Annotated in this window: 54 protein-coding genes (1 of these 54 running past the window's edge); 10 read left to right on the forward strand and 44 right to left on the reverse strand. The window is 61.0% G+C overall.

The features are described from left to right. Nucleotides 1–259: 259 nt before the first annotated feature. Nucleotides 260–1459, forward strand: coding sequence for an NnrS family protein (locus tag C7I36_RS12560; protein WP_106454046.1), 1200 nt, complete (start codon nucleotides 260–262; stop codon nucleotides 1457–1459). 59 nt (nucleotides 1460–1518) lie between these two features. Here the strand turns inward: C7I36_RS12560 and clpB are convergent, their stop codons facing one another. From clpB to rluD, 3 genes are all read right to left on the reverse strand, one after another. Then, the gene (clpB, locus tag C7I36_RS12565) at nucleotides 1519–4092 is read right to left on the reverse strand and encodes an ATP-dependent chaperone ClpB (RefSeq protein ID WP_106454047.1); all 2574 of its coding nucleotides are present in this window, start codon (nucleotides 4090–4092) and stop codon (nucleotides 1519–1521) included. A 110-nt stretch (nucleotides 4093–4202) separates the two neighbouring features. Next, nucleotides 4203–4928, reverse strand: a complete 726-nt coding sequence (gene pgeF, locus C7I36_RS12570) for a peptidoglycan editing factor PgeF (RefSeq protein ID WP_106454048.1) — start codon at nucleotides 4926–4928, stop codon at nucleotides 4203–4205. Further along, nucleotides 4919–5899, reverse strand: coding sequence for a 23S rRNA pseudouridine(1911/1915/1917) synthase RluD (gene rluD / locus C7I36_RS12575; protein WP_106454049.1), 981 nt, complete (start codon nucleotides 5897–5899; stop codon nucleotides 4919–4921). The genes pgeF and rluD overlap by 10 nt, the downstream gene beginning before the upstream one ends. A gap of 102 nt (nucleotides 5900–6001) precedes the next feature. On the opposite strand from rluD, the gene C7I36_RS12580 reads away from it, so the two are divergent. Further along, nucleotides 6002–6748, forward strand: a complete 747-nt coding sequence (locus C7I36_RS12580) for an outer membrane protein assembly factor BamD (RefSeq protein WP_106454050.1) — start codon at nucleotides 6002–6004, stop codon at nucleotides 6746–6748. A gap of 40 nt (nucleotides 6749–6788) precedes the next feature. Here C7I36_RS12580 and gshA read toward each other — a convergent pair whose 3' ends face one another. Genes gshA through C7I36_RS12595 form a run of 3 tightly spaced genes read right to left on the reverse strand, consistent with a single transcriptional unit; the run spans nucleotide 6789 to nucleotide 12202 of the window. After that, entirely contained in the window at nucleotides 6789–8381 is a 1593-nt protein-coding gene (gene gshA / locus C7I36_RS12585) for a glutamate--cysteine ligase (protein ID WP_106454051.1), read from the reverse strand. Between the two features lie 56 nt (nucleotides 8382–8437). Beyond that, the gene (locus tag C7I36_RS12590) at nucleotides 8438–11242 is read right to left on the reverse strand and encodes a M16 family metallopeptidase (RefSeq protein ID WP_106454052.1); all 2805 of its coding nucleotides are present in this window, start codon (nucleotides 11240–11242) and stop codon (nucleotides 8438–8440) included. 27 nt (nucleotides 11243–11269) lie between these two features. Then, the gene (locus tag C7I36_RS12595) at nucleotides 11270–12202 is read right to left on the reverse strand and encodes an NADP-dependent oxidoreductase (RefSeq protein WP_106454053.1); all 933 of its coding nucleotides are present in this window, start codon (nucleotides 12200–12202) and stop codon (nucleotides 11270–11272) included. Between the two features lie 159 nt (nucleotides 12203–12361). Between C7I36_RS12595 and C7I36_RS17450 the strand changes: the two genes are divergently transcribed. Continuing rightward, a complete protein-coding gene (locus C7I36_RS17450) occupies nucleotides 12362–12529 on the forward strand; it encodes a hypothetical protein (RefSeq protein WP_181256368.1) in 168 nt (55 codons plus the stop codon). A 58-nt stretch (nucleotides 12530–12587) separates the two neighbouring features. Here the strand turns inward: C7I36_RS17450 and C7I36_RS12600 are convergent, their stop codons facing one another. The 15 genes from C7I36_RS12600 to C7I36_RS12670 all read right to left on the reverse strand — a co-directional run bounded on the left by C7I36_RS12600 (nucleotide 12588) and on the right by C7I36_RS12670 (nucleotide 26540). Next, nucleotides 12588–13325 carry a ferredoxin--NADP reductase gene (locus tag C7I36_RS12600; RefSeq protein ID WP_106454054.1) on the reverse strand — a complete coding sequence of 246 codons (738 nt, stop codon included), beginning with the start codon at nucleotides 13323–13325 and terminating at the stop codon, nucleotides 12588–12590. A 96-nt stretch (nucleotides 13326–13421) separates the two neighbouring features. Beyond that, a complete protein-coding gene (rplI, locus tag C7I36_RS12605; protein ID WP_106454055.1) occupies nucleotides 13422–13871 on the reverse strand; it encodes a 50S ribosomal protein L9 in 450 nt (149 codons plus the stop codon). Nucleotides 13872–13911: 40 nt separating this feature from the next. Further along, the gene (rpsR, locus tag C7I36_RS12610; protein ID WP_014291460.1) at nucleotides 13912–14139 is read right to left on the reverse strand and encodes a 30S ribosomal protein S18; all 228 of its coding nucleotides are present in this window, start codon (nucleotides 14137–14139) and stop codon (nucleotides 13912–13914) included. A 27-nt stretch (nucleotides 14140–14166) separates the two neighbouring features. Next, entirely contained in the window at nucleotides 14167–14538 is a 372-nt protein-coding gene (rpsF, locus tag C7I36_RS12615; protein ID WP_106454056.1) for a 30S ribosomal protein S6, read from the reverse strand. 289 nt (nucleotides 14539–14827) lie between these two features. Further along, the gene (locus C7I36_RS12620; protein ID WP_106454057.1) at nucleotides 14828–15691 is read right to left on the reverse strand and encodes a DMT family transporter; all 864 of its coding nucleotides are present in this window, start codon (nucleotides 15689–15691) and stop codon (nucleotides 14828–14830) included. Next, the gene (locus tag C7I36_RS12625) at nucleotides 15679–16137 is read right to left on the reverse strand and encodes a GNAT family N-acetyltransferase (protein WP_106454058.1); all 459 of its coding nucleotides are present in this window, start codon (nucleotides 16135–16137) and stop codon (nucleotides 15679–15681) included. The genes C7I36_RS12620 and C7I36_RS12625 overlap by 13 nt, the downstream gene beginning before the upstream one ends. Nucleotides 16138–16150: 13 nt before the next feature. Then, nucleotides 16151–16888, reverse strand: coding sequence for a 23S rRNA (guanosine(2251)-2'-O)-methyltransferase RlmB (gene rlmB, locus C7I36_RS12630; RefSeq protein WP_106454059.1), 738 nt, complete (start codon nucleotides 16886–16888; stop codon nucleotides 16151–16153). Nucleotides 16889–16967: 79 nt separating this feature from the next. Then, nucleotides 16968–19289, reverse strand: coding sequence for a ribonuclease R (gene rnr, locus C7I36_RS12635; protein WP_106454060.1), 2322 nt, complete (start codon nucleotides 19287–19289; stop codon nucleotides 16968–16970). A gap of 128 nt (nucleotides 19290–19417) precedes the next feature. Continuing rightward, the gene (gene luxS, locus C7I36_RS12640) at nucleotides 19418–19927 is read right to left on the reverse strand and encodes an S-ribosylhomocysteine lyase (RefSeq protein ID WP_106454061.1); all 510 of its coding nucleotides are present in this window, start codon (nucleotides 19925–19927) and stop codon (nucleotides 19418–19420) included. Between the two features lie 137 nt (nucleotides 19928–20064). Further along, entirely contained in the window at nucleotides 20065–20403 is a 339-nt protein-coding gene (gene glnB / locus C7I36_RS12645) for a nitrogen regulatory protein P-II (RefSeq protein WP_094039138.1), read from the reverse strand. A 10-nt stretch (nucleotides 20404–20413) separates the two neighbouring features. Continuing rightward, nucleotides 20414–22033, reverse strand: a complete 1620-nt coding sequence (locus tag C7I36_RS12650) for an NAD+ synthase (RefSeq protein WP_106454062.1) — start codon at nucleotides 22031–22033, stop codon at nucleotides 20414–20416. Between the two features lie 93 nt (nucleotides 22034–22126). Further along, on the reverse strand, nucleotides 22127–24238 hold the full coding sequence (locus tag C7I36_RS12655; protein ID WP_106454063.1) for a type IV pilus modification PilV family protein: 2112 nt from the start codon (nucleotides 24236–24238) through the stop codon (nucleotides 22127–22129). A 4-nt stretch (nucleotides 24239–24242) separates the two neighbouring features. Then, a complete protein-coding gene (locus tag C7I36_RS17455; RefSeq protein WP_106454064.1) occupies nucleotides 24243–25409 on the reverse strand; it encodes a pilus assembly PilX N-terminal domain-containing protein in 1167 nt (388 codons plus the stop codon). Beyond that, nucleotides 25399–26061, reverse strand: a complete 663-nt coding sequence (locus C7I36_RS12665) for a PilW family protein (RefSeq protein ID WP_106454065.1) — start codon at nucleotides 26059–26061, stop codon at nucleotides 25399–25401. Before C7I36_RS12665 ends, C7I36_RS17455 begins: the two co-directional genes overlap by 11 nt. Next, nucleotides 26052–26540: a GspH/FimT family pseudopilin gene (locus C7I36_RS12670; protein WP_106454066.1), complete on the reverse strand. Its 489-nt coding sequence runs from the start codon at nucleotides 26538–26540 to the stop codon at nucleotides 26052–26054. Before C7I36_RS12670 ends, C7I36_RS12665 begins: the two co-directional genes overlap by 10 nt. Nucleotides 26541–26634: 94 nt before the next feature. Between C7I36_RS12670 and C7I36_RS12675 the strand changes: the two genes are divergently transcribed. Next, nucleotides 26635–27027, forward strand: a complete 393-nt coding sequence (locus C7I36_RS12675; RefSeq protein WP_106454067.1) for a type IV pilin protein — start codon at nucleotides 26635–26637, stop codon at nucleotides 27025–27027. Between the two features lie 115 nt (nucleotides 27028–27142). Here C7I36_RS12675 and ispH read toward each other — a convergent pair whose 3' ends face one another. From ispH to murJ, 6 genes are all read right to left on the reverse strand, one after another. Further along, nucleotides 27143–28087 carry a 4-hydroxy-3-methylbut-2-enyl diphosphate reductase gene (gene ispH / locus C7I36_RS12680; protein WP_106454068.1) on the reverse strand — a complete coding sequence of 315 codons (945 nt, stop codon included), beginning with the start codon at nucleotides 28085–28087 and terminating at the stop codon, nucleotides 27143–27145. Nucleotide 28088: 1 nt separating this feature from the next. Then, complete coding sequence (gene fkpB, locus C7I36_RS12685) at nucleotides 28089–28535, reverse strand: FKBP-type peptidyl-prolyl cis-trans isomerase (RefSeq protein WP_106454069.1); 447 nt, start codon at nucleotides 28533–28535, stop codon at nucleotides 28089–28091. Further along, the gene (gene lspA / locus C7I36_RS12690) at nucleotides 28532–29020 is read right to left on the reverse strand and encodes a signal peptidase II (protein WP_106454070.1); all 489 of its coding nucleotides are present in this window, start codon (nucleotides 29018–29020) and stop codon (nucleotides 28532–28534) included. The genes fkpB and lspA overlap by 4 nt, the downstream gene beginning before the upstream one ends. Further along, nucleotides 29020–31845 carry an isoleucine--tRNA ligase gene (gene ileS, locus C7I36_RS12695; RefSeq protein ID WP_106454071.1) on the reverse strand — a complete coding sequence of 942 codons (2826 nt, stop codon included), beginning with the start codon at nucleotides 31843–31845 and terminating at the stop codon, nucleotides 29020–29022. The genes lspA and ileS overlap by 1 nt, the downstream gene beginning before the upstream one ends. 5 nt (nucleotides 31846–31850) lie before the next feature. After that, the gene (gene ribF / locus C7I36_RS12700) at nucleotides 31851–32798 is read right to left on the reverse strand and encodes a bifunctional riboflavin kinase/FAD synthetase (RefSeq protein WP_106454072.1); all 948 of its coding nucleotides are present in this window, start codon (nucleotides 32796–32798) and stop codon (nucleotides 31851–31853) included. Between the two features lie 67 nt (nucleotides 32799–32865). Next, the gene (gene murJ / locus C7I36_RS12705; protein WP_106454073.1) at nucleotides 32866–34422 is read right to left on the reverse strand and encodes a murein biosynthesis integral membrane protein MurJ; all 1557 of its coding nucleotides are present in this window, start codon (nucleotides 34420–34422) and stop codon (nucleotides 32866–32868) included. A 196-nt stretch (nucleotides 34423–34618) separates the two neighbouring features. Between murJ and rpsT the strand changes: the two genes are divergently transcribed. After that, entirely contained in the window at nucleotides 34619–34879 is a 261-nt protein-coding gene (gene rpsT, locus C7I36_RS12710; protein WP_106454074.1) for a 30S ribosomal protein S20, read from the forward strand. 75 nt (nucleotides 34880–34954) lie between these two features. Here rpsT and C7I36_RS12715 read toward each other — a convergent pair whose 3' ends face one another. The 6 genes from C7I36_RS12715 to rppH form a co-directional block, all read right to left on the reverse strand. Continuing rightward, a complete protein-coding gene (locus tag C7I36_RS12715) occupies nucleotides 34955–35248 on the reverse strand; it encodes an ArsR/SmtB family transcription factor (RefSeq protein WP_106454075.1) in 294 nt (97 codons plus the stop codon). 28 nt (nucleotides 35249–35276) lie between these two features. Beyond that, nucleotides 35277–36224, reverse strand: coding sequence for a transcriptional activator NhaR (gene nhaR, locus C7I36_RS12720; protein WP_106454076.1), 948 nt, complete (start codon nucleotides 36222–36224; stop codon nucleotides 35277–35279). Between the two features lie 69 nt (nucleotides 36225–36293). Next, on the reverse strand, nucleotides 36294–37088 hold the full coding sequence (gene thyA / locus C7I36_RS12725; protein WP_106454077.1) for a thymidylate synthase: 795 nt from the start codon (nucleotides 37086–37088) through the stop codon (nucleotides 36294–36296). Next, on the reverse strand, nucleotides 37085–37903 hold the full coding sequence (gene lgt / locus C7I36_RS12730; RefSeq protein ID WP_106454078.1) for a prolipoprotein diacylglyceryl transferase: 819 nt from the start codon (nucleotides 37901–37903) through the stop codon (nucleotides 37085–37087). Before lgt ends, thyA begins: the two co-directional genes overlap by 4 nt. A gap of 65 nt (nucleotides 37904–37968) precedes the next feature. Beyond that, nucleotides 37969–40227 (reverse strand): phosphoenolpyruvate--protein phosphotransferase, encoded by a 2259-nt coding sequence (gene ptsP / locus C7I36_RS12735; RefSeq protein ID WP_106454079.1) that lies wholly within the window; start codon nucleotides 40225–40227, stop codon nucleotides 37969–37971. Between the two features lie 23 nt (nucleotides 40228–40250). Continuing rightward, on the reverse strand, nucleotides 40251–40769 hold the full coding sequence (gene rppH / locus C7I36_RS12740) for an RNA pyrophosphohydrolase (RefSeq protein ID WP_106454080.1): 519 nt from the start codon (nucleotides 40767–40769) through the stop codon (nucleotides 40251–40253). Nucleotides 40770–41453: 684 nt separating this feature from the next. Between rppH and mutH the strand changes: the two genes are divergently transcribed. Continuing rightward, entirely contained in the window at nucleotides 41454–42122 is a 669-nt protein-coding gene (gene mutH, locus C7I36_RS12745) for a DNA mismatch repair endonuclease MutH (RefSeq protein ID WP_425445049.1), read from the forward strand. Here the strand turns inward: mutH and C7I36_RS12750 are convergent. From C7I36_RS12750 to ffh, 6 genes are all read right to left on the reverse strand, one after another. Continuing rightward, on the reverse strand, nucleotides 42112–43278 hold the full coding sequence (locus C7I36_RS12750; protein ID WP_106454082.1) for an MFS transporter: 1167 nt from the start codon (nucleotides 43276–43278) through the stop codon (nucleotides 42112–42114). The genes mutH and C7I36_RS12750 overlap by 11 nt on opposite strands. 102 nt (nucleotides 43279–43380) lie before the next feature. Beyond that, nucleotides 43381–43734 carry a 50S ribosomal protein L19 gene (gene rplS / locus C7I36_RS12755; protein ID WP_106454083.1) on the reverse strand — a complete coding sequence of 118 codons (354 nt, stop codon included), beginning with the start codon at nucleotides 43732–43734 and terminating at the stop codon, nucleotides 43381–43383. Nucleotides 43735–43766: 32 nt separating this feature from the next. Continuing rightward, complete coding sequence (gene trmD / locus C7I36_RS12760) at nucleotides 43767–44516, reverse strand: tRNA (guanosine(37)-N1)-methyltransferase TrmD (protein WP_106454084.1); 750 nt, start codon at nucleotides 44514–44516, stop codon at nucleotides 43767–43769. 27 nt (nucleotides 44517–44543) lie between these two features. Continuing rightward, the gene (gene rimM, locus C7I36_RS12765; protein ID WP_106454111.1) at nucleotides 44544–45065 is read right to left on the reverse strand and encodes a ribosome maturation factor RimM; all 522 of its coding nucleotides are present in this window, start codon (nucleotides 45063–45065) and stop codon (nucleotides 44544–44546) included. 23 nt (nucleotides 45066–45088) lie between these two features. Next, nucleotides 45089–45340, reverse strand: a complete 252-nt coding sequence (gene rpsP, locus C7I36_RS12770; RefSeq protein ID WP_106454085.1) for a 30S ribosomal protein S16 — start codon at nucleotides 45338–45340, stop codon at nucleotides 45089–45091. A 159-nt stretch (nucleotides 45341–45499) separates the two neighbouring features. Then, nucleotides 45500–46882: a signal recognition particle protein gene (gene ffh, locus C7I36_RS12775; RefSeq protein WP_106454086.1), complete on the reverse strand. Its 1383-nt coding sequence runs from the start codon at nucleotides 46880–46882 to the stop codon at nucleotides 45500–45502. A gap of 145 nt (nucleotides 46883–47027) precedes the next feature. Between ffh and C7I36_RS12780 the strand changes: the two genes are divergently transcribed. Both C7I36_RS12780 and C7I36_RS12785 read left to right on the forward strand, forming a co-directional pair. After that, complete coding sequence (locus C7I36_RS12780) at nucleotides 47028–47822, forward strand: cytochrome C assembly family protein (RefSeq protein WP_181256370.1); 795 nt, start codon at nucleotides 47028–47030, stop codon at nucleotides 47820–47822. 62 nt (nucleotides 47823–47884) lie between these two features. Next, nucleotides 47885–49153 (forward strand): HlyC/CorC family transporter, encoded by a 1269-nt coding sequence (locus tag C7I36_RS12785; protein ID WP_106454088.1) that lies wholly within the window; start codon nucleotides 47885–47887, stop codon nucleotides 49151–49153. Here the strand turns inward: C7I36_RS12785 and nsrR are convergent. Further along, nucleotides 49150–49602, reverse strand: a complete 453-nt coding sequence (nsrR, locus tag C7I36_RS12790) for a nitric oxide-sensing transcriptional repressor NsrR (protein WP_106454089.1) — start codon at nucleotides 49600–49602, stop codon at nucleotides 49150–49152. The two genes, C7I36_RS12785 and nsrR, sit on opposite strands and share 4 nt — an antisense overlap. 140 nt (nucleotides 49603–49742) lie before the next feature. Beyond that, nucleotides 49743–50408: a tetratricopeptide repeat protein gene (locus tag C7I36_RS12795; protein ID WP_106454090.1), complete on the reverse strand. Its 666-nt coding sequence runs from the start codon at nucleotides 50406–50408 to the stop codon at nucleotides 49743–49745. Nucleotides 50409–50633: 225 nt separating this feature from the next. Between C7I36_RS12795 and ptsG the strand changes: the two genes are divergently transcribed. After that, the gene (gene ptsG / locus C7I36_RS12800; RefSeq protein WP_106454091.1) at nucleotides 50634–52073 is read left to right on the forward strand and encodes a PTS glucose transporter subunit IIBC; all 1440 of its coding nucleotides are present in this window, start codon (nucleotides 50634–50636) and stop codon (nucleotides 52071–52073) included. A 72-nt stretch (nucleotides 52074–52145) separates the two neighbouring features. Here ptsG and mazG read toward each other — a convergent pair whose 3' ends face one another. The 3 genes from mazG to rlmD are packed head-to-tail and all read right to left on the reverse strand — an operon-like array spanning nucleotide 52146 to nucleotide 56495. Next, nucleotides 52146–52949, reverse strand: coding sequence for a nucleoside triphosphate pyrophosphohydrolase (gene mazG, locus C7I36_RS12805; protein WP_106454092.1), 804 nt, complete (start codon nucleotides 52947–52949; stop codon nucleotides 52146–52148). A 10-nt stretch (nucleotides 52950–52959) separates the two neighbouring features. Continuing rightward, the gene (gene relA / locus C7I36_RS12810) at nucleotides 52960–55173 is read right to left on the reverse strand and encodes a GTP diphosphokinase (RefSeq protein ID WP_106454093.1); all 2214 of its coding nucleotides are present in this window, start codon (nucleotides 55171–55173) and stop codon (nucleotides 52960–52962) included. 8 nt (nucleotides 55174–55181) lie between these two features. Then, a complete protein-coding gene (gene rlmD, locus C7I36_RS12815; RefSeq protein WP_106454094.1) occupies nucleotides 55182–56495 on the reverse strand; it encodes a 23S rRNA (uracil(1939)-C(5))-methyltransferase RlmD in 1314 nt (437 codons plus the stop codon). A gap of 80 nt (nucleotides 56496–56575) precedes the next feature. On the opposite strand from rlmD, the gene barA reads away from it, so the two are divergent. Next, on the forward strand, nucleotides 56576–56744 hold the start of the coding sequence (gene barA, locus C7I36_RS12820; protein WP_106454095.1) for a two-component sensor histidine kinase BarA. Its footprint extends 2528 nt past the window's final position; 169 of the gene's 2697 nt are visible here — the first part of the coding sequence; it begins with the start codon at nucleotides 56576–56578; its stop codon lies off the right edge, out of view.

Below are 56744 nucleotides of genomic sequence, written 5' to 3' on the forward strand. Positions count from 1 at the left end.
CTACGCAATCCTTGGTATTCGTCAAGCAGTTAAACCGAAGTTTTTACTGCTTGTTGACGTTGGCGTGTTGTGCCGTGTCAGTGAGGGCGCATTATAGGGAGCCGCCGGATTTGCGCAAGGGCTTTTTGGGCTAAAATATTCGTTTGCTCAAAAAACAGACCAAGCCCGGCTTTCTTGCCTTGTTTTGATCCTGATCCGGTTTTTTGCATGGGGGCCTGCCTATAATTAGCATATTAAATGCAAGTATAGGTATCCCCTCATGCAAATCCTGGACGCACAAAAAGAAAGCAAAATATGGCCCCTGTTCCGACTGGGCTTCAGAACCTTTTTCCTGGGGGGGGCGCTGTTCGCCACCGGAGCCATGTTGATGTGGCTGCTTACCCTGCTCGGCTTTAAGGTGCTACCGGGAGTCGTCAACCCCATCTGGTGGCATGCCCACGAAATGATCTTCGGCTTCGGCCTGGCAATCGTCGCGGGCTTTGTGCTGACCGCCATCCAGAACTGGACCGGGATTCCCGGCGTGCGCGGCTGGCCCCTGGCCACGGTATCGCTGCTATGGCTACTGCCACGGTTGTTGATGCCCTTGCGCGGTGAGCTGAATCCCCTGGTGGTCGTGCTGGATTTACTCTGGCTGCCACTGGTGGCCGGCCTGCTCGCACGCCCTATTATTCAGATCAAACAATGGCGCAACCTGTTCTTTGTTCCCCTGCTTGGTTTTATGACCCTACTCAATGCCCTGAGTTACTATGCCGCTTTCAGTGGCAACTGGTTGCTGGCCGAACGGACATTTATTGCCGCTGTTCTGGCCCTGTCGGCATTGATTGCTGTGATGGGCGGCAGGGTCATTCCGTTTTTCACGTCCCGCGCCACTGGTACGGAAAAACCCCAGCCGATAGTGCTGCTCGAAAAACTGAGCCTGGGCAGCTTTTGGCTGGCGACCCTAGGCTGGCTGCTGCTGCCCAGAGCTCCCCTGTTCAACGGCCTGCTGGCGTTGCTGCTGCTGGTCGCAGCGCTGAGTAATCTGGCTCGCCTGGCACGCTGGAATAGCAAGCTGACGCTGAACATTCCCCTGTTATGGATACTGCACCTGGGGTATCTGTTTATTCCGATTGGCCTACTTGCCCTGGCGGCTGCCCTGCTCAACCTGGGCATCAGCGTTTCCCTGGCTAGTCACTGGCTGACCGCAGGAGCCCTGGGGGCCGTTATCATCGGCATGATTGCCCGGGTTTCACTCGGTCATTCGGGACGCCCGCTGGAAATAGGCCGCACCATGGTGGTCGCTTTTGCACTGGCAATCCTCGCTACTCTGCTGCGCAGCCTGTTGCCCTTGCTGGCACCGGGAGTCACCACCCCGGCCTATCATGGCAGCGCCCTGGCCTGGATTGGCGCCTTCGGCATCTTCTGCTGGGTGTACTGGCCGGTACTGACCCGCCCCCGGGTTGACGGGCGGCCAGGCTGACATTTTGCGGAAATAAGTAAAGAAGGGGGAGGCATGGCCTCCCCCTTCTGCTGATCCGGCTACTGGCTTAGCACCAGGCCGTTGCTGTCCGCATCCAACTGCAGCGGTTTACCGGGCACCACACGGCCGGAAAGAATCGCCTGCGCCAGTGGATCCTCCACCTTGTGCTGTACCGCCCGCTTGAGCGGCCGGGCACCGAACAGGGGATCGAAACCGGCGTGTGCCAGCTTCTCCAGCAGCCGGTCTGTGATGGTAACCTCATACCCCATGGCCTCGAGCCGGTTCACCAGCCCCTGCATCTGGATGCGGGCGATCGACTTGATGTGATCCTCGCCCAGGGGATGGAACACCACGATTTCATCAATCCGGTTAATGAACTCGGGCCGGAACTGATGCCCCAGCACTTCCATCAGCATGGCCTTCATCTGATCGTAATCCTTGGAAGCACTGTGCTCCTGGATCAGATCCGAACCGATGTTGGAGGTCATGATCACCACGGTGTTGCGAAAGTCCACGGTGCGGCCCTGACCGTCGGTCAGGCGACCGTCGTCCAGCACCTGCAACAGAATGTTGAACACGTCCGGATGGGCCTTTTCTACCTCATCAAGCAGGATCACCGAGTAGGGCTTGCGCCGCACCGCCTCGGTGAGGTAGCCGCCCTCTTCGTAACCCACGTAGCCGGGAGGCGCGCCCACCAGCCGGGACACCGAGTGCTTCTCCATAAATTCCGACATGTCGATGCGCACCATGGCGTCGCGGCTGTCGAACAGAAAATCAGCCAGTGCCTTGCACAGCTCGGTCTTGCCCACTCCGGTTGGTCCCATAAACAGGAAGGAGCCCACCGGCCGGTTGGGATCCGACAGCCCGGCCCGGCTGCGGCGAATGGCGTTGGCCACCGCGTCCACCGCCTCGTTCTGGCCAATCACCTGCTCGTGCAGGCTGTCTTCCATGCGCAACAGCTTTTCCTTTTCCCCTTCCAGCATCTTGGCCACCGGAATGCCGGTCCAGCGGGACAGCACATCGGCGATCTCCTCGTCGGTGACCCGGTTTTTCAGCAGGTGCTGCTCCTGCATCTCGGCCTGAGCAGCCAGGTCCAGCTGTTTTTCCAGCTCCGGAATACGGCCGTACTGCAGTTCGGACATGCGCGCCAGATCGCTGGCCCGGCGGGCCACTTCCAGTTCCTGCCGCACCTGCTCCAGCTCGGCCTTGATATGCTGAGTGCCGGCGAGTGCCGCTTTTTCCGACTTCCACACCTCTTCCAGCTCGGCGTATTCCTTTTCCTTCTCGGCCAGCTCGTCACGGATCAGTTGCAATCGCTTGCGGCTGCCTTCGTCGTCTTCCTTGAGCAGCGCCTGCTCTTCCAGCTTGAGCTGAATAATGCGCCGATCCAGCCGATCCAGGGGCTCGGGCTTGGAGTCGATCTGCAGGCGAATGCTGGAGGCCGCCTCGTCAATCAGGTCGATGGCCTTGTCGGGCAGCTGACGGTCGGCAATGTAACGGTGCGACAGGGTCGCCGCCGCCACAATAGCCGGATCCGTGATCTGCACATGGTGGTGCAGCTCGTAGCGCTCTTTCAGCCCGCGCAGAATGGCAATGGTGTCCTCTACCGTCGGCTGGTTGACCAGCACCTTCTGAAAGCGCCGCTCCAGGGCCGCGTCCTTTTCCACGTACTGGCGATATTCATCCAGGGTGGTGGCACCCACGCAGTGCAGCTCGCCCCGAGCCAGCGCCGGCTTGAGCATGTTGCCCGCATCCATGGCGCCCTCACCCTTGCCGGCACCCACCATGGTGTGCAACTCGTCGATAAAGAGGATCACCCGGCCCTCTTCCTTGGCCAGCTCGTTGAGCAGCGCCTTAAGCCGCTCCTCGAATTCGCCGCGATACTTGGCACCGGCCACCAGGGCGCCCATGTCCAGGGACAGCACTCGCTTGTTCTTCAGGCCTTCCGGCACTTCGCCGTTGATAATGCGCTGTGCCAGCCCCTCGGCAATGGCGGTTTTACCCACGCCGGGCTCGCCGATCAGCACAGGGTTGTTCTTGGTGCGTCGCTGCAGCACCTGAATGGTGCGGCGAATTTCATCGTCCCGGCCAATGACCGGATCAAGCTTGCCCTGCTCGGCCCGCTCGGTGAGATCGATGGTGTATTTTTCCAGGGCCTGGCGGTTTTCTTCGGCATTGGGATCGTCCACCTTCTGGCCACCACGCACCTGATCGATAGCCTGGGTCAGCCTGTCCTTGGAGAGCCCTACCCGCTTGAGCAGCTCGCCCAGTTCGCCCTTGTCATCAAGCGCCGCCAGCAGAAACAGCTCGGAAGAGATGTAGGCATCCTTACGCTGCTGAGCCAGCTTGTCGCACTGATTGAGCAGGCGGCCCAGCACCGGCGACACCTGCACGTCCATGTCGCCGCCGCTGACCCTGGGCAGGCGGTCGAGGGATTTATCCAGTTCTACCCGCAAGGTGTTGCTGTCCACGCCGGCGGAGGTCAGCAAGGGGCGCAGGGTACCCCCTTCCTGGTTGAGCATGGCCACCAGCAGGTGGGCCGGCTCGATATAGGCATGATCCCGCCCCAGCGCCATGGACTGGGCGTCTTGCAGGGCAAGTTGGAATTTACTGGTCAGACGATCAAGACGCATCAGTGCTCTCCTCGAAAACCCCGCCGCAAGGCGGGCACACAGGCTCGATTACTGATACTAAAGATGGGGGGTTGTGGCCGAATTTCAACCGGCCACAAGATAAGTTTTTACTAATCCAGCCAGATCAGGCTGGCCATGCGCCCGGTACGCCCGTCGCGACGATAGGAGAAAAAGCGCTCCGGCTCGCCATGGGTGCAATATTCCCCCCCATAGATGTGTTGTACGCCGGCCGCCGCCAGCCGCAACCGGGCCAGGTGATAGAGATCCGCCAGCCACTTGTCGCCGTGGGGAACAAAGGCATCTGCCGCCAGCGGCATCTGGCGCACAAACTGCTCCCGCACCTCAGTGCCCACTTCGAAGGCACGGGGCCCGATAGCCGGCCCCAGCCAGGCCAACACGGTGTCGGGAGCCACCTGCATTTCCTGCAGGGTGGCTTCCAGTACGCCAGCCGCCAACCCGCGCCAGCCGGCGTGGGCCGCCCCCACCACGGTACCGGCCTCATCGCAAAACAATACCGGCAGGCAGTCGGCGGTCATCACGGCACACACCTGTCCCGGCGTGCGGGTCACCACGGCATCGGCGGTGAAGTTGTCACTTTCCACCGGTAAGGTCAGCACCCGAATGCCATGCACCTGCTCCAGCCAGACCGGCTCGGCAGGCAAATTAAGAAAGGCTCCCAGCCGTTCCCGGTTGGCTGCGACACTGCGCACTTCATCACCCACATGGCGGCCCAGGTTGAGGGTATGGAAAGGCGCATGGCTGACGCCGCCAATACGGGTGCTCTGGGCCGCGCACACTCGGGCAGGCGCCGGCCAGTCGGGCAGGATTACATCCATACCAGATCGTCCGGATGGGCCTGGGTATCGGCGCGCAATACCTCCATCAGGGCCACCATGTCATCGGGAATGGGTGCGTGCCACTCCATCAGCTCACCACTGATCGGGTGCTCCAGACGCAGCATCACCGCATGTAGCGCCTGGCGCTTGAAGCCGCGCAGGAATTCCAGCAGTTCGGGATCGGCCCCGCGCGGCGGCTTGAGCCGGCCACCGTAGACAGGATCACCGACCAGCGGGTGCTTGAGATAGGCCATATGCACCCGGATCTGGTGGGTACGGCCGGTTTCGAGCCGCAACCGCAGCCGGGTATGGGCGCGGAATTTTTCCATCACCCGGTAGTGGGTCACTGCCGGCTTGCCGGTCGGCGTCACCGCCATCTGGATACGCTGGGTAGGATGGCGGCCGATATTGGCATCCACGGTGCCACCGGCGGTCATGTGGCCGATGGCTACCGCCTCGTATTCCCGGGTGATGTGGCGCGCCTGCAGGGCCGACACCAGGTGGGTCTGGGCCGGCACCGTTTTTGCCACCACCATCAGGCCGGTGGTATCCTTGTCCAGCCGGTGCACAATACCGGCCCGGGGCACTTCGGCAATGCATGGGCAGTGATGCAGCAGGGCATTGAGCAGGGTGCCATCGGGAGTGCCGGCACCCGGGTGTACCACCAGGCCGGCAGGTTTGTTGATCACCAGAATATCATCATCTTCATAAACGATATTGAGATCGATGGCCTCGGGTTCGAACCTCACCTCGTCTTCCAGCTCGGCGCTCACCAGCACCTGCTGCCCCGGCAGCACCTTTTCCCGCGGCTTGCTCACGACTTCGCCATCCAGCTTCACCTGCTCCTGCTGGATCCAGGTTTTTATGCGGGAACGGGAGTAATCGGGGAACATTTCCGCCAACGCCTGATCCAAGCGTTGACCGTATTGGTGATCGGCGACCACGCCGTTCAGTTCGATTTGCTGGCTCATAGAGACCACTGGTTACCAAATGATATTTAATTGGGTATTCTAGCGGTTCTTGACGCTGAGCTTAATCAGTTTCCGAATTTTGCAAAAAGAATGGACTAATCAATGGCTAAACAACGAAGCGTATGGCTCACCCTGACCCTCGCCCTGGCGCTGGCCGCCACCGGCTGCTCCAGCACCAAGAAAGACGACGTTCCGGACGAGCCGCCCGAGGTACTGTATCAGGACGCCCAGGAGCGCTTGCAGGCCGGCAACTATATTCGCGCCGCCGAATTGCTGGAAGCCATGGATTCCCGTTATCCCTTCGGACCCTACTCCAACCAGGTCCAGCTCGATCTGATCTATGCCTATTACAAGCAGGACGACACCACCCGGGCCCTGGCCAATATCGACCGCTTCATCCGCCTCAACCCCAACCATCCCAGCGTCGACTACGCCCAGTACATGCGTGGCCTGACCAATATGTCGGCGGATCACAACTTCTTTCAGGAACTGCTCAATATCGACCGGGCCGACCGGGATCCCGCCTATGCCCGCCAGGCTTTTGCCGACTTCCGCCAGTTGCTGCGCCAGTACCCCGACAGCGTGTACGCCGCCGACGCCAAAGCCCGGATGATCAGCCTGAAAAACCGCCTGGCCAGGCACGATCTGGCGGTAGCCCAGTACTATATGAAGCGGGGGGCCTGGCTGGCGGCCGCCAACCGCGCCAAGTTCGTGGTGCAGTCCTACCCCGATACCGACATGATGAAACCGGCCCTGGAAATTATGGCCCAGGCCTACGACACTCTGGGCCTGGACGACATGGCCAGCAACGCCCGGGCGGTCCTGAAAGCCAACTTCCCAGCCGGTTAAGCCCTCAGCAACAACGACAAAGCCCCATACGGGGCTTTTTTTACAGCTGCTGATGACTGAAGTAACCCTGCAGAAATTCGTCGAAGCTCAGGGTATCGGCGCGTTCTATTTTGCGCTGGCGGGCCAGGGAGCGCGCGCCTTCCTCGTCGAAGTAGCCGTCCTCCCAAAAGCGGGGACGGGATTGCTGTAACAGCAACTGGTAGCGGCGGGACAACGCCAGGCCGTAAGGCAGGATGTCCTCGTTGCTTGCCATCAGTTCTTTCAGTACCCGGGCGGACAGGGTGAGGGAAGGATCGCGGATGGCCTCAAGCTGTTGCTGGTGGGCCTTGCCGTAGCAGCCGCGGCCACAACAGGCATCGAGCAGCCCGGCCACCTCGGCCAGTTCGGCAAAGTACCGTTCGCCCAGCGCGGCCAGCGGCAAGGTGTCGCCGCCGAACACTTCCAGCTCCAGGCCGGGCTTGCGTCCTTCCAACACCACCTTGGTAAAGTTGCGGCGGTTCAGGGCTATTTCCTCTTCGTGCAGGGGAGCGGAAGGGGTCAGCAGGCACCAGAGCACAAAGGTATCGAGAAAACGGATCTGGCCAGGCTCAATGCCCACCGCCGAGAAGGGATTGACGTCCACCGAGCGGACCTCAATGTACTCCACCCCTCTGGCGGCCAGGGCTTCGGATGGCTTTTCGCCGCTTTCCGTGGTGCGCTTGGGACGAATGGGGGCATACAGCTCGTTTTCGATTTGCAGCACATTGTCGTTGAGCTGGCGGTATTCGCCGTCCACCTTGACGCCGATACGGGCGAATTCAGGGGCATGGGTGCCGATGGCCCGGCGCAGCGTGGCCACGTATTCATCCAGGCTGTTGAGGGAAATATTGAGCCCGGCCTGGGCACTGTTGGTATAGCCCAGATCCGACAGCCGCAGCGAGGTGGCGTGGGGCAGGTAAAGGGTGCCCTTGCCCAATTGCTCAAAGGGCAGCCGGTGCTCGCGTCCCTGCAGGAAGGAGCCGCACAACGCCGGCGAGGCGCCAAACAAATAGGGAATGAGCCAGCCGAAACGATAAAAGTTGCGGATAAGCCCCAGGTAGGCCTCGGAGACAAAATCCTGCAGGCAGCCGCCGTTGCCTTCCAGTTCATGCCATTCAATCCAGAAACTGTCGGGCATGGACACGTTGAAATGCACGCCCGAGATCACCTGCATCCGGCTGCCGTACCGGTGATGCAGGCCCTGGCGGTAGAGGGTTTTCATCCGGCCGATGTTGGAACTGCCGTAACGGGCCAGGGGGATGGGCGCATCGGCCTTGAGCAGGCAGGGCATGCTGAGCGGCCATAACTGCTCCTCGCCCAGATGGCGGACCACATAACGATGAATGTCGGACAGTTGTGCCATCAGGGTTTCCACCGAGTCGGACACCGGCGTGATGAACTCCATCAGGGATTCGGAAAAATCGGTGGTGATATGGGCATGGGTCAGGGCCGAGCCCAGGCTGCCGGGATGCGGGGTTTGCGCCAGCTGGCCGTCCGGGGTGATGCGCAGACTTTCGCGCTCAATACCGCGGCGGATGCCCTTGATGGCGGGAAGCTTGTCGGGCGCCTGCAAGGCCTGGATACGTTGCGCCAGTGAGAGGGGTGTTTGGGTCATTATGTTTCGCTCTGTGACGTGGTGCCGCGCGCGGCACCACGGGAGGCCGGGCCTCATTATTCAATGGTTAAATCGTGCATCGGAAGATTGAGTTGCGCCAGCGATTTTTCAAGTTTTGCCTTGTCGCCAGCCACCACTATCACCATGTTTTCCGGCTCCAGCCAGCGCCGGGCCACGTCGGTCAGGGTAGCGGCGTCAACCTCGGACACGATTTCCTGCTGGCGATCCAGGTAGTCGGGAGAGAGCTCCATCATGGCCAGTTGCAGTAAAAACCCGGCTTTCTTGCCGAGGGTCTCGTAAGACAGGGCATCCTGCTGGGAATAGCTGCTGCGCAGATAGGCCAGTTCGGCGTCGTCCGGCCCCTCGTCGGCAAAGGTCGCCATGTCGTCGATTATGGCCCGCACGGCATCGGCGGTGGCATCGCCGCGCACGTCGGTGGACACCACAAACACCCCCGCCTCCCGGTTACCGGTGAAATAGGAATAGGCGCCATAGGTAAAGCCCTTGTCCTCCCTCAGGTTTTGGTTGATCCGGCTGTTGAAGTTGCCGCCCAGGTTGAAGTTCATCAGGTTGGCATGGAAAAAGGGGCCGGTGGCATCCAGCGGCAGCGCCCGGCGCCCTACCCGCAGCACCGACTGCACCGCGCCGGGCAGATCGACCAGGTAAATACCGGGTTGTGCCGGTTGCGCCTGCACCGCCACCTCCGGCAGTTCGGGCGCGCTGCCCTGCCATTCGGTCAAAAAGGCAAAGGCCTGCCGTGCCGCTTGGGGTTGCAGATCGCCGGCAATAATCACATGGCCGTTTTCCGGGTGGTAATAACGCCGGTAATAATCGCGCACCTGCTCCAGACTGAGTTCCGCGACAATAGCGGGCCGGCCGTCGTCGGGCAGCCCCATGCGGGTGTCGCCATACATCAGTTGACGAAAACCATGCTGGGCCAGCCAGGAAGGCTGTTTGCGGCTTTGGGCCATGGATTCGAGCAAACGGGCCCTGGCCTGCTCAAAATCCTGCTCGCGCAAACCGGGGCGGAACAACAATTCTTCAACCAGCGCCAGGGTCTGGGGCAGGGTTTCGGTCAGGCTGGTCACCTCGATTAAATTGGTATAAAAACCGCTGCGCACATTGACGCTGGCTCCCAGCCGCTCCAGCGCCTCGCTGAATTCGCCGGCGGACAGCCGCTCCGTTCCCTGGTTCATCAGGGTCGCGGTCAGGGCCGCTATGCCCTCCTGGCCGGGGGGCTCGGCGCGCTGGCCGCCGGGCAAGGCCAGGATCACCGATACTGCGGGGATTTCATCGTTGACGGTACCCAGCAGCTGGATGTTGTCACCCAGGGTTTCCCGCCACAGGGGGGGGACGTCAATGTGCACCGGCGCAGCCGCCTCGGGCATACGGCCGCGGTCGAAGTCATCCTCCACCTCGCGCAGGGGCAAGGCCGCCCGTGGCGGGTGCTCGGCCAATTGCCGCTCGGCGATGGCGTAATCCGGCTCTGCCGCCTGCCATTCGGGCTTGTCGGCCGGCACCACGCTCAGCACCGCCCGGGGACGCTGTTGCAGGTAATGATGGTAGGCTCTGGTTACCGCCTCGGGGGTGGTTTGCGCCAGGCGACGCCAGGCATTGATCGCGTAGAGAGGATCCCCGCGCAGCACCTGGCCCAGGGACAACTGCCGCGCCTTGCCCTGGGCGCCGTCGAGGCCGAGGATCAGGTCGGCACGCAGGCTGGCCACCGCTTTGTCTACATCGTCCCTGGCAATCCCCCGCTCGGCGATACCGGCGACAATGCTGTCGATGTCCTGCTTCAGGGGCGCCAGCCGCCCATCCCGGGAGGGGTTGGCATAGGCCCAGACGCTCAGGGTACAGGCCAGCTCGGCGCAATAATGACTGGCACCGGCACTGACTGCCTTGCCGGTTTCCACCAGTTGCTGGTACAGCAGCGAACTCTTGCCGCCACCCAGTACATCGGCCAGCACATCCAGCGCCGCCTCGTCCTCGTGGCCGAGGTGTACGGTCGGATAGGACAGGTACAGCATCGGCATACGGATACGCGCGTCGGGCAGGGTCTGGTGGCGGTCCTGCTCCAGCCGTGCCGGCGCCGGCTCAGCCCGGGCCACCGCCGGGCCGGCGGGGATGGAGCCAAAGTACTGCTCAACCCAGGCCAGGGCCTGCTCACTGTTGAAATCACCGGAAATCACCAGGGTAGCATTGTTGGAGCCGTACCAGCGCAGGAAAAAGGCCTTGAGATCGTTCACGTCCACCCGGTCCAGATCCTCCACATAGCCGATGGTCGGCCAGCTGTAGGGGTGCTCACGGGGATAGAGCAGTTCGTCCATGCGCTCGCCCACCAGGCCATAGGGCTGGTTATCGACCCGTTGCGCCCGCTCGTTCTTGACGGTATCTCGCTGGATCTCAAACTTGCGCTGGCTCACGGCCTCCAGCAAAAACCCCATGCGATCCGCCTCCAGCCAGAGCACCTTCTCCAGGTGGTTGGCGGGTACCGTCTGGAAGTAGTTGGTCCTGTCCTGGTTGGTAGTGCCGTTCATGGTGCCGCCGGCTTCATTGATCAGCCGAAAGTGCTCCTGATCGCCCACATGCTTGGAGCCCTGGAACATCATGTGCTCGAAGAAGTGGGCAAAGCCGGTTTGATCCGGCTCTTCTCTCGCCGAGCCCACGTGATACGTCACTTCCACATGCACCAGGGGATCGGAATGATCCGGATTCAGGATCAGGGTCAGGCCGTTGTCCAGCCGGTACATCCGATAGGGGATCACCAGTTCATCCCCTTGCGCTTCCACCTCCTGCACCAGCACGGGCGCGGCGGTGGCCAGCAGGGGACACAACAGCAACAGCAGGGACCAGTACTTCATGGGGTTTCCTTATTTTTGCAGCATCATTCAGCCCCGCAGCAACACCTTGCCGCGGGTATGGCCGGTTTCAATCTGGCGGTGGGCGGCCGGGCCCTCGGCCAGTTCGAACACCCGGGAAATGTCCACCTTGAGGCGTCCATCCGCCACCATGGCAATCAGGCTGGCGAGCTGGACATTGTCGGTGCGGCGCAGCATGCCGGCCGCCCTGAGCCCCCTGGCCTCGGCAGCGGCAATCACCTGGGGCGCGGTAATGGTCGGCACCGTGATCACCCGGCCATCGGGTTTCACATGGGACAAAAGCGATTCGCCGGAAGTTCCGCCGACCAGATCGAACAACAAATCCACCGGCGCCAGTGCCGCCATCGCCGCCGGATCCCGGTAATCCAGGATTTCATCGGCACCGAGCTGGCGCAGGAAGTCGTGATTGGCACGGGAAGTCAGCGCCACCACCACGGCGCCCAGCGATTTGGCCAGTTGCACCGCCAGGTGCCCTACCCCACCGGCAGCGGCGGAAATCAGCACCCGCTCACCGGCCTTGAGGCCGCCGTGATCGGTCAGCCCCTGCCAGGCCGTGGCCCCCGCCAGGGGCAGGCCTGCCGCCATTTCGTCACTGACGCCGGCAGGCACCGGCAACAGGCTATCGGCCGCCACCACCAGTTGCTGGCTGTAGCCACCCCCGGCCACCATGCCGAAAACCCTATCCCCGGGCTGGAAAGCGGTGACCCCCGGCGCCGCCTCCGCCACCGAGCCCATCAGCTCAAACCCGGGCGACCAGGGCAGCCGGTCCTTGACCGCCTCGGCTCCCCAGCCCAGGCCGGCCCGGGTCTTGGCGTCGATGGGGTTGACCCCGGCAAAATGCATTCTGACCCGTACCTGACCCGGCTCCAGCGCCACGGCCGGCACGTCGGCCAGCTCCAGTTGATCCGCGTCACCAAAGGCCTTGATCACTAACTGCTTCATCGCTTCACTCCTTGTGGGGGTTCGAAAGGGCATCCACCGGAAGATAGCACGGCTTCAACTGGCCCTGAATGATAATTGGCTCGACTATGCTCTATTGATACAGTTTGAAGAAGGATTCACCCGCGTCGTCCGACGCGTTCGCCATTAAGGTATGCTGCCATGACCCGACTGTTCCTGCTGCCCCTGATCCCCGCCCTGTTCTGGTATCTGTTCCTGCTGTACAACCACATTCCCATCAAGCGCGGCGCCCGGGTATTTTACTGGATCATAGGCCTGGGTTGGGGCCTTGCTGCCTTCTTGAGTCTGATGATGTTCTTGACCCGGTGAAGCCAGGCTGGAAGCCGGAAGATAAAGTCATTTGCGGCTCACGCTTCCGGCTTTGTGTTCACCAGTAATTCTCCATCAGGATCTGGCCGGGTTTGCGACGCAGGTGTTTTTCCAGCCCCCGCTCCCGGAGTTCGGCAATGGTATCCCGCACCATCTGGGGATTGCCGCACAGCATAACCCGGCTGTGCTCCGGCGTCAGCACCAGGCCGGCCCGGGCTTCCAGGCTGCCGTCGGCGATGGCATGGGTAATGCGTCCGCCCAGTGCCCCCTCGGCCGGCTCGCGGGAAACGAAAGGGACATAGCAAAAACCGGCCCGGCCCGCGGTAAGCCGTTCTATTTGCTGGCGATAACCGAGTTCATCGGCAAAACGCACCCCGTGCACCAGCACAATCCGTTCGAAGCGCTGCCAGCACTCGCCCTCGGCCAGTATCGAGACAAAAGGCCCCACTCCGGTACCGGTGGCGATCAGCCAAAGATCCCGGCCCGGTGGCACCTCGTCGAGGGTAAGGAAACCGGCGGCGGTGCGCTGCACCAGCAGTTCGTCGCCGGGCAACAACTCCGCCAGCCGGGGTGTGAGCTGGCCTTCGGGAATGGTGACCAGGTAAAACTCCGGGTCCTGTCCCGGCGCGTTGACGTAGGAATAGGCGCGCGCCACCTTTCTGTCATCGCCCTCCAACGCCAGCTTGGTAAACTGGCCGGCCTTGAACGGCGCTACTTCGGCCTCCACCACCAGCGAAAACAGGTTCCGCGACCAGTTAGTGCGGGCCTTGACCCGTCCCGTGATCCATTCTGCCATCGGTTTGCCTCCGTCGGGGTTTACCTCACTTTAGCCGTATTGCGGGCAATAAAAAACCCGCGGCCAGCGCGGGTTTTTTTCAGGCAGCAGCCAGACTTAGGCGGCAACCACCTGGATCTTGACGGTGGCCTTGACGTCGGCGTGCAGTTGCACACCCACTTCGTATTCGCCAACGTTGCGGATAACGCCGTCGTACAGGCGCACTTCGCTCTTGGCCACGGCCACACCGGCGGCAGTGATGGCCTCGGACACGTCGCGGGCACCGATGGAGCCGAACAGCTTGCCTTCGTCACCGGACTTGGACGCGATAACCACGTTTTCCAGGGCAGACAGTTGGTCGGCACGGGCCTGGGCGGCAGCCAGCTGCTCGGCCAGCTTGGCTTCCAGCTCGGCGCGGCGGGCTTCAAATGTAGCCACGTTGTCCTTGGTGGCCAGCACGGCCTTGCCCTGGGGCAGCAGGTAGTTACGGGCATAGCCGGACTTGACGGTGACCTGGTCGCCCAGACCGCCCAGTTTGGCGATTTTATCAAGCAGGATAACTTGCATTATTACCTTTCCTCTTTACAGGTACGAGTTAGGCCGCAGCTTACTTGTGCAGATCGGTGTAAGGCAGCAGGGCCAGGTAACGAGCGCGTTTGATCGCACGGGCCAGCTGGCGCTGATATTTAGCGCGGGTGCCGGTGATGCGGCTCGGTACGATTTTACCGGACTCGGTGATGTAGTTCTTCAGGGTAGCGATGTCTTTGTAATCGATCTCGGTAACACCGTCAGCGGTGAAACGGCAGAACTTACGACGACGGAAATAACGTGCCATGATTCTCTTCCTCTACTAAAACGTGGATTACTCGGCAGCGGCTTCGGCGCGAGCATCGTCGCGGCGCGGCTGGCGCTCTTCCTTGGCCTTGGCCATTTCGGAAGGCTCGGTGATAGCCTGCTTGGTGCGCATGATCATGTTGCGCAGCACAGCGTCGTTGTAGCGGAAGTTGGTTTCCAGCTCGTCGATCACAGCCTGGTCGGCTTCAACGTTCATCAGAACGTAGTGAGCCTTGTGCAGCTTGTTGATCGGGTAAGCCAGCTGACGACGGCCCCAGTCTTCCAGACGGTGAATTTGACCACCGGAAGTGGTGATGGCGCCGGTGTAGCGCTCGATCATGCCGGGAACCTGTTCACTCTGGTCAGGGTGAACCATAAATACGATTTCGTAATGACGCATGGATTGCTCCTTACGGGTTATAGCCTCGGCGCGGGCTCAGTCACACCAGCGGAGGCAAGGAACGTGTTATTGATGACTGATTTCAAGGCGGCGTAGTTTAAGGGATAACCAGCCGGGCGGCAAGGTATTAAATACGGGGACTGGGGACTGGGGACTGGGGACTGGGGACTGGGGACTGGGGACTGGGGACTGGGGACTGGGGACTGGGGACTGGGGACTGGGGACTGGGGACTGGGCGTGTTTTACTAATCCATATTCCCTATTCCCTATTCCCTATTCCCCGATATGGTCAGCGTAACCGCCGCTGCAGTCCAATGGCCGCGATCACCACCAGCGCCCCGAGATATACATTCCAACCGGGAAACTCGCTGAACAGCACCATGCCCATAAGGGTAACGAAAACCAGCCCCGAGTATTCACTGGCGGCAATCTTGCTGGCATCGGCCATGGCGTAGGCCATGATGCAGATGCCCTGATAAACAATGCCCAGCAGGGCGCTGCCCACCAGCAGCAACCAGACTTCCGCCGCCACCGGCTGCCAGCCGGGCAGGGCCAGGGCGAGGCTTGCGGGCAATGCCAGTGCCTGGGTCAGGAACAGGGTGGCCAGCACAGAGCGTCCCTGGGGCAGGCGGCGCACCAGCACATTGCTGGCGGCCATGGAAAAGGCGGTCAGCAGGGCCAGCCAGCCGGCCCAGTGCCATTCGGCCGGATTGAGCACCACCAGGATGCCGCCGAAACCGAGCAAACTGATCCCATAGGCGGCGGGCCTTACCTGCTCACGGCTGAGCAGGACGGCGAGGGGCAGGGTCATCAGGGGCGCGGCATAGAACACGGCGTTGGCGGTAGCCAGGGGCAGGTAAATCAGGCTGACAAACACGCAGGCCGAGCCCATCAACAACAGATGGCCGCGCAGCAGATGGATTTTCCACTGCCCCAGCCCACGGCGGGCCGGGGGCAAGCGCCACCAGAACGGCAGCAGCAGCAAGGAGGTCAGCAGAAAACGCAAGAACACATACTGGTAGGGGTTGGTGCCGGTCTGGCCAAGCAGTTTGACCAGGACATCGCCAAAGGAAATCATCAGGTTGCCGAGCACCAGCAGCAATATCGCCAGCAACTGGCCATCGGCGGCCATGCGCGCCCTTATGCGCTGCATGCAAACATCATCCGGCGATGGGGAATACCGTCTTCCAGGTACTCCTCCCCCACTGGTACAAAGCCCAGGGAAGCATAAAAGTCCAGCACATAAACCTGGGCACCCAGCCACAGCGGCTGGCCGGGCCAAAGCCGCCCGGCCTCGGCCATGGCACGACGCATCAGGGACCGGGCCAGGCCACGGCCGCGCTGTGCAGGCGCCACCATCACCCGCCCAATCCATACCTGGTCGGGGGCCAGCACTCCGGGACCCAGCAGGCGGGCACCGGCCAGCAACTGCTCTCCCTGCCACAGGTTGAGATGGCGAACCTGCGGATGCAGATCAAGGCCATCCAGATCCTGGTAGGCGCAATCCTGCTCCACCACAAACACGGCCGAACGCAGTGCCAGCATCCGGTAAAGCCGGGCGGCCCCCAGTTCATCAAAACGGCTCAGTTGCCACTCCATTGCCTACCCCGGTCTATTGGCCACGCTGGCGCACCATTTCGAACAGACAAATGCCGGTGGCCACCGATACGTTCAGGCTGGACACCGACCCGGCCATGGGGATACTCACCAGCTCGTCGCAGTGCTCCCGGGTCAGCCGGCGCATGCCCTTGCCCTCGGCGCCCATCACCAGCGCCAGCGGTCCGGTCAGTTTGGCCTGGTACAGGCTGTGATCCGCCTCGCCGGCGGTGCCCACCACCCAGACACCCTTGTCCTGCAGGCTGCGCAGGGTACGGGACAGATTGGTCACCTGGAACAGCGGCACCACCTCGGCGGCGCCGCAGGCCACCTTGCGCGCCACCGGTGTCAGGCCGGCGGACTTGTCCCTGGGCACGATGACGCCGTGCACCCCGGCGGCATCGGCGGTGCGCAGGCAGGCGCCCAGGTTGTGGGGATCGGTGACGCCGTCCAGCACCAGCAGCAAGGGCGCGGTCAGGCTGCCCAGCAGGGCGTCAAGATCCGCCTCGTTCAGGGCTGGCTGAGCCTTGACCCGGGCCACCACCCCCTGGTGTTGATGGCCGTCCGCCTTGCCGTCCAGAGTCTGGCGGCCGGCAAACTGGACCTTGACCCCCGCCGCCTGCAACCGGCCTTGCAGCCCCTGCAGGCGGGCATCGTCCCGGCCTTTCAGCAGCCAGACTTCGAGGATATGCTCAGGATGGGATTCGAGGACGGCATCCAGGGCGTGGATGCCGAAAATCAGTTCACTACTCATTGTGTTATCTCGGGGATGGGGGGATTGAAGACCGGACCGGGGTTAATCCCCCGTCCCCGGTCCCCACTCCCTGACGTGGTCAGCGGCGCTTTCTGCTCTTGGGTTTGCCGCCCTTGTCGGCCGGCTTGGCCTCCGCCTTGCCGCCGCTCTTGGGCTTGGCCCGCTGGCGCGACTTGAGGTTTTTCGCGCCCTTGCCGGATTTGGCGCCGGCAGGCAGGGCCTCTTCCACCGTTTCGAAATCGATCTTGCGATCGTCCAGGTTAACCGCCATCACCTTGACCCGGATCTTGTCGCCCAACCGGTAACGGCGGCGGAAGGTCTCGCCAATCAGCTGCTGGCGGGCCGGATCGAACTGGTAATAGTCGTTTTGCAGGCTGGAAATGTGCACCAGGCCGTCGATATGGATCTCGTCCAGTCGCACGAAAAAGCCAAAGCCGGTAACGTTGGCGATGGTGCCGCCGAACTCGCTGCCCACATGGTCGAGCATGTACTCGCACTTGAGCCAGTCGGCCACATCACGGGTGGCGTCGTCGGCCCGGCGCTCGGTCAGGGAGCAGTGCTCGCCCATGGGCGCGACCTGGTCATACTGGTAGGCCACACCGCCGGTATGGCTGCCGCCTCCCCCCTGGATCCGGGCCAGCTGGGCCTTGATCGAACGGTGCAGGATCAGATCCGGATAACGGCGGATGGGCGAGGTAAAGTGGGCATAGGACTTCAGCGCCAGGCCGAAGTGGCCCATATTGTCGGCCTGGTAGACCGCCTGCTTCATGGAGCGCAGCAGCATGGTCTGGATAAGCTCGGCGTCGGGCCTGTCCTTGATTTGCTCGGCCAGCAGAGCATAGTCCGCCGGCTGCGGTTCCAGCCCACCCTTGAGCTCAAGCCCCAGCTCGCCGAGGAAACTGCGAAAACCGGTAAGCTTTTCCTCGCCCGGCTTGTCGTGCACCCGGAACAGGGCGTGGGCTTCCTGCTTTTCGATAAAGCGGGCGGCGGCCACGTTGGCCATGATCATGCACTCTTCGATGATCTTGTGGGCGTCGTTGCGCACCAGCGGCACAATACGCTCGATCTTGCGCTGGGGGTTGAACACGAAGCGGGTTTCTTCGCTCTCGAACTCGACCGCCCCGCGCTGGTGGCGGGCATGCTTCATCGCCTGGTAGAGCCGGTTCAGTTCTTCCAGGTGGGGCACCAGGGGCGCATAGCGCTCGCGCAGACCTTCGTCCCCTTCCAGGATGGCGGCCACCTTGGTGTAGGTCAGGCGGGCATGGGAGTTCATTACCGCTTCGTAAAACTTGAAGCCGGACAGCTTGCCGGTGGAGGAGACCGTCATTTCCGCCACCATGCACAGGCGATCGACCTGGGGGTTGAGCGAACAGAGGCCGTTGGACAGCACCTCGGGCAGCATGGGAATCACCTGCTCGGGGAAGTACACCGAGTTGCCACGCTGGTAGGCTTCGTTGTCGAGAGCCGTGCCCGGACGCACATAGTAGGACACGTCGGCGATAGCCACCCACAGCCGCCAGCCGCCGGAGCGTTTGGGCTGACAGTAGACGGCATCGTCGAAGTCGCGGGCATCTTCCCCGTCGATGGTGACCAGGGGCAGGTCGCGCAGATCCTTGCGGCCTTTTTTGGCTTCCTCAGGTACCTCTTCGGACAGCCTGGCCACTTCCTGCTTCACCTCCTGCGGCCAGACATGGGGAATGCCGTGGGTACGCAGGGCAATCTCGATCTCCATGCCCGGATCCATGGTCTCGCCCAGCACCTCGGTTACCTTGCCGATGCCGGTCATGCGCTTGGTGGGCCGCTGGGTAATGGTGATCACCACCACCTGGCCCATGCGCGCGCCCAGGGTTTCGCCCTGGGGAATGAGGATATCCTGGGCGATGCGGCTGTCGTCCGGCACCACATAGCTGACGCCCTGCTCGACAAAGTAGCGTCCCACCACGCTCAGGTCACGGGACTGGAGCAGGCGCACCAGGCGGGCCTCGCGCCGGCCCCGGGCATCGATACGCAGGGGTTGCACCAGCACATAGTCGCCGTGCATCAGGGCATCCATTTCCCGCTGGGCCAGGAAGAGGTCGTCGCCGCCATCGTCGGGGCGCACGAAGCCGAAGCCCTCCCGGTGGCCGATAACATGGCCCTTGATCAGGTTGAGCTTGTCGGGCAGGGCGTAGCACTGGTTGCGGGTGAACACCAGTTGGCCGTCCCGCTCCATGGCGCGCAGCCGGCGGCGCAGGGCTTCGGCCTGCTCTTCGCCGGCCAGGGTCAGTTCGGCGAACAGCTCATCCCGGCTGACCGGCGTTTGCCGGGCCTTGATGTGTTCCAGAATGAATTCCCGGCTGGGAATGGGGTTTTCGTATTTTTCGGCTTCCCGCTGCAGGAAAGGATCTTGATTTTGTGACATAAAGTGGTCCATTTGAGCACTGCAATAAGAGAAGTATATCAGTAGAGAAAGAATAAAGAGTGACAGGACGCCCGTTCAGGCCAGTGCTTGCCGGAACGGGCGCGACGCCACTTGGGGAAGCCGGAGGATCAGAGGTTCTTCAGCATCTCGTCCGGCAGGGCAAGCGTGTCGTTGCTGTTGATGCCGATACCGCGCTCGAGAATGTTGCGGGCAATGGCCTGGGCCTCCTCCAGGGAGTGCATCACATAGGTGCCGCACTGGTATTCGTTCAGTTCGGGGATGCGGGACTGGTCTTTGACCTCTAGCACATCCGCCATCGCCGCCTTCCAGGCATCGGCTACCCGCTGTTCATCCGGCGCACCGACCAGGCTCATGTAAAAGCCGGTACGGCAGCCCATGGGGGAGATGTCGATGATCTCCACGCCGTCGCCATTGAGGTGGTTGCGCATAAAACCGGCGAACAGGTGCTCCAGGGTATGGATGCCCTTTTCCGACAGGATTTCCTGGTTGGGCAGGCAAAAGCGCAGATCGAACACGGTAATGGTGTCGTTGTGGGGGGTAGCCATGGTTTTGGCGACCCGCACCGCCGGGGCTTCCATACGGGTATGGTCGACGGTAAAACTGTCCAGCAGTGGCATGGAATATTCCTCGATTCAGTAAACAACGGGCGATTGTGGCAAAAAAGCCGGACGGTGGAAACCGAAGAACGGGGATTCGGACTCTGCCGCGGCCAGTCTCTGACCGGTCACGAGCCCGGTCACCCGTCCCGGCCTTGTTATACCGCTTCTTCGTTCTGTTCGCCGGTACGGATGCGGATCACCTGGCCCACATCGAACACGAAAATTTTGCCGTCGCCAATCTTGCCGGTGCGGGCGGTGGTTTCGATGGCCTCGATACAGGATTCGACCAGATCGTCCTGCACCACCAGCTCCAGCTTGACCTTGGGCAGAAAATCCACCATGTATTCGGCACCCCGATACAGTTCGGTGTGGCCCTTCTGGCGGCCAAAGCCCTTGACCTCGGACACCGTCATGCCGGTGATGCCGCGCTCGGCCAGGGCTTCGCGCACATCGTCCAGCTTGAAGGGTTTGATGATGGCTTCGATCTTCTTCATCGGTGGCTCCTTACCAATTTATTTTGCCAAACCCGGAGGTGATGGGGTAGCGCCGGTCCTTGCCGAAATTGCGCGGGGTAATCCGCGGCCCCACCGCACTCTGGCGGCGTTTGTATTCGTTGATATCCACCAGCTTGATCACTCGGCGTACATCGGCCTCATTGAAACCGGCCGCCAGCAGCTGTTCCAGGGATTGGTCCCGCTCCACATAGGCTTCGAGGATGGCATCGAGCACATCATACGGGGGCAGGCTGTCCTGGTCGAGCTGATCCGGCGCCAGCTCGGCGGATGGCGGCCGGTCGATAACCCGCTGGGGGATCACATAGCCCAGGGTATTGCGGTATTTGGAAAGCTCGAACACCAGCGTCTTGGGCACATCCTTGATCGGCGCAAAGCCCCCCACCATGTCGCCGTAGAGGGTGCAGTAGCCGACCGCCACCTCGCTCTTGTTGCCGGTGGTCAGCACCAGGCGGCGGCGCTTGTTGGAAATGGCCATCAACAGCACGCCCCGGGCCCGGGCCTGCAGGTTTTCCTCGGTGGTGTCGCGCTCGGCGCCCTCGAACAGGGGCGCCAGCTGGCCCATAAAGGCGTCGAACATGGGTTCGATGGACACGATATTGAACTCAATGCCCAGATGGCGGGCTTCCTCTTCCGCGTCTTCCACACTCATGGAGGCGGTGTAGCGGAACGGCATCATCACCGCCTGCACCCGCTCGGCGCCCAGGGCGTCGACCGCGATAGCCAGGGTCAGGGCCGAGTCGATACCGCCGGACAGGCCGAGCACGGCGCCGTTAAAGCCGTTCTTGTTGACATAATCCCGGGTGGCCAGCACCAGCGCCTGGTAGACCTCGGCCAGGGGGTCCAGCACAGGCCGGATCTCGGCCGCCACCGGCGCCTTGCCGGCCAGGCGCACCAGCGCCAGCTGCTCCTCGAAGGGGGCCAGGCTTTGGGTCAGCTCACCCGCGGCGTTGAACACCTTGGAGCGGCCGTCAAACACCAGCTCATCCTGGCCACCCACCAGGTTCAGATACAGCAGGGGCAAGCCGTTCTCCTTGCTGCGCCGGGCCAGCAGGCTTTCGCGGATCCAGGCCTTGCCCCTGTGGTAGGGAGACGCATTGAGGCTCAGCACCAGCTCGGCGCCGGCGGCTTTTGCGCCCGCCATGGGCGCGGGCTCCCACACGTCCTCGCAGATCAGCAGGCCGAGCTGGTGGCCCTTGAAGTCGATAACGCAGGAGGCATTGCCGGCGCTGAAGTAGCGTTTTTCATCGAAGACACCGTAGTTGGGCAGCAGTTGCTTGAAGTAGCGGCCCAGCAACTGGCCCTGGTAAAAAAAGGAAGCGGCGTTGTAGAGCTTGCCGTCCTGCCGCCAGGGGTGCCCCACCACCAGGGCGGTGTGAGTGCTGGCGGCGGCCAGCCTTTCCAAGGCAGCATTTACCCGCAGGTAAAGGTCGTCGCGAAACAGCAGATCTTCCGGCGGGTAGCCGGTGATGGCCAGCTCGGGAAAGAGCACCAGTTCGGCGCCCTGATCCGCCGCCCGCCCGGCGGCGGCCAGCATGGCATCGGTGTTGGCTTCAATGGCGCCCACGGTCAGATTGAGCTGCGCCAGGGCCAGGGTGAGGTGTTGGGACATGGGTCTGTGTGTGGTTGAGTCCTGATAGCTGCATAGTAAAGAAAGAAGAGGGGCTTGTCAGGCCCCATGCTTACATACATATCGTGCACCATCTCACTGCCCACAGACGTCAGGCAATGCTGCTTCAGGATCGTCTGGTCGATTCAGCACCACGGTAATGCATGGCCCAGGAACATACACAGGGTCAGTCCCAGTTACCGACACTGGATTATCCTGACTTAGAAGAAACTCTATCTTGGCAATACCAGCATTATACTGAGGAGTGACGGTAACATCCCCAGCATTAGGGTCAACAAAGCAGTTATAAAAGCCTTCCAAGTTTCCGACTACAGGTGTTATCAAGCAGCCACCAGAACCAGAGTAGCTTACTGTTATGCTAGAAAACTGTTCTTCGGAACAAGCCACAATATCATATTCACCATCAACATTTAGCTCATAGGTTTTACACTGAAGAGCCGAAGAAATGCTGGATTTATTACTAAAATCCCCAAAAGCCCCTATTTTTATATCAAGATACGAGCTTCTAATATAACTGAACTCAAATGGTGATATCTCCTTAAATGATGTAATCCCACTATTGCTTCTTCTAATATTAGCCGTCACTCTTGCTGTACCAGAAGCCACTCCACTTTTAATACTGACACGCCCTCGGCTGTAGATCCCATCCTTGTTATTACCTGATTTTGCTGGTATATCCTGACTGGTAACACATAGGACATCGAACCCACCCCCTTCAGGATAAGGTGAGCAACCTTTATTACCATCGACTGGCAGCCAATCAGCTAACAACGTTAAATTCACCTCATAAAAAGGAACATAATTTAATAACTCTTCAATATTTGAATCTGCACTTATTTTCTCTTGTAGAAAAAGCCGAAGCTCTTCGGATAAAAGATCAACATACACCCCCCTCGCCATAAGTTGGCGACTCATGGGTGATATGGAAATATCAGTCGTGGAGAATGGAGAAGATGGAACACCCTCGCTTACAAGATATTCTGACAAGGTCATAACTTCATCATCTTTTAAGCCAGGGAAGTCACCATCTTTATTTAGTTGCTTATCTATATAATCAACAACCACACTCCTAACATAGCCTTGATAAACCGGGGCAAAATCAACATTGGTAAAAAGCCCATCATCAAGAATGTTAAAAGCAATCAAGTTCCAGTCTTGAGCCACTTCGAAAAATCCATCAATCCTGATAAACCTGCATGCTTCCAGATAAGTTTGAGTACCGCTGACTGGGGTGTCACTAGAGCTGGGATAATGCTCATGGGGTTGATTGTTAGCAGTATATTTAAACGCATCATACCAGTTTGAAAACTCGCCACTACTACCATCGAAATGACGTTCACAGCAACGAACACAGAGTGGATCCTGATCGTTATTTGCTACTTTCCCCTTTGGTTTTGCAATAGCAGCAGCCTCTCCCTTTTTCCAATAGACATAATCACCGGCCAAGGCCCGCTGCGCCGGTAATTGCGTAGTCCCCGAGCCATCCAGCTGACAATTGCAAGAGACAGTAACCAAATCTTGCTGCACCCGGCTTTGAGTGTTTTCATCGTAAACGAATGTATCAAAAGTAACTCGGACGCCCTCTATACTTTGTCCTTTCTTGATGATATCAGGCAGCGGTTTGGTTGTTTCTTGTGTCATCCCATTGCCTAGTTCAATGGGTATTACCATTGGAAACTCACCCGGAGTGTAAGCCACATCGGGTCCGCCCAAGCCCAACTTCGCGTTACCACTTCCGGTGCCGAAGGGGCCGCTGCTGATGGACAGATTGGGGGAAAGTACCGATTCGGCCAGCAAGACTTCATCGCTCTCGGGCTCGCTCCAGCCCACGGCGATTTCGATCTCCTTCTTCCCGGAAGCCACCCCCGAAGGGGGCGGCGTCACCCAGGCGCTGCCGTCCCAGCCATAATCCGTTACTTCCCACTCGATGGCATAATCGGTATCGTCCACCTGGACCGACTCGGGAGCGCTGCTGCCTACTATGGCCTGGTAATCGGTAATATTGTCAAAGCCTCTCAGCTCATCGAGCTTCGACTCGGCCAGACGCATCGCCACTTCCCGGTAACGGCCGTCCCGGCTGTACTCCAGGTACACCTTGTTCAGTTGCAGCAGGGTTCCCGCCGTAACCGCCACCAGAATAAACGCAATCATCACCTCCAACAGGCCGAAGCCGCTCTGTCTCCTCATGGCCTTACTCCCAATCCTTCCAGCTGCCGGGCACATAGCTGATGGCGACAAAGGGGTTGCCACCAGGACCCGAGCCTCCCCCATTACAGAAGTTGATACTGCACAACACCTCGGGGTCGTAGATGGCGGCATAGCTGCCGTTGGGCAAATCGATATTGTTATGATTGGCCAGCATCATGCCGAAGAACTTGGCGCCGCCATTGATTTTGATGTCATAGTTGTCCCCATCCGCCGGGTTGGAGTCGTAGGCAAAGACCAAGCCATAAACCTGGCTATTGGCGTTGATGGTGAGGTTGCTGTCCTTGGTGATCAGCACTATAGGCGCCGCCCGGCTGCCGATGGAGCCGATGGTGCAGTCTGATACGTTTTCCACGATAAAAACGCCGGCACCGCCGGTGATCCTGGGATCGGCGCAGCTGTTGACGATCGCCGTGGCCCGCGATTCTATCCTGGCCCAGCCTTCGGCGGTATCCGGCTCACCGAACACATAGTCCACCAGATCATCGGGAAAGTCGGGATCGTTGGCGACGATATCCGGGCCGATAATGCTTTCACTGCCCGATTTGTAGCTGTAGGCGTTCTCCTTGTTGCAACCACCGTTCTGATATTCATCGAGGCCGCAGGTCGTGGCACTGCCGCCAATATTGACGTCCCCGGCCGACCATATAGACACGGGCACGCCAGGGCCACCGCCGTTGGGATTGGCCACTATGGTGATGCTGCCGTTGGCGGGAAGGGTGCCGGCCACCAGCAAGGGCGCAGCGGGTCCTGAGTTGTTAGGGTTCAGGATCCCCCACTCCGCCACCTGCACAGTGACGATGGCGGTGGTGCCGCTGTCCAGCGTGCCCACCGAAAGGATATCGGTGACATCCGCCATCCCACTGGGGCTAATGGTCACCTGGTAGCTGCCATTGGCGGCGGCGGTGGCGATACTGCCGGAGATGGCCGTGACGGCGGGATTGACCTTGAGCTCCGCCATTGCCTCGGCTATGCCTTTTTCGGCCGCCGCCATGGCTACCCGGTATTCGATTTCGTTCAGGGTAAGCCGCTTGTCGGCGATCAGCACCTTGCCGATAAAGGCCGATACCGCCACCAGTATTGACAAGAGTATCAAGGTAACCACCAAGGTGGTGAAGCCGCCGTGGATGCTATTTTTTATATCAGTAGCCATCGTTTCTTACCTTTACCCGTCGCTCCAGGCTGATGGACAGATCCGGGTTGCTGGCATGGGAGGCGCTAATGCGGATATTCACCGCCCGCACTCCGGTGGGAGTACTGCCGGAAACCAGTTCGAAACTCAGGTTGTCGATCACGACTTCGGTGCTCGACACCAACTGGTTGCCGCCGGTGCAGTCAGCATTGGTCAGGGCAGCACTATCTGGTTCAGTATAGAGGGTGTACACCCGCAGCAACTTGCTGGACGAGGCGTAGCCATAAGTCCGGACAACGCTGCCGGTGCCTGAAGCCGGCTCAGGATCCCAGTACTTTACCCTGATGCAGCTGGGTTGTGCTTCACCGGCGGCGGTATAGAGGTCAGCCGTGGTGGAAAAGATGTATTTCCTGGCCACCGACAGGGCCGGAGAAACCTCATTGGCTATATCTATGGCCGCGCTGGGGTGATATCCCGCCCGCTGGATATCCCGGGCGATGATATCGGTGACCGCCTGCACGTCCTGGTTCAGGCGGGACAGCATCAGGGTGGTATTGCCGGAGACGATCACCGAGGTGAAGAGGGAAATCCCGCCGGCCACCACCACCAGGCCGGCCACCAGCGATACCAGCATTTCCACCAGAGTCATGCCTTTTTGTGGATTCAGGGACATGAGGAAGGCACCCCCAGCAGATTATGCTCAGAGCAGGTTCGAATTCTTCCGGAAGAGGAAACGACTACCTTCATCTCATAGCTACCGTTCTTAACAGTGATATTCCCAGCAAAGAAAGTATTGCGGCGCGGCCTGAAGGTGATTTTGGTTCCTATATTTGACTTAAGGTGAATGGAAGGGTAATTCCGACTATCTGTGCTTTCGATCTCAGTACCGCTGCACTCGTCTGAATCATACAGCCTGTAGAGCCAATCAACAGAATCAGAATTGGTAAAACAAAGGCTCACCGCCCGGTTGCGCTTGATCGCCTCGCTTCGCGCCAGTTGCAGATCCGCATAAACAGCCATGCCGGCGCTGCGCACCTGGTACTGCTGGCGCAGACTCTGGAAGCTGGGCACGGCAAGGGTCAGCAGTACCGCCATAACGGCAATACCGACCAACAGCTCGACCAAGGTGAGACCAGCCTGAACCCTTGTCACCCGCTTCCTCCATGAGGCAGAGATCCGCTGCGGTAAATGGCGCAGCTTGGTTTAAGCTTTAGCCAAAGCCCGCGGTTAGACAAGGATGGTCAGGATGAAAAGGTATTCAGGTTTTACGCTGATCGAACTGTTGATCAGCGTGGCCGTGCTTGCCCTGCTGATTGCCGTAGCCTATCCCTCTTTTTCCTCTTTCCTGATTAAAAGCAAGCGGATAGAAGCGATCCAGACGCTCTACAAAATGCAGCTGGCCCAGGAGGAGTGGCGCATTTCCCATCCCTCCTATACCAGTTCGGCGGTAGATCTTATCGGCGGCTCAGCCAGTGCCCATTACCAGTTCAGCGCCGCCCTGTCCGGCGCCGGCTATGTGCTCAGGGCCGAGGCCAAGTCCGGCTCCAGCCAGCAGCAGGACAAAGAGGGCGCCACCAGTTGCAGCGAGCTGACCCTCACCAGAGACAGCGACAAGGCCCCCGCCATCTGCTGGCAATAGGTTCGCCGGCACGGATAACCGGACCATGCCGGGAACGAAGGGCACTGTCCATTATGGACATGGGAGCCGCTGTTGCGAGGCGGACGGGCGCCATGGCACCCGCACCGCCTTGATATCAGCTTACCGGCCTGATCTTGAGCTCGGCGGGCACCTCGAACACAATGTTTTCCTCCCGTCCCGGATGCTCCACCACCGTGCTGCCGCCCAGGGCCTGCAGGTGGGAGATCACCTCCTGCACCAGCACCTCGGGGGCCGAGGCGCCGGCGGTCACGCCGATGCGCGCCGCGCCCTCGAGCCAGGCCGGCTCGACCATCTCCACGCAGTCGATCAGATAGGCGCGGGTGCCCATCTTCTCGGCCAGCTCCCGCAAGCGGTTGGAATTGGAGGAGTTGCGCGAACCCACCACCAGCAGCAAATCCACCTTGGCGGCCAGCTCGCGCACCGCGTCCTGCCGGTTCTGGGTGGCGTAGCAGATGTCGTCCTTGCGCGGCCCCTCTATGGTGGGAAAGCGCGCGCGCAGGGCGTCGATCACGTCCGAGGTTTCATCTACGCTCAGGGTAGTCTGGGTGACGAAGGTGAGATTGTCCGGGTGCTTGACCACCAGGCCCGCCACATCGGCCGGGCTTTCCACCAGGTACATGCCGCCCTCGGCACTCTCGTACTGGCCCATGGTGCCTTCCACCTCAGGGTGGCCGGCGTGGCCGATAAGGATGGTCTCAATCCCCTTCTTGCTGGCCCGGTGCACCTCCATGTGTACCTTGGTCACCAGCGGGCAGGTGGCGTCGAACACCTTGAGGCCACGGTTTTTCGCCTCTTCCCGCACGGCCTTGGACACGCCGTGGGCGGAGAAGATGACGATATTGCCGTCCGGCACCTGCTCCAGCTCGTCCACGAACACCGCGCCCGCGTCCTTGAGCTTGTTCACCACATAGCGGTTGTGCACCACCTCGTGGCGCACATAGATGGGCGCGCCGAATTTCTCCAGGGCGCTCTGCACTATGCTGATGGCCCTGTCCACGCCGGCACAAAAGCCGCGCGGGTTGGCGAGTAATATCTCCATGTCAGGCTCCGTTCTGATCCACGGCCAGGATCTCGACCTCGAAGGTAACCCGGCGTCCGGCCAGGGGATGGTTGAAGTCCACGGTCACCGAGTCGCCGGCCACCCCGCGCACTATGCCGGGGATTTCGGCACCGTTGGGCTGGGTGAAGGAGAGGATGGCGCCCTCCTCCAGCTCCATGTCGGCGGCGAAGCGGCTGCGCTCCATATGGTGGATATTGTCCGGGTTGACCGGGCCGAAGGCGTCGTCCGGCGCCAGCTCGAAGCTGGACTTGTCGCCCTCGCTCAATCCCAGCAGGCAGGCCTCGAAGTTGGGGGTCAGGCTGCCGTCCCCCATCCGCAGCTTGGCGGGCTTGCCGTGCAGTTGGGTGCTGTCGGCCACCGAGCCGTCTTCCAGCTTGATGGTGAAGTGGAACAGCACCTCGCTGCTCGGACCTATCTGTTTGCTCATTGGGACGGCTCCTTTCTGAAACTGTCGATGATGATCATGGCGGCGCCGACGAAGATGAAGCTGTCGGCCAGGTTGAAGGCCGGCCAGTGCCAGTTGCCCACGTAGAAGTCGAGAAAATCGACCACATGGCCCAGGGCCAGGCGATCGATCACGTTGCCCAGGGCGCCGCCGATGATCAGGGCGTAAGCCGCCGGCAGCCAGCGGGCGCTTTTGGGTGCCTTGTACATCCAGCGGCTTAGCAGCACGGTCACGGCGCAGGCCAGGCCGGCGAAGAACCAGCGCTGCCAGCCACCCTGATCGGCCAGGAAGCTGAAGGCCGCCCCCGGGTTGTACACGTGCACCAGGTTGAAGAAGGGGGTGATCTGCACCCCCGGGTAGCCGTACTCCAGGTAGGACACGGTCAACCACTTGGTCACCTGATCCAGCACCATGGCGACGATGGCCAGCCACCACCAGCGCAGACCGGTATCGAACAATGGCTTCATCAGGCGAACCGGCGAACTTCGCCGTCCCCGGCCACGTTGGACACGCAGCGGCCACAGATGCCCTCATGGCCCTCGTGGCTGCCCACGTCCTCCACATGGTGCCAGCAGCGATCGCACTTGGCGGCGCCGCTCTTGGCCACCCGGACCTTGAGCCCGGCCAGTTCGGTGTCGGCTGCGCCCTCGGCCTCGGCCAGGGGCCGGACCACCGCCCTGGAGGTGAGCATCACGAAGCGCAGCTCGTCCTCCAGCCCCGCCAGCCGGGTGGCCAGGGCCTCGTCGGCGAACAGGGTCACCTCGGCTTCCAGGCCGGCGCCGATCACCTTGTCGTTGCGGGCGCTTTCCAGCGCCTTGTTCACCGCCTGGCGCACCTTGAGCAGCTCGGCCCAGAAGGCGTCGTTCAGGGTTTCGCCCTCGGCCAGACCGAACAGGCCGTCGTAGAATTCCTGGGTGAACACGAAGCGATCCCGCTCGCCCGGCAGCAATGCCCAGATCTCGTCGGCGGTAAAGCTCATGATCGGTGCCATCCAGCGCACCAGGGCCTCGACGATGTGGTAGAGGGCGGTCTGGCAGGAGCGGCGCGCCAGGCTGTCGGCCTTGGCGGTGTACTGGCGGTCTTTGATCACGTCCAGGTAGAAGGAGCCCATCTCCACCGAGCAGAACTGCATCAGCTTCTGGGTCACCAGGTGGAAGTTGTACTCGTCATAGGCCTTGGCGATGTCCTGCTGGATGGCCCGGGCACGCCCTACTGCCCAGCGGTCGATCACCACCATGTCTTCCGGCGCCACCATGTCGGTGGCCGGGTTGAAGCCGTTCAGGTTGGCCAGCAGGAAGCGTGCGGTGTTGCGGATGCGGCGGTAGGCGTCGGCGCTGCGCTTCAAAATCTCGTCGGACACCGTCATCTCGCCGGAATAGTCGGTGCTCGCCACCCACAGCCGCAGTATGTCGGCGCCCAGCTTGTTCATCACCTCCTGGGGGCTGACCACGTTGCCGATGGACTTGGACATCTTGCGGCCCTGGCCATCCACGGTGAAGCCGTGGGTCAGTACCTGCCGGTAGGGGGCGTGGCCCTTCATGGCGGTGGAGATCATCAGCGACGACATAAACCAGCCCCGGTGCTGATCCGAGCCTTCCAGGTACATGTCGGCGGGATGGCCCTGGAACTCGGGGCGCACGTCCACCACCGAGGCGTGGGTAGAGCCGGAGTCGAACCAGACGTCCAGGGTATCCAGCACTTTTTCGTACTGGTCGGCTTCCTCACCCAGCAACTCGGCAGGATCCAGATCCCACCAGGCCTGGATGCCGGCCTGCTCCACCCGCTTGGCGACGTCTTCCATCAACTCGGTGGCGCGGGGGTGCAGCTCCTGGGTGTCCTTGTGCACAAACAGGGCAATGGGCACGCCCCAGGTGCGCTGGCGGGAGATACACCAGTCGGGGCGGTTTTCCACCATGGCCTCGATGCGGTTCTGCCCCCACTCGGGCACCCACTGCACCTGCTGGATTTCCTTCAGTGCCTGGCGGCGCAGCCCGGCCTGCTCCATGCTGATAAACCACTGGGGCGTGGCGCGGAAGATGATGGGGGTCTTGTGGCGCCAGCAGTGCGGATAGGAGTGATTGTAGGCCTCATGGTGCAGCAGGGCGCCGCGCTCCTTGAGCACTTCCACCACGGCGTCGTTGGCCTTGAACACGTGCTGGCCGGCGAACAGCTCGGTGTCGGGCAGGTAGACGCCGTTGCCGCCCACCGGGTTGGCCACTTCCAGGCCGTATTTTTGCCCCACCACAAAGTCTTCCTGGCCGTGGCCGGGGGCGGTGTGCACGGCGCCGGTGCCAGAGTCGGTGGTGACGTGGTCACCCAGAATGGCGGGCACATCAACGTCGTAGAAGGGGTGACGGAAGCGTTTGAGCTCGAGCGCGGCGCCCTGGCAATAGCCCAGGTTGTGGTAATGGGCGATACCGGCCCGGTCCATCACGTCCTTGACCAGATCGGCGGCCAGGATCAGACGCTCGGGGTGGTCGCCCTCCACCTGCACCAGGGCATAGTTGAGCTCGGCATGCAGCGCCACCGCCCGGTTGGCGGGCAGGGTCCAGGGGGTGGTGGTCCAGATCACCACCGATACCGGGCCCTGGCCGACGTGACCCTCGGCGCAGTCGAAGCTGGCCACCACCGCGGCTTCATCCACGGCGTTAAAGCGCACGTCGATGGCCGGCGAGCGCTTGTCCTCGTATTCCACTTCCGCTTCTGCCAGGGCGGAGCCGCAGTCGGTGCACCAGTGCACCGGCTTGGAACCCTTGTGCAGGTGGCCGTTGTCGATGATTTTGGCCAGCGAACGGATGATGTTGGCTTCGGTGTCGAAGTTCATGGTGAGGTAGGGATTGTCCCAGTCACCCAGCACGCCCAGGCGGATAAAGTCGGTCTTCTGCGCTTCTATCTGCTCCTTGGCGTAGGCCCGGCAGGCCTCGCGGAATTCGGCGGCGGACACCTTGACGCCGGGCTTGCCGACCTTGCCTTCCACCTTCAGTTCGATGGGCAGGCCGTGGCAGTCCCAGCCGGGAATGTAGGGGGAGTCGTAGCCCAGCAGCCCCTTGGACTTGACGATGATGTCTTTCAGGATCTTGTTGACCGAGTGACCGATGTGAATGCTGCCGTTGGCGTAGGGAGGACCGTCGTGAAGGATAAAGGGCTTGTTGCCGGCCTTGGCGCGACGAACGGCGCCGTACAGGTCTTCCTCGAGCCAGCGCTTGAGCATCTCCGGCTCGCGCTGAGCCAGGTTGCCGCGCATGGGAAACTCCGTTTCGGGCAAGTTCAGGGTATTTTTATAGTCGCTCATGAGTCCTACATTCCGTCCGGTTCTGACACCGCCAGCCCGAACCAGGCCCGGGCAATGGCGGCATCGCGTTGAATCTGTTCCTTTAGCAGCGCAAAGGAAGCGAATTTTTGTTCATTCCGCAACTTGTGGCGGAGCACCACTTCCACCTGCCTGCCGTAGAGGTCGCCGGCAAAGTCGAACAGGTGAACCTCCAGCAGAGCAAGGGTGCCGTTGACGGTAGGCTTGTGGCCGATATTGGCCACCCCGGGATGACGCCGGCCATCCAGCAGCAACTCAACCGCATAGACTCCGGCAACCGGTATTACCTGGCGCTTGAGCGCCACATTGGCGGTGGGAAAACCGATGGTCCGCCCCAGCTTGGCGCCGTGGGCCACCCGGCCGCACAGGCTGAAGGGCCGGCCCAGCATCTGCTCGGCCTGGTTCAACCTGTCTGCCGCCAGAGCTTCTCGGATCAGGGTGCTGCTCACCCGCTGGCTGTTCATCCGCCAGCTCTGGGTACTGACCACCTCGAAATCGAAGGCGCGCCCGGCCCGGGTCAGCCGTTCAAAATCCCCATCCCGGTTGCGGCCGAAGCGGAAATCGTCGCCCACCACCAGAAAGCGTACCCCAAGCCGGTCCACCAGCAGGCCGCGGATAAAGTCGTCCGGCGACTGGGCGGCGAAGGCGGCGTTGAAGCGCACACACAGCAGGCGATCGATGCCGAGCCGGGCCAGTTGCTGGTATTTTTCCCGCAGCCGGGTCAACCGGGGCGGCGCTTCGGCCCCGGCGAACAACTCCTGGGGCTGAGGCTCGAACACCATAACGCAGGACGGCACCCCGAGCCGGTGCGCCTGCTTGGTAAGCCGGTGCAAGACCGCCTGGTGACCCAGGTGCACACCATCGAAATTGCCGATGGTCAGTACACAGCCGTGATGCCATGGCTTGATGTTGTGAATGCCGCGAATAAGCTCCATAAACCCTGCTGCCGGCCCCTGCAAATCGGCGGATTATACCCCAGCCGGCGTTCGGGATCAGCCCTTGCTACCGGGTTTTCAAGTGCTTAATCCGCACTCCGACCAACAGCAACAGAGCACCATAGCAAAGTGCCCCCGCTCCTATGTAACCGAGCAGGTGCAGGCTGCTGCGGGCCAGGCTCCAGTCGGCCCAGGCCGCCAGCGGGGGCGACAGCCACCGCAGCAAAACCGCCATGCCGGCCCCCGCCATCACCACCTTGAGCGCAAACAGCCAGGTGTCACGGCCGGGACGGTATACTTCACGCCGGCTCAGGCCCCAGGCCAGCAGGCCGGCGTTGAGCACCCCCGACAGGGCGGTGGCCAGGGCCAGTCCCACATAGCCGAGGGGGAAGATCAGGATGGCGTTGAACACCATATTGGCCACCATGGCGATAATGCCGAAACGCACCGGGGTACGGGTGTCCTGGCGGGCGTAGTAGCCCGGCGCCAGCACCTTGATCAGCATAAAGGCCTGCAGCCCCAGGCCGTAGGCCACCAGGCTCTTGCCTGCCGCCGCCACCTCCTCCATGCCAAACTCGCCGCGCATGAACAGCACCCTCAGCATGGGCTCGCTCAGCACGATGAGCCCCAGCATGGCGGGAAAGCCCATCAGCAGCACCATGCGCACCCCCCAGTCCATGGTGGCGGCAAAGCCGTCTTTGGCGTCGTCCACATGACGGCTGGACAGGGCCGGCAGGATCACGGTGGCGATGGCGATGCCGAACAGGCCCAACGGAAACTCCAGCAACCGGTCGGAGTAATACAGATAACTGATGGAGCCGGTGGCCAGGAAGGAGGCCAGCATGGTATCGAACAGCAGGTTGACCTGGCTCACCGACACCCCGAACAGGGCCGGGATCATCAGGGTACGGATCTTGACCACCCCCGGATGACGCCAGGCCCAGCGTGGGCGCACCAGCAGTCTGAGCTTGGCCAGAAACGGAAACTGAAACAAAAACTGCACCAGGCCACCGGCGAATACCCCTATCGCCAGGCCGATTTCCGGCTGCGCCAGGCGGGGCGACAGCCACAGCGCCGCAGCGATAATGCACACGTTCAGAAACACAGGAGTAAAGGACGACACCGCGAATTTGCCGAAAGTGTTGAGAATGGCCCCGGCCATGGCGGTAAAGCTGATAAACCACAGGTAGGGAAAGGTGATTTTCAGTAGCAGCGAGGCCAGCTCGAACTTGTGCGCCTCGGGGCCTTCGTTCAGCCATTCCATAAACCAGCCGGCGCCGAACAGGGCGGTGACCAGCCCAGAACCGACGATACCCGCCAGGGTTACCGCGGTCACGATCAATCCCAGGGTGCCCGACACTGCCGCCAGCAGATCCTGGGTGTCCTTGAAACTGCGGGTTTGCTTGTATTCGGTCATCACCGGCACAAAGGCCTGGTTGAAAGCCCCCTCGGCAAACAGCCGGCGCAGGAAGTTGGGAATACGGTTAGCGAAGAAGAAAACATCGGCCGATGCCCCGGCCCCCATCAGGTTGGCGATCACCACGTCACGCACCAGCCCCAACACCCGGGAAACCAGGGTCATGGCCGACACGATAAGGCCCGACCGCAACAGCGCCTTGCTCAAAATGAAAACCTCTCGGTAAGAAAATTGCTGAATGCAGGCGAATGCTGCTAGAATCCGGCCGACAGTTTAACCCCCCGCCCTGTGCCTGGCCACAGGCGGTGTTTATTTGTACAAATCAATTGACAATCTGCGGTGAAAAAGGCATATTCCTCGGCCTTTTAAGAACACTCGCTAAGACAGTTTCAGGAGTTTTACCTTGGCTAATATCAAATCTGCTAAGAAACGCGCGATTCAAGCAGAGAAACGCCGTAAGCACAACGCCAGCCGCCGTTCCATGGTGCGCACCTACGTCAAGAAAGTGGTTGCCGCCATCGCCACCGGCGACAAGGCCAACGCCCAGAAAGCGTTCGATGCCGCCCAGCCGCTGCTGGACCGCATGGCTACCAAAGGCCTGATCCACAAGAACAAGGCCGCTCGCCACAAGAGCCGCCTGAACGCCCAGATCAAAGCCCTGTAATCCGGCTTTAATCCAGGTGTCGAAAAAACCGGCCTAGCGCCGGTTTTTTGTTGCCTGTCTGTCGGGCCGCCTGTGCTAGCGGCAGTACAGCTTGTGCAGCAGGGCGATCACCTCCCGCACCTCATCGCTCTGCAGGGAATAATACACGGTCTGGGCCTCCTTGCGGGTAGCCACCAGTTTGTCGTTGCGCAATATTGCCAGATGCTGGGACAGGGCCGACTGGCTCAGGCCCAGATGCTGGTTCATCTCGCCCACCGACAGCTCCTTGTCGAGCAGGTGGCATAATATGAACAGCCGCCGTTCATTGGCCAGGGCCTTGAGCAGCTTCACCGCTTTGGCCGCGTTGGCTTCCATTTCCTCGATATTCATTGCCATAGTCGTGTTCACGTTCAGGTTCTCAGCTTAATTCACTGTCGAAGGTGGGCGGCGGGACCTTGACCGCCGAAAAATCATCCAGGCCGGAAAACAGCAGGGTAAAGTCGCTCTCGCACAGCCGCTTTACCGCCGGGTGCTGGATCATCCGCTCGGCAAAGATCACATAGTACTCTTCCTTCAGCTCGGATGCCCGGCCGATCTCAATCACCGGCTGATACTGCAAGATGGCGTCCCGGTAAATGGCCGGCGCCACAAAGATGCCCTGGTTGAAAAAACCAAAGGCCTTCATCAGGGCGGCGTCGTCGAACTCGCCCAGGATCTGGGGCTTGAGGCCCTGCACTTCCAGCCAGTGCCGCAGTTGCCGCCCCATGGCGGTGCGCCGGCCCGGGATCAGCAGCTTGCGTTCTTCCAGGCAGGCAGGAAAGGGCTTGGTAGGCAGCGGCTCGCGGCAGTAGAAGCCGATATCGCACTCTCCCAGCTTTTTCGACAGCAGGCCCGCATGCTGTGCCGAGTCCACCGGACAGTCGGACAATATCATGTCCAACTTGTGCTGGCTGAGTTGCTCCAGCAGCATTTCGTGGGTGGACTCATAACAACGCAGGTGAATGGAACCGTCGTTGGGGATCACCGACAGCAGCACCCGGCTGGCCAGACGCTTCGACAAGGCATCGGCGATACCCACCTCGAATACCAGATGGTCTTCCTTGCGGTAGTTGACGATATCCAGCATTTCGTAGGACAGGCTGAACATCCGGTCGGCGTACTGGAATACCAGCTGGCCCAGTTCGCTCGCCTCCAGCTGGCGCCCCTTGCGCTTGAACAGCTTGCCACCCAACCGTTGCTCCAGCTGGCGGATCTGACCGGTTACCGTCTGGGGAGTGAGAAACAGGGCCTCGGCCGCCTTGGTCACCGAGCCCTTTTTCTGCGTCATCCAGAAGTAATACAGGTGGTTGTAGTTAAGGTGTGACAACGCCGTTTCTCCGGGGCCTGGATGCCCCATGATAAATAAAGCGGCCGGGTTTGAATACCCGGCCCGGGATCAGACCGCCACCGGCGCCTTGATATGGGGATGGGGATCATAACCTTCCAGGATAACGTCCTCGAAGGCGTAGCCGAACAGCGAGTCGGGCCGGCGCGCCAGCCGCAGGGTCGGCAGCGGCCGGGGATCGCGCGCCAGCTGCAGCCGGGCCTGCTCCAGGTGATTGCGGTAAAGGTGCACGTCGCCACCGGTCCAGACAAAATCGCCCACCTCCAGCCCCGCCTGCTGGGCCATCATATGGGTCAGCAGGGCATAGCTGGCAATATTGAAGGGCAGCCCCAGAAAAACGTCGCAACTACGCTGGTAGAGCTGGCAGGACAGCCGGCCGCCGGACACATAAAACTGGAACAGGGCATGGCAGGGCGCCAGGGCCATCTGTTCCAGCTCGCCCACGTTCCAGGCCGAAACCATGATGCGGCGGCTGTCCGGATTGGTTTTAATGGTGTCGAGCGCCCGGCTTATCTGATCGATCACCCGGCCGTCGGCGCCCTGCCAGCTGCGCCACTGCTTGCCGTACACCGGCCCCAGCTCGCCCTGCTCGTCGGCCCACTCGTCCCAGATGCTGACGCCGTGCTCCTTGAGATAACCGATATTGGTGTCGCCGTTGAGGAACCACAGCAGTTCATGAATGATCGACCTGAGGTGGCATTTCTTGGTGGTGACCAGGGGAAAGCCCTCGGACAGCCTGAAGCGCATCTGGTAGCCGAACACCGACAGGGTACCGGTACCGGTTCTGTCTTCCTTGTATTCCCCCTGGTCGAGGATGTGCTGCATCAATTCGAGATAGGCTTTCATGCGGTTTTTGCTCCCTTGCCAAACCAGTGGGGACGACGCCAGGCCGCCCATAACATCAGGCTGCCCGCCACCATCATCGGCATTGACAACAGTTGTCCCATGCTGAACAGGTCGAGGTAAACCCCCAGGTGGGCATCCGGCTCGCGCACAAATTCGACCAGGAAACGGAACAGGCCATAGCACAGCAGGAACAGGCCCGAGATGACCCCCCGGGGCGGCCGGGCCCGCCAGGCCAGGTTGAGGATAAGCAGCAAGACCACACCCTCGAGCGCAAACTGGTACAGCTGGGAGGGATGGCGCGCCAGGTCGCCGGCGGCAGGGAAAACAATGGCCCAGGGCAGCTCGCTGGTCCGTCCCCACAGTTCGCCGTTGATGAAATTCCCCATACGTCCGGCGCCCAGGCCAAACGGGATCAAGGGAGCAATGAAGTCGGACACCTCGAAAAAAGTCTTACGCTGGCGCCGGGCGAACAGCCAGAGCGCGACAATCACCCCGACCAGGCCGCCGTGGAAGGACATGCCGCCGGTCCAAATCTTGATGAGGTAAACGGGATCCGCCAGGAAGGTGTCAAGCTGGTAGAACAGCACGTATCCCAGGCGCCCCCCCAATATGACGCCGAGAAAGCCGTAAAACAGCATGTCGGAGACCTGATCCCGGGTCCAGTCAGAGCCCGGCAGCGCCGCCCGGCGGTTACCCAGCCACCAGGCGAAGACAAAGCCGAGCAAATACATCAGGCCGTACCAGTGCACCGCCAGCGGGCCGAGCTGAACGGCGACGGGATCGAATCCGGGAAACACCCAGTGACTTTCAGACATGCAGTTACCCTGTCAAAAATGAAAGCGGTATTGTGCTATCTGAAGGTCGGAATTGCCAGTAGCCACTATCGGCCGGTGCGCAACAAGCCGCCCAGGCCGCGCTCTTGCAGGTAACGCCCGAATACCCCCTTGAAGGCGCCGCCGTGCCGGTGGCTGAGTGCCTCGCGCAGCACCTTTTGCAATTCGTCGGTCCGGGACTGTCGCACTATGTACTTGATGCGCATGATGTTGCTGTTGTTCATACTGAACCGGCGATATCCCATGGCCAACAGCACCAGTACCCCCACCGGATCCCCCGCCAGTTCGCCACAGATCGAAACCGGTTTGGCGTGGTGGCGGGCGGCGTCGATAATCTGCTGCAGGGCGCGCAGTACCGCCGGGTGCAGGGTGTCGTAAATGTCCGCTACCCGGCCGTTGTTGCGATCCACCGCCAGCAGGTACTGGGTGAGATCGTTGGTGCCCACCGACCAAAAATCCACCAATGGCGCCAGTTCGGACAGCTGATACAGCAGTGAGGGCACCTCTATCATCACCCCCAGGCTGGGGTAGCGCACCACCCCCTGCTGTTCGGCGGTTTCGGCCGACACTTCGCGCCAGGCTCGATCCAGCAGCCGGCGAGCGACCCGCACTTCCTCCAGGTTGCCCACCATGGGCAGCATAATCGACAGGTTGTCCAGGCCCTGGCTGGCGCGCAGCATGGCCTTGAGCTGCACCAGGAAGATCTCCGGATGATCCAGCGTCAGGCGGATACCACGCCAGCCGAGAAAGGGATTTTCTTCGACGATAGGAAAATAGGGCAACTGCTTGTCGCCGCCAACGTCCAGGGTACGCATGCACACCGGCTTGCCCACATAGCTGGTCAGCACCCGCCGGTAGCTGGCCACCTGCTCCTGCTCGGAAGGAAAGCGGTCACGCATCATAAAAGGGATTTCGGTGCGGAACAGGCCAACGCCATCGGCAGTGTCGTTCATGGCAATATCGGTATCGGCGCTCAGGCCGGCATTGAGCAGCAACGACACCCGCACCCCGTCCAGGGTCTGGGAAGGCTCCTGGCGCACGGTGGCGAACAACTCGTCCATCTGCGCCTCTTCCGCCATCAGCTGTCGGTATTCCCGCAGCACCGAGGCCACCGGTTCAACCAGCAGCTCGCCGCCGTAGCCGTCGACGATCAGCTGTTTTTCCTCCAGCAGCTCGAAGGAATGATCGATCCCCATTACCGCCGGTATGCCCATGGCCCGGGCCAGGATGGCGGCGTGGGAGTTAATGGAGCCGCGCGCCGACACAATGCCCTTGAGCTTGTCGCGCGGGATCTCGGCGATCAGGGTGGCGCTGATTTCGTCTGCCACCAGGATCACCGGTTCGAACAGGGCCAGGGGACCTTCATCCTCGTGGATCAGCCGGGTCAGCAGGCGCTGGCCCAGATCGCGGATATCGGCAGCCCGTTCACGCAGGTAGGGATCGGCCATGTTGGCGAACTGGGCAATTTGTTTTTCACACACCCGCTTGACCGCACTGCCGGCGCTCCAGCCGTGCGCGATTTCCTCGCGGATCAGGCCGATAAACACCGGATCCTTGAGGATGTACTGATACACCTCGAATACCGCCACCGACTCGCTGGCCTGGGATTCCTTGAAGCGCAGCGCCATGCTGTCGAGCTCTTCCTCCACCTGCAGCAACACCTTGTCGAGCCGTTGCTGCTGCAGCCCCAGGTCATCCACCTTACGCGCCTTGACCTGGTTCAGCTCGACCCGGGGACGCCACACCCAGGCCTTGCCGATGGCAACGCCGGGAGAGCCGGCCAGGCCGCGCAGCACGCCGTGCCAATTGCGCGACTTGAGGTTGCCCTTGGCCTCCGCATGGGCAATCACGGTGGCCAGCTGGGAAGCCAGGGTCACCAGGAAAGACTCTTCGCTTTCTTCAAACAGGCGTACCTGCTTTTGCTGCACCACCAGCACCCCCAGGGTCTTGCGCTGGTGGATGATGGGGGCGCCGAGGAAGGATCTGAATTCGTCTTCGTGGGCTTCGGGCAGGTATTTGAATTTGGGATGATGCTGGGCGTCGGCCAGGTTGATTAATTCTTCCTTCTCGCCAATCAGGCCGACAATCCCCTCCCCGAGGGGGATCTTGGCACGGCCCACCGCTTCCTGGGCCAGGCCTTCGGTGGCCGCCAGCCCGTAGGCTTGTTCGCTCTCACGCAGCAGGTAGATGGAGCAGCAGTCGACCTGCATGACGTCCCGAGTCTTGCGCACCAGCTCCGACATGGCTTCGTTCAGATCGGAGCTGGCCGTGACCCGTTGGACGATTTCCCGCAATTCCTTCAACACTGCCGCCTACTCCCTTATTGAACCTATGATCTGTGCCGTTTGCGTCCGTCCCGTTGGCGGCCCTGTTCGGCCATGACGATGGGCGCAAACTCCCGCAGCACCCGCCGGTATACCTCCCGCTTGAAAGACACCACCTGGCGAACCGGGTACCAGTAACTGACCCAGCGCCAATCGTCGAATTCCGGATGCCCGTGGCAGCCGAATTCGATATGGGATTCATGCTCTGCATCCAGTCGCAACAAAAACCACTTCTGCTTCTGGCCAATGCAAACAGGGTTGCTGTCCCACCGGACCAGCCGCTTGGGCAGCTTGTACTTGAGCCAGTGGCGGGTCACCGCCAGCAGGGTCACGTTTTCGGGCCTGAGCCCTATCTCTTCGTACAGCTCCCGATACATGGACTGTTCCGGGGTTTCCCCCTCGTCCACCCCACCCTGGGGAAACTGCCAGGAATGCTGACCGTAGCGCCTGGCCCACAACACCTGGCCTTTGCGATTGCAGATCACTATGCCTACATTGGGACGAAAGCCGTCACCATCTATCACGCAATCACCAGACTAAAAAGCTAACATGGGGATGATTGTTCCATATTCCCCTATTCCCGGCAAATGGTGCTGTCATCCTGGTAACACTCATAAAAATTGAATAACTTGGTCTATTGTCAATAGTTATAAACAGAAAAAGGATCGCGTTGCCTCTGGTTGCCCCCAAAAGGTGTGGATAATGTTGTGATAAAGGCGGTATAGCCAGATCCTGTCCGCACAAGTACAGCTATCGGGATCTCCGGATCCTTTAAAACGAAAAATAAAATAACAAATATAATCAAATATTTAAAAATGAATCATTGGATCGCCCTGGATCTTTAGCCAGGCTTGATCGCCTTCCCTATCGTGTTGATAAGTTACCCTGCTCAAAGATCAACCAGCAAGGTGTTATCCACAAGCCCGGAGGAAAGCCGCGCCGTTATCCGGTTCCAAATTCTTCCGCCGGCCCCGGTAAGAGGGCAGAAAAGCCAATTTTGTGGTGCAGCTCCAGTTATCCAGTTTTTCTGTGGATAAGGCTGTGCAACAGCATGTTTATACCCGGGTAAAACCGGTATATCATCGGCCACCCTGAACAGCCCCCGGCAACAGAAGGCTAACTTCTTTAAAATCAATCAATTGCCTTTCCATCCTGAGGATGGGGCAGAAAAGGGAACAGACTCGACAAGTGGTGATATTTTGAACAAAATCGTATCCCGCCCGGCCAGTGTCGCCGCCCTGCTGGACAACGCCCAGGCGCTCGCCGGACTGTCCATCGGAGAATTGGCCGCACGGCTGGCCCAGCCGGTACCGGCGGATCTGCGCCGGGACAAAGGCTGGATTGGACAATTGCTGGAGCTGGCACTGGGTGCCAGTGCCGGCTCCAAGCCGGAACAGGATTTTCCAGAGCTGGGCGTCGAGCTGAAAACCCTGCCCATCGACGAACGAGGCCGGCCGCTGGAAACCACCTTTGTCTGTGTCGCTCCCCTGACCGACATTGCCGGCCTGCGCTGGGAAGATTCCAACGTACGCAACAAGCTGTCACGGGTACTGTGGATACCGGTGCTTGGCAACCGGACACAAGCCCCCGGTGAGCGCCTGCTCGGCCCTCCCCTGCTGTGGACTCCGGATGAGCGGGAAGCGCAGCTGCTACGCCAGGACTGGGAGGAGATCATGGAACTGATCAGCCTGGGCCGGGTGCAGGAAATCACCGCCCGCCACGGCCAGGTGCTGCAGTTGCGCCCCAAAGCTGCCAACGGCCGGGCCCTGACCGACGCTATTGGTCCCGCCGGCCAGTGGATCCAAACCCGGCCCCGAGGCTTCTACCTGAAAACCACCTTCACCGCCGGCCTGCTGGCCCGCCATTTCATGCTGTAGCCGCCGACCGGCGGTCGAGCCGCAGGATCAGCGCAAACACCAACAGTATCCAGGGCAAAGACAACAGGTTGAGCCAGGACCAGCCGAGCAGGACCACACCCTGACCGGCAAACAGGCTGCCCACGGCCGCAGCCCCGAACACCAGGAACTCGTTGATACCCTGCACCTTGGCCTTTTCCGCCGGCCGGTAACTGAAGCTGAGCAAGTGGGTCGCGCCGATAAAGGTAAAATTCCAGCCCACGCCGAGCAGCAGCAAGCCCCACCAGTAATGCCAGTATCCCTGCCCCGACAGGTTGACCGCCACGCTCAGTGCCAGGGCGGAGCAGCCCCAGAGGATCACCCGGCGGGTGGTAAAGCGGCGGATCAGGTGACCGGTAAAGAAGGAAGGCACGAACATGCCGAGCACATGCCATTGGATGACACTGGCGGTGGCCGGAAAATCGTGCTGGTGATGATCCATCGCCAGGGGAGTGGCCGTCATCAACAACACCATAATGCCGTAGCCAATCATGCCCGACGCCACCGCCGCCAGCAGCAGGGGCTGGCGGAACAGTTCACGGTAACTGCGCACCGCCTCGGCCCGGTCAACCGGACGGGCCACCGGCAGCGGCAACAGCAGGATCAACAACAGCGCCACCAGGTAGAGACCAAACAAGCCGTAAAAGGCGCCGCCATAGGGATTATCCGGATACCAGTCCCGGGACCAGACCGCCAGATTGGGGCCGATCACCGCCGCCAATACGCCGCCGGCCATCACCAGGCTGATGGCCCGGGCATGCAGGCCGCTGTCGCAGGCTTCCAGAGCGGCAAAACGGTATTGCTGGCCCACCCCGATGGCCACACCGATCAGGAAGGTCCCGCAGGCGAACAGGGCCAGACTGGTGCTGGCCAACCCCTGCAGCGCCACCCAGGTCCCCAGCAGGCCGACCAGGTTGCCCAGGACAAAGCCGCTCTTGCGCCCCAGCCGTTGCATCAGGTGGGCGGCGGGCAGTGTCGACAGGATCAGGCCCAGAAACTGGCAGGCCACCGGCAGGGTAATCAGCCAGGGCTCGGCCGCCAGGTAGCGTCCGATCAGGGCGGACACCGAAACCAGCAGGATATTGCCCGACGACAGCAGGGCCTGGGCGATGGCCAGTCCCCATACGGTGAGCGGCATGTGGCCTCCCTTTTATATTAGCAACAATGGATAAATCATAAGCCTTTGTGCCACAAACAAAAAGACCCGCAGATGCGGGTCTTTTCCGACAGCCGGTTCGGCTTATTTGGTGGCCAGGCGCTCTTTGATACGAGCGGACTTGCCGGCACGGTCGCGCAGGTAGTAAAGCTTGGCACGACGCACGGCGCCGCGACGCTTCACTTCCACGCTGCCGATCAGCGGGCTGTGAGTCTGGAAGGTACGCTCCACGCCTTCGCCGTTGGAGATTTTACGCACGGTGAAGGAAGAGTGCAGACCGCGGTTACGCTTGGCGATGACCACGCCTTCGTAGGCCTGCAGACGCTCTTTGCCGCCTTCGGCAACGCGTACCTGTACACGCACGGTATCACCCGGACCGAAGTCGGGGATATCGCTGCGCATTTGTTCGTCTTCAAGCTGCTTAATGATGTTGCTCATGATATTTCCTTACCTAGGGTAAACTGAAAACTCTACTGGTTAAGTTCGCGATATTGGCGAACAAATTCGGCAAGAAGCTGTTCTTGCTCGTCAGTCAGAGCTAGGTTGTTCAAGAGTTCCGGCCTTCTCAGCCAGGTCCGGCCCAACGACTGCTGCATTCGCCAGCGTGCCACCTCGGCATGGTTGCCACTGAGCAATACGTCGGGAACGACCATTCCCGCCAGTTGCTCGGGGCGCGTGTAGTGAGGATGGTCCAGCAAACCTTCACTGAAGGAATCCTGCTCCGCACTCGCCATGTCGCCGAGTACGCCGGGCACCATTCGGGCCACCGCGTCAATCAGCACCATGGCCGGCAATTCGCCGCCACTGAGCACATAATCGCCAATCGACCACTCTTCGTCGATATCGGCCTGGATCACACGCTCGTCCACCCCTTCGTAGCGCCCGGCCACCAGGATGAGTTTGTCCCGGCCGGCCAGCTCGCGCACGCCCTGCTGATCCAGGCGGCGGCCCTGGGGAGACAGGTAAATGACCCTGGCTCCTTCGCCCGCCGCCGAACGCGCGGCCGCTATGGCCTCGCGCAAGGGTTGTACCATCATCAGCATGCCCGGTCCGCCCCCGTAGGGTCTGTCATCGACAGTGCGGTGTTTGTCCCGGGTGAAATCCCGCGGATTCCAGCATTCGAATGTCAGCAGGCCATCTTTCACGGCCCTGCCTGTTACTCCATAGTCACTGACCGCCCGGAACATCTCCGGGAAGAGGCTGACCACCCCTATCCACATGATTTTCTCCGCGCAGGGTAACTGGAATTAAAAATCCGGATCCCAATCAATGTCGATGATCTTGTCCTCGAGATTGACGGACTTGATCACCTGTTCTTCCAAAAACGGAATCAACCGTTCTCGTTGACCAAATGCATCGTTGGCATTGGCTTTGACCACCAGCACGTCGTTAGAGCCGGTTTCCATCAGTTGCGCCACCAGGCCAAAATCGTAGCCCTGCAGGTTACGCACCCGACAGCCGATAAGATCGCGCCAGTAAAACTGGTCTTCCGGCAGCGCGGGAAAGGCATCCCCGTTGACCGCGATATCGGCACCGGTCAGTGCCTGGGCCTCTTCCCGCTGGTCGATACCGTCCAGCTTGCAGATGAGCGCCTTGTTGTGGCGTTTCCAGCCGGTTACCCGGATTTCACGCCAGCCTTTGCCCTCTTTTATCAGCCAGGGCTGATAATCGAAAATGCCATCCGGCTGATCGGTATAGGAGTTGACTTTCAACCAGCCCTTGATGCCATAAACGGCACCCAACTGGCCTACTATTACAGGTTCGCTCACCTTCACTCCCTACCTGTCCAGACTCAGGCCGCGGCTTTGGCTGCGTCTTTCACCAGCTTGGCGACGCGATCGGACACGCTGGCGCCTTGAGCTACCCAGTGGTTGATGCGATCCAGGTCCAGACGCAGTTTTTCTGCCTGGCCAGATGCGATCGGGTTGAAGAAGCCTACACGCTCGATGAAACGACCATCGCGGGCATAGCGGCTGTCAGCAACGACTACCTGGTAGAACGGACGCTTTTTCGCGCCACCACGTTGTAAACGAATGGTTACCATACCGTCCTCTATTTACTTGAAACAAACAAGGTTCGCAGACAATGCGAACCCCGGCTTAAAATAAGCCGCGCAATTGTACTCCGATACGGTGAGAATGCAACCGAATAGGGACAGGCGCGGCGCCTGGCAATGCCGACTGGACAGCGCAACCAAACAGGTTCAGAAGGGACCGCGACGTCCGCCGCCCAGGCCGCCCGGGCCCATCAGCCCCTGCATCTGGCTCATCATCTTGCGCATACCGCCCTTGCCGGACATTTTTTTCATCATTTTCTGCATCTGGGTGAACTGCTTGAGCAACTTGTTCACTTCCTGGACCTCGGTGCCGGAACCCAGGGCAATGCGCCGCTTGCGACTGCCCTTAATCAGATCCGGATGGCGCCGCTCTTTCGGCGTCATGGAGTTGATGATGGCTTCCATGCGCACCGTCAGTTTGTCGTTGACCTGATCCTTGACGTTGTCCGGCAGTTGGCTTATGCCCGGCAACTTGTCCATCAGGCTCATCATGCCGCCCATGTTGCGCATCTGCACCAGCTGGTCGCGGAAGTCCTCCAGATCAAAGCCCTTGCCCTTTTTGAGCTTATCGGCCATTTCGGCGGCCTTGCCCTTGTCCACCGAGCGTTCCATCTGGTCGATCAGCGACAGCACATCCCCCATGCCCAGTATGCGCGAGGCCACCCGGTCGGGATGGAAGGGCTCAAGGGCATCGACCTTTTCGCCCATACCGATAAACTTGATCGGCTTGCCGGTGATATGACGTACCGACAAGGCCGCGCCGCCACGGGCATCGCCGTCCGCCTTGGTGAGGATGACACCGGTCAGCGGCAGGGCCTCGCTAAAGGCCTTGGCGGTATTGGCCGCATCCTGACCGGTCATGGCATCGACCACGAACAGGGTTTCAACCGGTTTGATGGCCGTATGCAACTGCTGGATTTCGCTCATCATCTCTTCGTCAACGTGCAGCCGGCCGGCGGTATCCACCAGCACCACGTCGAAGAATTTCTTGCGCGCGTAATCCACGGCGTTGCGCCCGATGTCCACCGGCTTCTGGCTGATGTCGCTGGGGAAGCATTCCACCTCCAAATCCGCGGCCAGGGTCTCCAGCTGCTTGATGGCCGCCGGACGATAAACGTCGGCACTGACCACCAGCACTTTTTTCTTGTGGCGCTCTTTGAGGTATTTGGCCAGTTTGCCTACCGAGGTGGTTTTACCGGCGCCCTGCAGGCCCGCCATCAGCACCACCGCCGGCGGCGTAACCGCCAGGTCGAGCCCCTCGTTGGCCTCGCCCATCACCGCTACCAGCTCGGCGTTGACTATCTTGATGAAGGACTGGCCCGGGCTCAGGGACTTGGAGACCTCCTGGCCCACCGCCCGCTCCTTAACCCGGTTAACGAACTCCCGCACCACCGGCAGGGCCACGTCGGCTTCGAGCAGGGCCATGCGCACCTCGCGCAGGGTTTCCTTGATATTGTCTTCGGTCAGGCGTCCGCGGCCACTGATGTTCTTGAGGGTCCGCGACAGCCTTTCGGTGAGGTTTTCAAACATGGAATGCGTCCGCAAATGGCGAAAATTGCGACCAGTATACCCAAGTTGGGCGCCGAACTTAAGCGAGCGCAGGTAGCGATATGTGCGGCCTTGGGGGTATACTGCCTTTTCTTCTTTATATACCCATGAATGGCTTACGTTAATTATGGAATTGCTTGCTGTGTTGGCGATGGCATTTTACCTGTTGGCGGCCTTCGCCTGTGTGCACAACCTGTTCAACCCCCACAACCAGGGGCGGCGTTACGGTTTGCTGGCGGCGCTATTCGCCCTGGCGCTGCACGCGGGCTGGCTGTTCGATACCGTGGTGCTGGTACCGGGCCAAAACCTGAGCATGCTTAACGTGGCCTCCCTTATCAGCCTGATCATCTGTTTGCTGATGACCCTGCTGGTGACCCGTTTCAATGTCTGGCTGCTGATGCCGGTGGTCTATGGCTTCGCCGGCCTGCTGCTGGTGGCCGACTTCCTGCTGCCCGGTTACTACGGCATGTATCTGGAGACCCGCCCCGAGGTTTTGCTTCACATCGGCCTGGGGCTGATGTCCTACTCGCTGCTGACCATCGCCTGTCTGCTGGCGATACTGCTGGGTTTTCTCGACCACCGGCTGAAAAAGCACAAGCTCACCAACCTGCCCGCCATGCCGCCGCTGATGACCATAGAGCGTTACCTGTTCAGGCTGATTTTCGCCGGCGTGGTGCTGCTGACCCTGTCCATTTCCAGCGGGCTGTTCTTTTTGCAGGAAATGTTCAGCCCGGGCAAGGCCCATAAGGCGATCCTCAGTATTCTTGCCTGGTGCGTCTATGTCGGCCTGCTGTGGGGACACCACCGTCTGGGCTGGCGCGGGCGCAAGGTGATCTGGACCAGCGTGGCCGGCAGCCTGTTGCTGACCCTGGCCTATTTCGGCAGCCGTTTCGTGCGCGAAGTGCTGCTCGGCCAGGGCTGACCTTGACAGCCCGGGTGTAAACCCGTAGAAATTGATCAGATTTTTTACACAGGACGGTCTGCTTGGACGACATATCGACGGGTACCCTCACCGGTATCCTGATAGCCTTACTTTTTATCTCCGCCTTCTTCTCCAGTTCCGAAACCGGCATGATGTCGCTCAACCGCTACCGGCTGCGGCATTTGGTGCAAAACCGCCACAAGGCAGCCACCCGGGTGGACAAGCTGCTGGCCCGTCCCGACCGCTTGATTGGCCTTATCCTGATCGGTAACAACCTGGTCAATATCATGGCTTCGGCCATCGCCACCCTGATCGCCATCCGCCTGTTCGGCGATTACGGCGTGGCTATCGCCACCATAGGCCTGACCCTGGTGGTGCTGATCTTCTCGGAGGTCACCCCCAAAACCCTGGCCGCGCTCTACCCCGAGAAAGTGGCCTTTCCGGCTTCCCTCATCCTGCGGCCGCTGATGGTACTGCTGTATCCGGCGGTGTGGGCTATCAACGCCATTTCCAACGGCCTGCTGGCGCTGCTGCGCATCAACCCCCATGGCCGGGAAGACACCGCCATCAGTTCGGAAGAGCTGAGAACCATCGTCAACGAGGCCGGCGCCCTGATCCCCCGCCGCCACCAGGACATGCTGGTGTCCATTCTCGACCTGGAAAAGGTCACGGTGGACGACATCATGGTACCGCGCAACGAGATCTACGGTATCGATGTCACCCAAGACTGGAAGACCATCAGCCGGCGGCTGCTGCAGAGCCCGCACACCAAGGTGCTGCTGTATCGGGACAATATCGACGATGCCCTCGGCTTTATCCACGCCCGCGACGCCCTGCGGCTGCTGGCCAAGGAAGAGTTCAGCAAGCCGACCCTGATGCGGGCGGTGCGCGAGGTATACTTCATTCCCGAGGCCACGCCGCTCAATGTGCAGTTGCTCAAGTTTCAGCGCAACAAGGAGCGCATCGGCCTCATCGTGGATGAATACGGCGATATCCAGGGCCTGATCACCCTGGACGATATTCTGGAAGAGATAGTGGGAGAATTCACCACTACCATCAGCCCCACACTGAGCGACGAAATCCGTCCCCAGGAGGACGGCTCCTACCTGATCGAAGGCTCGGCCAGTATCCGGGACATTAACAAGGAGCTGGGCTGGAACCTGCCCACGGACGGCCCCCGCTCACTGAACGGCCTGATCCTCGAATACCTGGAAGAAATTCCCCAGGCCAATATCGGCCTGCGGCTGTCGGGTTACCCGATAGAAATTCTGGAAGTGGAAAACAACATGGTGAAACTGGCCCGGGTCCTGCCGCATTTCTACCGGGCCTAGGCCCGGCTGCGCTGCTCCGGCTCGAGCTGGTTGAAGATCACCATCAGTTCTTCCCGGTTACCCACCAAATCGGCCAAGGTGTAACTCTCCATCACCCGCAAAAAAGCTTCCATCGCCAGTTGGAGTGCATCCTTGAGCCGGCAGGCCGGCACCAGGTAACAGGCCGGGCTGCCACAGTCGATGCCCTTGAGGTTATGCTCCAGACTTCTGATCACCTTGCCGATATTGATCTCTTCAGGCTCCCTGGCCAGGCGGATCCCGCCGTTTTTGCCGCGTACCGCATGGATATAACCTTCCCGCGCCAGCTGGTTGACCACCTTGACCATGTGGTTGCGGGAAACATCGTAAAGATTGGACACATGGGCCACGCTGGTCAGTTCGCCTTTGGGCAGGGTGGCCAGGTACATCATGGTTCTCAGTCCGAAGTCGGTATAAGTGGTCAGCTTCATTCAGCGAAGGTCCTGGATTGGGGGCTAATATATATACATGATACACATTCGTGCCTAAGTTGACATGAAATGTCAGCGCTGGCAAGGGCGGTCGCCCCCGAAAGAAGGGGTCCGACGACAAGCGCCGGACCGAGAAGAAGTCAGAACAACAGTTGCTGATCGAGCTCGCGCACCAGGTGGGGGGGCATCCGGGCAGCCAGTGCCTGGCTCAGGCGCAAGGCCTCCCGGTGCTTGTTGCTGTCATCGGTCACTATCTGCTTGAGCCAGAGGTAAGCCTGGGGATAGTCAAGAGGACTGCCGGCGCCCTCCACCAGCCAGCGCGCCCAGCCGAACTGGGCTTTTTCAAAGCCCAGGCTGGCCGCCTCCTGCATCAGCGGAAATGCCCGTTCCCGATTCTGCTGAACCAGGGTACCGCTGTAGTAATAGCGCCCCAGTTGCTCAAGCGCCGCCGGCAATCCCTGGCGGGCCGCAGCCCACAACATGCCCATGCCACGGCGGGGATCCGCCGGTACACAGATACCCCAGGCCAGCATATCCCCCCACAGGAACTGGTAGGCCGGCATACGCAGCACTTCGGCCCTGGCCTCGATATCTTGCACCAGCTGGCAATCGTCCCGATCGCGCACCTGCTGCAGGTGGCGGTTGCTGTTGATCCAGCCAATCAGATCGTGTTCTTCATACAGGGGCACCGCCTGCAGTTCTTCCTCCAGAACGACCGGCGTTTCTCCGCCAGTGACCGGGGTCCCGTTCTGGGCCTGAAGCGACCAGCTGCAGCAGCACAATAATAAAGCGGATATATACTTCATGGAACATCCTCCTGAGGCTGGTTATCGGCCCGGATCGCCAAAGGTTGAGCCGGTTTTACCGGCAAGGCACAGTTCAATAGCCGCAAGCAAGAATGCCGAAAATGTGTGCTTGATCCCCATTTTAGAACTATAAGTTGCACAGCTGAATCGATTCAATGAATATAGCCATCCATCGGTCCCTGGCCGCCTCAGCCTCGGATATTTCCTTCAGCCCGGAGTGTGTTTATGCTTAAAAACGCCTTTTCCAACCTGCAAAAGGTCGGCAAATCGCTGATGCTTCCCGTATCGGTGCTGCCGGTCGCCGGCCTGCTGCTTGGTATCGGCGCCGCCGATTTCAGCTGGCTGCCCCATATCGTGTCCATGCTGATGGCCCAGGCCGGCGGCGCCATCTTCGGCAACCTGCCGCTGATCTTCGCCGTCGGTGTGGCCCTCGGCTTCACCAACAACGACGGTGTGGCCGCCCTGGCCGCCGTGGTCGGTTACTTCGTGCTGACCGCCGCCATCGGCGTCATGGGCCCCATCGTCACCGGTCTGGATCCGGCCACCGATGCCACCCTGATCAAACAGTTGACCGATACCGGCGTGCTCGGCGGCATCATCGCCGGCGGCATCGCCGCCTACCTGTTCAACCGCTTTTACCGCATCCAGTTGCCCGACTACCTGGGCTTCTTCGCGGGCAAGCGCTTCGTGCCCATCATCACCGGCGTCACCGCCATCTTCACCGGCGTGGCCCTGTCCTTTATCTGGCCGCCCATCGGCAGCGCCATCAACAGCTTCTCCGACTGGGCCGCCTACCAGAACCCGGCCCTGGCCTTCGGCATCTACGGCGTGGTAGAGCGGGCGCTGATCCCCTTCGGACTGCACCACATCTGGAACGTGCCCTTCTTCTTCGAGGCCGGCACCTACACCAACGCCGCAGGTGAAGTGTTCCGCGGCGAAATCGCCCGCTATATCGCCGGCGATCCCAGCGCCGGCAACATGGCCGGGGGCTACATGTTCAAGATGTACGGCCTGCCCGCCGCCGCCATCGCTATCTGGCACTCCGCCCGCCCGGAAAACCGCGCCAAGGTCGGCGGCATCATGATCTCCGCCGCCCTGACTTCCTTCCTGACCGGCATCACCGAACCCATCGAGTTCGCCTTCATGTTCGTGGCGCCGGTGCTTTATGCCATCCACGCCCTGCTGGCCGGCTCCGCCTATGTGCTGACCATAGTGCTGGGCATGAAGCACGGCATGACCTTCTCCCACGGCTTTATCGACTTCGTGGTGTTCTTCTCGCAATCGACCAGGGGCTGGATGTTCCCCATCCTGGGCCTGGCCTACGGCGCTCTCTACTACACCCTGTTCCGGGTCGCCATCGTCAAGCTCAACCTGAAGACACCGGGCCGGGAAGAGGCCAGCGAGGAAGGCGCCAAACAGGGCGGATCCGAAATGGCCGAGCAACTGGTCATCGCCTTCGGCGGCAAAGACAACATCGCCAGCCTGGACGCCTGTATCACCCGCCTGCGGGTGGGCGTGAAGGACGTGGCCCAGGTGGACCAGGCCCAACTGAAGAAACTGGGTGCCGCCGGCGTGGTGGTGGCCGGCTCCGGGGTACAGGCCATCTTCGGCACCCGCTCCGACAACCTCAAGACCGACATGGACCATTGGCTCCGGGACCACTGATCCCGCCATTCCTCCGATAGCAAAACGCCACCCGCAGGGGTGGCGTTTTTTGTTTTCATCCGGGCCGGCGGCTCAGGACTCCTGGCACTTTACCCGATTCCAGTAGCTGTCCAGCTCTTCCAGGCTGCAGCCCCGGCTGTCCTTGCCATCGGCCCGCAGCGCCTGCTCCACCGCCCGGAAACGGCGTTCGAACTTGTCGTTGGCCCGGCGCAGCACGGCTTCCGGATCCTGCTTGAGATGACGCACCAGGTTGACGGTAGCGAACAGCAAGTCACCCAGTTCGTCAGCAATGCGATCCGGGTCGCGCTCATGCTGGTTTACTTCTTCCAGCACTTCATCCAGTTCCTCGCGGATTTTATCCACCACCGGCGGCAACTCGCGCCAGTCGAAGCCGACCGCGGCACAGCGTTTCTGGATCTTGTTGGCCCGGGACAGGGCCGGCAGGCCGCGGGGAATGTCGTCCAGGGCGCTGGTGGCCGCGGCGTCCTTGGCTCTGCGCTCCTCGGCCTTGGTGTGTTCCCAGTTGGCCTTCACCTGCTCCTCGCTGTCGAAATCGGCGTTGCCGAACACATGGGGGTGGCGCGCCACCAGCTTGTGGCTGATGGCCTGCACCACGTCGCCGAAGTTGAACAGGGAGCACTCTTCCCCCAGGCGGGAGTAGAACACCACCTGGAACAGCAGGTCGCCCAGCTCCCCGGGCAGCTCCGCCAGCGCCCCCCGCTCTATGGTGTCGGCTACCTCGTAGGCCTCTTCCAGGGTGTGGGGCACTATGCTGGCGAAGTCCTGCCGCAGATCCCAGGGACAGCCGCTTTCCGGATCCCGCAGCGCCGCCATGATCGCCAGCAGGTCGCTGAGTGAATAATGATGTTTTTCCATGTCGCTCCCGTTACAGCCGCCTGGCTTCGAGTATGTCCGGCAACTGGCTGATTTTGGCCAGGGTCCGGCTCAGGGTGTCAATGTTGTAGACCTCGAGCTCCATGTCGATGGTCGCGGTTTGCTGCTTGCGGTTGGAACGGCTGTTGACGCCCATCACATTGATCTTCTCGTTGGCGAGAATGGTGGTGATGTCCCGCAGCAGGCCGGATCGGTCGTTGGCCACCACCCGCATGGTGAGGTTGTAGCCGCCGGAATAATTCTCGCCCCAGACCGCGTCCACCATCCGCTCCGGGTGCTGGGCCGCCAGCTCCTTGAGCTGCTCACAGTCGGCCCGGTGGATAGAGATGCCCCGCCCCTGGGTGATGAAACCGACAATTTCGTCTCCGGGTATGGGCTGGCAGCAGCGGGCGGTGTTGGTCAGCAGATTGCCCACCCCCTGCACCACTATGTGGCCATTGGCCTTGTGATCCTGTGGCTTTTTCGCCGCCTTTTGCTCCAGCTGGCGAAGCACCTGCTCGTCCTGCTCGGCACTGGTCGGTTTTTTGTGCTGGCCCTGCAGGTAGTTGAGCAACTGGTTGATGCGCAGGTCGCCGCCGCCGATGCCGGCCAGCAGGTCGTCCAGGGTGGCCACGTTGAACCGCTCCAGCGCCTTCTTGTCTATCTGGCCAAAATTCAGTCCCAGGCGGTCCAGCTCCTTGTCGAGCACCTCGCGGCCGGCGTGGATATTCTTGTCCCTGTCCTGCTTTTTGAACCAGGTGGCCACCTTGGAACGAGCCCGGCCGGTGCGCAAAAAGCCCTGGTTGGGATTCATCCAGTCACGGCTGGGGTTGGGCTGTTTCTGGGTGATGATCTCCACCTGATCACCGGTTTGCAGCTGGTAGGTGAAGGGCACGATGCGGCCGTCTATCTTGGCGCCGATGCAGCGGTGGCCAATCTGACTGTGGATATAATAGGCAAAATCAAGCGGGGTGGCGCCGGCGGGCATGTCCACCACTTCCCCCTTGGGGGTAAACACATAGACCCTGTCCTCGAACACCTGGCTGCGCAGCTCATCCACCAGGGAGCCGCTTTCGGCCATGTCTTCCTGCCAGGCCAGCAGCTTGCGCAGCCAGGCGATTTTTTCCTCGAAGCCGCTCTGGCGGCCACCGGCTGTGCCTTCCTTGTACTTCCAGTGGGCCGCCACTCCCAGCTCCGCGTCCTGGTGCATCTGGTCGGTGCGGATCTGGATCTCCACCGTCTTGCCCTCGGGCCCGATCACCACGGTATGAATGGACTGGTAGCCGTTGGGCTTGGGATTGGCGACATAATCATCGAACTCCCGGGGAATATGCCGCCACTGGGTGTGTACTATGCCAAGCGCGGCGTAGCAGTCCTGCAGCCGGTGGGTCACTACCCGTACCGCGCGGACATCGAACAATTCGTCGAAATCCAGGTGCTTTTTCTGCATCTTGCGCCAGATGCTGTAGATATGCTTGGGGCGGCCGTAGACTTCCGCCTCGACACCGGCCTCCCGCAGCGCCGCCTTGAGGCCGGCGACGAAGTTGTCGATATAGGCTTCCCGGGCCAGCCGCTTTTCATCCAGCAGCCGGGCAATGCGCTTGTAGGTATCCGGATGCAGGTAGCGGAACGACAGATCCTCCAGCTCCCACTTGAGCTGGCCGATGCCCAGCCGGTTGGCGAGCGGTGCGTAGATATTGGCAATCTCCTTGGCCACCAGCACCCGGGTTTCCTCGTCGGCGCTTTTCACCTCGCGCAGGCAGGTAATGCGCTCGGCCAGCTTGATCACCACCGCCCGAACGTCTTCCACCATGGCCAGCAGCATGCGTCGGACCCGGTCGACCTGGGCTTCGCTGCTCTTGTCACTGTGCACATGCTGCAACGAACGAATGGCCTCCATATCGGCCACCCCCTGCAGCAGGCGGGCAATATTGTCGCCGAAATCCTCCCGGGCCCGTTCGGGGGTCAGCTCGCCGTGCTCCAGGAAGGGATAGAGCAAGGCCGCCTTGAGGGTATCCAGATCCATGCTCAGGGTCAGCAGAATGCCCACCATCTCGACACCCTGGGCATGCAGCCTTGGCTCGGCCTCGACCGGCACCTTCAGCCGCTGACAATAGAGGTAGACGGCTTGCAGCTGTTCCCGCTCCGCGCCCGCCAGCGGCAGGCTGCCAACCCACTCCTCCAGGCTGAAGGTCGACTTGAGATGAGTATCGCGCACTGAAACCATAAGCGTCCTTAACTGAGTTCGAACAGGGCCATCGCTTCGCAATGAACCGTGTGGGGGAACATATCAATGAGGCCGAGGCGGGTCAGCCGGTAACCCCCCGCCAGCAGGGCCTCGCTGTCCCGGGCCAGGGTAGCCGGATTGCAGGACACATAGAGCAACCGTTGCGGCGAGAGCTTCAGCAAATAGGGCATGACCTGTTCGGCGCCGGCCCGGCCCGGATCCAGCAGCACCCGTGAGAACCCCTGCCGGGCCCAGGGTTCCCCGATAAAGTCGGCGGCCAGATCGGCCCGGTAGAAACGAGCCTGGTTCAGGCCATTGTCCTCGGCGTTGCCACGGGCCTGCTCCACCATCTCCATCACTCCCTCCACCCCCACCACGGGATGGCCGGCTGCGACCAGCGGCAGGGAAAAATTGCCCACGCCGCAGAACAAATCCAACACCGGCTGGCCGGGCTCGGCGTCCAGCCATGCCAGCGCCTGGTGCACCATCTGCTCGTTGAGGGCACCATTGACCTGGATAAAGTCGCCGGGAGTGAACGACAGCCGGATATCATCTATTTGATAATAAAGTGGAAAAGGCACATGCAACGGGCGTCGGCCCTGATCATCCTGCAAAAAAAGCGCCAGGTTGCGTTGCTGGGCAAAAGACAGCAGCAAATCCAGATCCTGGCCGGACAGGGTACCGCCATGACGCAGCAACAGGGCCTGGCCTTCGGCAGCCTGGTACAGTTCCAGGTGGCCAAGCTGGCGCTGGCCGCGCAACCGGTTGAGCAGCTCCCGCAAGGGCGGAATCAGGGCGGACAGGGCCGGGTGGAGTACGCCACAACGGTCGATTTGTGCCAGTTCATGGGATTGGGCGCGGCGAAAGCCCAGCGCCACCCCCTTACCCTGGCGACGGATCGCCAGCCGGGCCACCCGCCGGTACCCCTGCCCCTGTCCCGCCAGCCACTCGGGCTCGGGCAGCGAATCAATGCGCTGGCGGGAAAACAGCCTGGCCACCGCCGAGGCCTTGAGATCGCGCTGTTCCGGCAATGGCATATGTTGCAGATTGCAGCCTCCACATTCGGCAACATGGGGACAAAAGGGACGGATCCGTTCAGGGGCAGCCTGCAGTACCTTATGCAACACCGCGGTCTGGTAGCGGCTGTGCTGAGCGGTCAGCCGGACCCTCACCTGCTCCCCGGCCAGCACGCCGGCCACGAACAAGGGCTTACCCTGATGGCGGGCCACGCCCATGCCATGGCCATTGACCTCCTGGATACGGACATCCAGCAACGCCGGTGCCGGGCTGGCAGGCTTTTTGACCTTAAAGAACTGAACCATAAAACGTGGAGCCCTCGAACCGGCTATGTCATCATAAGCTTATTGTCTGTCAAGCGCGCATTGTCCCACATTCACCCCCTATGACCAAATACGGCCTGCGAGCCCGGGTACTGGCTTTTACCATATTACCGACCCTGATCATCGGCATACTGCTGGCCGGCTATTTTTCGGTAAATCGCTACCAACAGCTGGAAGACGCCCTGATCAAGGAAGGGGTCAACGTCATCGAGCCACTGGCCCTGGCCAGCG

Origin of the sequence: Zobellella taiwanensis (assembly GCF_003012795.1) — a bacterium.
Taxonomy (GTDB): Bacteria; Pseudomonadota; Gammaproteobacteria; order Enterobacterales; family Aeromonadaceae; genus Oceanimonas; species Oceanimonas taiwanensis.

What these genes read in the sequence shown, in the direction of transcription:
- C7I36_RS12560 (WP_106454046.1), top strand. Translation starts at nt 260, where the DNA reads ATGCAAATCCTGGACGCACAAAAAGAAAGCAAAATATGGCCCCTGTTC.
- lgt (WP_106454078.1), bottom strand. Translation starts at nt 37,903, where the DNA reads ATGTCTGAAAGTCACTGGGTGTTTCCCGGATTCGATCCCGTCGCCGTT.
- C7I36_RS12715 (WP_106454075.1), bottom strand. Translation starts at nt 35,248, where the DNA reads ATGAATATCGAGGAAATGGAAGCCAACGCGGCCAAAGCGGTGAAGCTG.
- clpB (WP_106454047.1), bottom strand. Translation starts at nt 4,092, where the DNA reads ATGCGTCTTGATCGTCTGACCAGTAAATTCCAACTTGCCCTGCAAGAC.
- C7I36_RS12655 (WP_106454063.1), bottom strand. Translation starts at nt 24,238, where the DNA reads ATGAGGAGACAGAGCGGCTTCGGCCTGTTGGAGGTGATGATTGCGTTT.
- trmD (WP_106454084.1), bottom strand. Translation starts at nt 44,516, where the DNA reads ATGTGGATAGGGGTGGTCAGCCTCTTCCCGGAGATGTTCCGGGCGGTC.
- rlmD (WP_106454094.1), bottom strand. Translation starts at nt 56,495, where the DNA reads ATGGTTCAGTTCTTTAAGGTCAAAAAGCCTGCCAGCCCGGCACCGGCG.
- rpsP (WP_106454085.1), bottom strand. Translation starts at nt 45,340, where the DNA reads ATGGTAACCATTCGTTTACAACGTGGTGGCGCGAAAAAGCGTCCGTTC.
- ribF (WP_106454072.1), bottom strand. Translation starts at nt 32,798, where the DNA reads ATGGAGCTTATTCGCGGCATTCACAACATCAAGCCATGGCATCACGGC.
- C7I36_RS12580 (WP_106454050.1), top strand. Translation starts at nt 6,002, where the DNA reads ATGGCTAAACAACGAAGCGTATGGCTCACCCTGACCCTCGCCCTGGCG.
- rpsF (WP_106454056.1), bottom strand. Translation starts at nt 14,538, where the DNA reads ATGCGTCATTACGAAATCGTATTTATGGTTCACCCTGACCAGAGTGAA.
- gshA (WP_106454051.1), bottom strand. Translation starts at nt 8,381, where the DNA reads ATGACCCAAACACCCCTCTCACTGGCGCAACGTATCCAGGCCTTGCAG.
- C7I36_RS12625 (WP_106454058.1), bottom strand. Translation starts at nt 16,137, where the DNA reads ATGGAGTGGCAACTGAGCCGTTTTGATGAACTGGGGGCCGCCCGGCTT.
- C7I36_RS12600 (WP_106454054.1), bottom strand. Translation starts at nt 13,325, where the DNA reads ATGGCAGAATGGATCACGGGACGGGTCAAGGCCCGCACTAACTGGTCG.
- C7I36_RS12750 (WP_106454082.1), bottom strand. Translation starts at nt 43,278, where the DNA reads ATGCCGCTCACCGTATGGGGACTGGCCATCGCCCAGGCCCTGCTGTCG.
- C7I36_RS12675 (WP_106454067.1), top strand. Translation starts at nt 26,635, where the DNA reads ATGAAAAGGTATTCAGGTTTTACGCTGATCGAACTGTTGATCAGCGTG.
- nsrR (WP_106454089.1), bottom strand. Translation starts at nt 49,602, where the DNA reads ATGAAGCTGACCACTTATACCGACTTCGGACTGAGAACCATGATGTAC.
- C7I36_RS17455 (WP_106454064.1), bottom strand. Translation starts at nt 25,409, where the DNA reads ATGGCTACTGATATAAAAAATAGCATCCACGGCGGCTTCACCACCTTG.
- mazG (WP_106454092.1), bottom strand. Translation starts at nt 52,949, where the DNA reads ATGGAAAAACATCATTATTCACTCAGCGACCTGCTGGCGATCATGGCG.
- C7I36_RS12595 (WP_106454053.1), bottom strand. Translation starts at nt 12,202, where the DNA reads ATGAAGCAGTTAGTGATCAAGGCCTTTGGTGACGCGGATCAACTGGAG.
- thyA (WP_106454077.1), bottom strand. Translation starts at nt 37,088, where the DNA reads ATGAAAGCCTATCTCGAATTGATGCAGCACATCCTCGACCAGGGGGAA.
- C7I36_RS12650 (WP_106454062.1), bottom strand. Translation starts at nt 22,033, where the DNA reads ATGTCCCAACACCTCACCCTGGCCCTGGCGCAGCTCAATCTGACCGTG.
- fkpB (WP_106454069.1), bottom strand. Translation starts at nt 28,535, where the DNA reads ATGAGCAAACAGATAGGTCCGAGCAGCGAGGTGCTGTTCCACTTCACC.
- glnB (WP_094039138.1), bottom strand. Translation starts at nt 20,403, where the DNA reads ATGAAGAAGATCGAAGCCATCATCAAACCCTTCAAGCTGGACGATGTG.
- C7I36_RS12780 (WP_181256370.1), top strand. Translation starts at nt 47,028, where the DNA reads ATGGAATTGCTTGCTGTGTTGGCGATGGCATTTTACCTGTTGGCGGCC.
- ispH (WP_106454068.1), bottom strand. Translation starts at nt 28,087, where the DNA reads ATGGAGATATTACTCGCCAACCCGCGCGGCTTTTGTGCCGGCGTGGAC.
- C7I36_RS12590 (WP_106454052.1), bottom strand. Translation starts at nt 11,242, where the DNA reads ATGAAGTACTGGTCCCTGCTGTTGCTGTTGTGTCCCCTGCTGGCCACC.
- pgeF (WP_106454048.1), bottom strand. Translation starts at nt 4,928, where the DNA reads ATGGATGTAATCCTGCCCGACTGGCCGGCGCCTGCCCGAGTGTGCGCG.
- ileS (WP_106454071.1), bottom strand. Translation starts at nt 31,845, where the DNA reads ATGAGCGACTATAAAAATACCCTGAACTTGCCCGAAACGGAGTTTCCC.
- C7I36_RS12795 (WP_106454090.1), bottom strand. Translation starts at nt 50,408, where the DNA reads ATGAAGTATATATCCGCTTTATTATTGTGCTGCTGCAGCTGGTCGCTT.
- rnr (WP_106454060.1), bottom strand. Translation starts at nt 19,289, where the DNA reads ATGTCACAAAATCAAGATCCTTTCCTGCAGCGGGAAGCCGAAAAATAC.
- rplS (WP_106454083.1), bottom strand. Translation starts at nt 43,734, where the DNA reads ATGAGCAACATCATTAAGCAGCTTGAAGACGAACAAATGCGCAGCGAT.
- rplI (WP_106454055.1), bottom strand. Translation starts at nt 13,871, where the DNA reads ATGCAAGTTATCCTGCTTGATAAAATCGCCAAACTGGGCGGTCTGGGC.
- rpsR (WP_014291460.1), bottom strand. Translation starts at nt 14,139, where the DNA reads ATGGCACGTTATTTCCGTCGTCGTAAGTTCTGCCGTTTCACCGCTGAC.
- relA (WP_106454093.1), bottom strand. Translation starts at nt 55,173, where the DNA reads ATGGTTTCAGTGCGCGATACTCATCTCAAGTCGACCTTCAGCCTGGAG.
- ffh (WP_106454086.1), bottom strand. Translation starts at nt 46,882, where the DNA reads ATGTTTGAAAACCTCACCGAAAGGCTGTCGCGGACCCTCAAGAACATC.
- rluD (WP_106454049.1), bottom strand. Translation starts at nt 5,899, where the DNA reads ATGAGCCAGCAAATCGAACTGAACGGCGTGGTCGCCGATCACCAATAC.
- C7I36_RS17450 (WP_181256368.1), top strand. Translation starts at nt 12,362, where the DNA reads ATGACCCGACTGTTCCTGCTGCCCCTGATCCCCGCCCTGTTCTGGTAT.
- luxS (WP_106454061.1), bottom strand. Translation starts at nt 19,927, where the DNA reads ATGCCACTGCTGGACAGTTTTACCGTCGACCATACCCGTATGGAAGCC.
- C7I36_RS12665 (WP_106454065.1), bottom strand. Translation starts at nt 26,061, where the DNA reads ATGTCCCTGAATCCACAAAAAGGCATGACTCTGGTGGAAATGCTGGTA.
- rlmB (WP_106454059.1), bottom strand. Translation starts at nt 16,888, where the DNA reads ATGAGTAGTGAACTGATTTTCGGCATCCACGCCCTGGATGCCGTCCTC.
- ptsG (WP_106454091.1), top strand. Translation starts at nt 50,634, where the DNA reads ATGCTTAAAAACGCCTTTTCCAACCTGCAAAAGGTCGGCAAATCGCTG.
- C7I36_RS12620 (WP_106454057.1), bottom strand. Translation starts at nt 15,691, where the DNA reads ATGCAGCGCATAAGGGCGCGCATGGCCGCCGATGGCCAGTTGCTGGCG.
- lspA (WP_106454070.1), bottom strand. Translation starts at nt 29,020, where the DNA reads ATGAAGCCATTGTTCGATACCGGTCTGCGCTGGTGGTGGCTGGCCATC.